Genomic DNA, 57,671 nt, shown 5'->3' on the forward strand with positions numbered 1-57,671 from the left:
GGCAAGCCGCTCTACGGCGTCAACCACCTGGCCGCGCACGTGTGCGTCGACCAGCTCGAACACGGCCCGCTGCCGAAGCCGTGCGTGGCGATGCTGGTCTCGGGCGGCCACTCGTCCCTGCTGCTGGTCCCGGACGTGGCGGGCGACGTCCGGCCCCTGGGCAGCACGGTGGACGACGCGGCGGGCGAGGCGTTCGACAAGGTCGCCCGCGTCCTCGACCTCGGGTTCCCGGGCGGGCCCGTCATCGACCGCATGGCCCGCGAGGGCGACCCGGCCGCGATCGCGTTCCCGCGCGGCAAGTACAACGACGGCACCTACGACTTCTCGTTCTCCGGCCTGAAGACGGCCGTGGCGCGCTGGGTCGAGGCGAAGGAGCGCGCGGGCGAGCCCGTCCCGGTCGCCGACGTCGCGGCGTCCTTCCAGGAGGCCGTCGTGGACGTCCTGACGCAGAAGGCGCTGAAGGTCTGCAAGGACAACGGCGTCGACCATCTGCTGATCGGCGGCGGCGTCGCGGCCAACTCGCGGCTGCGCGCCCTCGCCGCGGAACGGTGCGCGGCGGCCGGGGTCCACCTGCGGGTCCCGCGGCCGAAGCTGTGCACCGACAACGGCGCCATGGTCGCCGCCCTGGGCTCGGAGCTGGTCGCCTCCGGGATCGGCCCGTCCGACCTGGAACTGCCCGCCGACTCCAGCCTCCCGGTCGAGGCCGTCCTCGTGCCCTGAACGCGCGCGCCGCCGCGCCTCAGCACTGGGCGAGGAGCCTGTCGAGGTAGTCCTCGTAGAGGGGGACCTGGGGCTCGTCGACCAGGCGGGCGTCGTCTTCGGGGAGCAGGTCGAGGAGCGCGCGGACGTCCCAGTACGGGTCGTGCGCGTGGCCGCCGGAGACCTGGTCGAACGAGCACAGGAAGCGGTCGGCGACGGACGCGCCGTAGCGCAGCGCCAGGCCGCGGCGCATGCACGCGATGTCGACGGAGATGGGGCCGGACGAGGCGTCCGACCAGTCGACGATGCCGGTGAGCCCGCCGTAGGACCACAGCGTGTTGTCGGCGTCGTAGTCGCGGTGGATGAACCGGGCGGGCGCCTCCGGGGCGGGCCGGGCGGCGACCTCGAAGGCGCGTTCCCACAGGTCGGGGCGGAGCGCGTGCTTGGGCGGGAGCCGCACGTCGAGGCGGTTGTGCGGGACGTACGGCGGCATCGTGGACGCGCCGTTCAGCTCGTGCACCGACAGCAGCGCGGCGGCCAGCTGGATCAGGTACTCGGGCAGGTCGTCGGGGGACGGGCGCGGCGGATGGCCCCTCAGCCGGGTGAGGAGCAGGGCGGGGACGTCGCAGTAGGCGCCCGACGGGTCGGCGGCGACCAGGGACGGTGCGGGGACCTTGCAGCCGGCGAGCAGCGCGAGCGCCGCGATCTCCCGCTCGGGGGAGAACTCGGCGTCGCCGTAGCAGTGGCGGGGGGCGGCCTCTCGGGTGGTCCAGCGGCGCAGGACGAGGTGGTGGGCCTCGCCGGAGCGGCTCTCGACGAGGAGGGCGTGGTTGGCGTGGGCGGAGCCGCCGGCGAGGGGCCGCACCATGCGGACCTCGGCGCCCTTGCCGAGGCACTCCTCCACCCATCGCAGGGTGGTGTGCCCGGGCGGGACGCCGGTCGGCAGGCAGGGAGCCGGAAGGTGGGTCACCTGATCCATGAAAACGGATTCCGAAGGGTATTGGGAGTGATTTTGCGAAGACGGAAAGTAACAAAACGCACGTCATCGGGGTGACATGAAGGAAGCATCTTCGGTCGTCCCGGCGGTTCGCGGGACGAATGCCGCGGATACCGGGAGGGATCTGGATGCCGGGTGGGGCCCGCGCCGGCCCCACCCGGACGCTCGTCAGTCCTTGGCCTCGCGGCGGGGACGCAGCAGCGCCTCGGCGAGCGCGAGCATCGTCTCCTCCAGGGTGGACAGCCGCTTCAGGACGTCCTCGTGCACCGCGTTGACCTGCTTGGACACATCGTCGTGGACACCGTCCATCTTCCGGCCGACCTCGTCCTCGACGTGGGAGAAGCGCTTGACGAAGTCGGCCGCCGCCGCGTCGGCGCGGCGCGCGGCCTCGTCCTGCATGGTCTCCACCTTCCGCGCGAATTCGGCCTGGACGCCGCCGACCTGGCGCGCGACGTCCTCCTGCATGGTCCCGACCTGCTTGGCGACGTCGTCGTGGATGCTGCCGACCTGGCGCGTGACGTCCTCGTGGATGTCGCCGATCCGCTTGCCGAAGTCGTGGTGGACGCCGCTGACCTGACGCGACACCTCGCTGTGCACGGACTCGACCTGCTTGGCGACGTCGGCGTGCACCGACTCGACCCGGCGGGAGACGATGTCGACCTGGGTGGTGAACTCCTCCAGCGCTCCGTCGACCCGCTTGGTGACCTCCTCGTGGATGGTCTCGATGCGCTTGCGGACGTCGTCGTGCACGTCCTCGAACCTGCGGGAGAACTCGTCCATGCGCTTGGCGACGTCGCTGTAGGCGGTCTCGGCGATCTGCGACATGGTGGCCTTGACCTCGTCGCGGTCCGGCCGGGCGCGCAGCTCCTCGATCAGCGGGTCGACGGCCTCGGCCAGGTGCTTCTCCAGCGCGTCGAACCGGTCGCCGTACTCGGCCGCCGGGCGCTGCGCGAGCTCGGCCAGCAGCCGGTGCACCTCGGCGATCTCCAGGGTGGCGGGCAGCCGGTTGATCCGCTCGCCGAGCCCGTCGAGGCGGCCGTCGACGCTCTCGAACCGGCCGTCCAGCCCGCCGAGCTTGCCCGACACCCCTTCGAGGCGGCCGTCGACGCCGTCCAGCCGCCCGTCGAGGCCGTCGAGGCGGCCGCCGACGCCCTCGACCCGGCCGTTGACCGCCTCGAGGCCCTGCTCCATCCGCTCGGCCATCTCGCCGAGCGCCTGGTCGACCCGCGACGTGACCCCGTTGACCGAGTGTTCGAGCCGCTCGGACCGGTGCCCGAGCTCGGCGAGCGACTTGTCGAGCCGGTTGAAGCGGACGGACGCGGCCTCCATGCTGCCCTGGAGCTTGTCCAGCCGCTTGGTCATCTCGTCCATGCGCTGCGACGCCTGCTGCGTGGCGTCGGTGATCTGCTGCGCGGAGTCGAGGACGGCCTGGATGCGGGTCAGGCCCTCGTCGACGTTCTCGGCCACCACGCCGACGTCGGCCCACAGCGCCGGCAGTTCGGCGACGGGCTTGACCCGCTCGCCGAACGCCTCGATGTGCTCGGCCAGGCCCTCGGCCCATTCAGGGGGCTTGCCGGACAGGTCGTCGACCTGCCCTCGGACGCTCTCGATCTGCCCGGTCAGCCCGGTGAGCTCCCGCTCCCGGACCTCGCGGAGAAGCCACTCCATGCCTTCCAGGCGCTGGCGGATCTCGTCGAGGACCTGCCCCTGTGAGCGCTGTTCGTAGACGTGGTCCTGCGCCGCACGGGCGAGCAACTCCCGCATCCGATCCGAGACCGGTTGACCCCCCGTCTGCAGGAAGTTGTGATTCGTTTCCACCCGATGCTCCTTCGTGTGCCGGCGCGACGAAATGACGCACGGCAAATGAATCTCTGGAGTGGCCACTGTAGTGCGTGTAGAGCGTGGCTAAAACGGGTAGCAGAGAAGATTGCGAGTTCTGCGGAATGCGCCTGTTATCCGACTAGGTGGAATAGCGAGATACCGCCGAATGCATGGCAGGTTACGCGCTTTGCGGTCATTGCCCTTCTTGGGGGGATAGAGGGGGTGGACGCCGGCGGGCGGTGCGGGACGGGTCCGGCGTTCCGGGTGCCGTTCTGTCCGTACATCTCGTCCAACATCGGCAGTTCCCGAACCGCGCGGGCGGCTACGGCGGCCCGACGCGTGTGCGGCGGACGTCATGCGGCGGGGCGCCTTCCCGGCCTTTTCGGGAGGGCTTTTGGGGAGCCGGTGGCCCGCCCGGTGAACCTGTCTTGGTGTTCTCGCGCCGGTTGATCTCGCCGCGCCGATTTTCGCGCCGCGCCGCGCCCTTGCCGGGCGGCCGCAATCCCTGGTGCGCGCAATGCCGGAATGCGGCGATGATTTGCACCGCCGTGGCGCGTCGCCCCCTCCCGCTTGGCGTTGCGCCGCCGACTGGAAGATCTTTGGGCAGGGTTGCCGGACGGCGCCCGTTCCGGGCGGGTCAGGCCCCGCCGGCCGGCCGGTCAGCTCCCGGGGACGGCGTGCGTCAGAAGGGCGACGGGATCCCGTCCCACGCGCGTCACCACGAGGGTCAGCTCCCGGGCGCCGCGTCCCGTGCGGCGCCCCCCGAAGCCGAGGTCGCGGCGGAGCCGGTCGACGTCGACGGCGGAGCCGCGCTTCTTGACGGTCAGCACGCCGATCTCGCGGCGGCGCAGCTCGGCGCGCAGCCGCTTCACGGAGAACGGCATGACGTCCTCCACTTCGTAGGCGGAGGCGAAGGGCGTCGGGCGCAGCTCGTCGGACGTGACGTACGCGATGTGGGGGTCGGCCAGGCCGCCGTCGACCAGATCCGCGACTTCGCCGACCAGATGGGCACGGATCACGGCGCCGTCAGGCTCGTACAGGTAACGGCCCCACGCCCGTACGTCCGGGACGTCCGGCCCCTGAGGAGTCAGGGTCCACACCTGGGGCCCTCTATCCGAGAGGTGGGTCTCGGACGAGAGGAGAGTGGCTCGCCGCCGCACGTCGCCGGCCAGCCCGCCCAGCCAGAGGGCCGCCTCCTTGACGTCACCCCCGACCGAGACCCACTCGGCCTCTGCGTCGTCCGGGACGGCCTCATGCGGGATGCCCGGCGCGACCTTCACGCAGGCCGCGGGCGTCTGGCCGGCCATGGCCAGGACGACGTCGAGCGGCGGCTCGTAAGAGCGGGGATCGAAGACGCGGCCCCGCGCCGTGCGACGTCCAGGGTCGGCGAAGACCCCGTCGAATCCGGACGGATCCTCCTTCGTGGCGTCCCCGACCCGTACGGAGGCCAGGCCGTCCAGCCCGAAGGCCGCCACGTTGGCGCGGGCCACCTCAGCGGTCAACGGGTCCAGTTCCACGCCTACTCCGGCCAGTCCCGCGCGCGCTCGGGCGATGAGGTCGGCGCCTATCCCGCACCCCAGCTCCAGCACGCGCCCGGCGGGCAGCCGGTCGGCGAACCGTCCGGCACGGTAGGCCGCCACGCTCGCCCGGGTCGACTGCTCCAGCCCCGCCTGCGTGAAGTACATGCGGTCGGCCTCGGCGCCGAACTTGGCCCGGGCCTTTTTCCGCAACCGGACCTGCGTCAGCGCGGCGGCCACGAGCGGCGGATCGTGCCGCTCGCGCAGCCGCGACGCCGTGGCGAGCAGCCCGTCCTCCCTCACGTCCGCCTCGGCCGCCTCCTGGAGGAGCGCCTGGCCGGAGGGAGTGTGCAGGGCCCGGAACGCCGCGATGTCCATAGGGTGGAAGTTAGCGGCAGGGCCGGTGGCCGGCCGCCGGTGAACGTCCGGAGGCGGCCGCGGGGCGGGCTCGTGTCCGTGTTGACGGGCCAACGGGCACGGAATAGTCTCGCGGTTGGCACTCTCAAGGGTAGAGTGCCAACTACAGCGACGAAGGTCGGTCTGGCACCCGCGACGGCAGGCCGGTCCAGGGTCGCCTCTTCTGTCACATGTGCTGGTCGGTCATCCATGGCCGGCCGAGGACCAATCGAAGGGGAGGTCAGATCGTGACGACCGCCACCAAGGTTGTTCTCAAGCCGCTTGAGGACCGCATCGTCGTCCAGCCGCTTGAGGCCGAGACCACCACCGCGTCGGGCCTGGTGATCCCGGACACCGCCAAGGAGAAGCCCCAGGAGGGCACCGTCCTTGCCGTTGGTCCGGGTCGCGTCGACGACAAGGGCGAGCGCGTCCCCGTCGACGTCAAGGTCGGCGAGGTCGTGCTCTACAGCAAGTACGGCGGCACCGAGGTCAAGTACAACGGCGAGGAGTACCTCGTCCTCTCGGCCCGCGACGTGCTCGCGGTCATCGAGAAGTAATCACCGAGACGTGATGCACCCGCCCCGGTCGGCGCCGCCTTCGGGCGGCCCGCCGGGGCGGATCGCGTGAAAGAGGAGTATCCGCATGGCGAAGATCCTGGAGTTCGAGGAGGACGCTCGCCGGGCTCTTGAGCGCGGCGTCAACGCTCTCGCGGACGCCGTCAAGGTGACGATCGGCCCGCGCGGCCGCAACGTCGTCATCGACAAGAAGTTCGGCGCGCCGACGATCACCAACGACGGCGTCACCATCGCCCGCGAGGTGGAGCTGGAGGACCCCTACGAGAACCTCGGGGCCCAGCTCGCCAAGGAAGTGGCGACCAAGACCAACGACATCGCGGGCGACGGCACCACCACGGCGACCGTCCTCGCGCAGGCGCTGGTCCGCGAAGGGACCCGCAACGTGGCGGCCGGCGCCTCGCCGCTCGCCCTCAAGCGCGGCATCGACGCGGCCGCCCAGTACGTCTCCGACCAGCTGCTGAAGACGGCGCGCGAGGTCGAGGAGAAGGGCGAGATCGCGCACGTCGCGACCATCTCCGCGCAGGACCCGCAGATCGGCGAGCTGATCGCCGAGGCGTTCGAGAAGGTCGGCAAGGACGGCGTCATCACCGTCGAGGAGGCCCACACGATGGGCCTCGAGCTGGAGTTCACCGAGGGCCTCCAGTTCGACAAGGGCTACCTGTCGCCGCACATGGTGACCGACCACGAGCGCATGGAGGCCGTCCTGGAGGACGCCTACGTGCTGATCGTGGACGGCAAGATCTCCAACGTGCAGGAGTTCCTGCCGCTGGCCGAGAAGGTCGCCCAGACCAAGAAGCCGCTGCTCGTGGTGGCCGAGGACGTCGAGGGCGAGGCCCTGGCGCTGCTGGTGGCCAACAAGATCCGCGGCACCTTCCTGTCCGTCGCGGTGAAGGCCCCCGGCTTCGGCGACCGCCGCAAGGCGATGCTCGGCGACATGGCCACCCTGACCGGCGGCCAGGTCGTCAGCGAGGCCATCGGCCTCAAGCTCGACTCGATCGGGCTGGAGGACCTCGGCCGCGCCCGCCGGATCACCGTCACCAAGGACGCCACCACCGTCGTCGACGGCGAGGGTGCGGCGGACGAGGTCTCCGCCCGGATCAACCAGATCAAGGTGGAGATCGAGAACAGCGACTCCGACTGGGACCGCGAGAAGCTGCAGGAGCGCCTGGCCAAGCTGGCCGGCGGCGTCTGCGTGCTGCGCGTCGGCGCCGCCACCGAGGTGGAGCTGAAGGAGAAGAAGCACCGCCTGGAGGACGCCATCTCGGCGACCCGCGCGGCCATCGAGGAGGGCATCGTCTCCGGCGGCGGCAGCGCCCTGGTGCACGTCGCCAAGGAGGGCTTCGGCGCCCTCGGCCTGTCCGGCGACGAGGCCACCGGCGCCGAGGCGGTCCGCCGCGCGCTGCCCGAGCCGCTGCGCTGGATCTCCGAGAACGCCGGCCAGGAGGGCTACGTCGTCGTCTCCAAGGTGGAGGAGCTGCAGGCCGGGCACGGCTACAACGCCGCCACCGGCGAGTACGGCGACCTGATCGCCCAGGGCGTCATCGACCCGGTGAAGGTCACCCGCTCGGCGGTCACCAACGCCGCCTCCATCGCGGGCATGCTGCTCACCACCGAGGCGCTCGTGGTCGACAAGCCGGAGGAGGCCGAGGAGGCCGCCGGCGGCGGTCACGGCCACGGTCACGGTCACGGCCACTGAGATCGGCCGACCCGGCGGGCCCGTCCCGCCGGGAGAGCGTAGGCGAGACCCCCGTCCGTCCGGGCGGGGGTCTCGCCGCGTCCGGGGTCTCGCCATGGAGAAGTCCGCCACGCCCGGCAGCGCGATGACCACGACGCGTAGTAACTCCAGGTTCGCTCCCGCACTGTGACCATTCCGTTGTAGAGGACAGTGGAGACACGCCCGGGGGTGCTGGGCATCATGCTTGACGTGACCGAGGGATGCTTCGCCGGGACCGTGACCGCGCGCGCCGCCGCCCCCTCGAACGGGCCCGCCCCTCCCTCGCCCCGCGACCCCGCCCGTTCGGCGCGGGCGCTGCGTGCCGCGGACTCCGGCGACGGCGACCTCAGGGAGCTGACCCATCTCGCCGTGCAGGGCGATCCGGGCGCCATCGAGGTCCTCATCGCCGAGGTGCGCCCCATGATCGTGCGGTACTGCCGGGCCCGGCTCGGCCGGGTCTCCGGGCAGTACCACATCGCCGACGACGTGGCGCAGGAGGTCTGCATCGCCGTCCTGTCGGCCCTGCCCCGCTACCGGGACATGGGCCGGCCGTTCGCGTCCTTCGTCTTCGGCATCGCCGCGCACAAGATCGCGGACGCGCTGCGCAGCGCGGTCCGCGCCGCCGTGCCCACCGAGGACCTGCCGGACGGTCCGGACGACCGCCCGGGCCCCGAGGAGACGGTGGTCCGCTACATCGAGGCGCAGCGCGCCCGCGACCTGCTCACCCGGCTTCCCGAGCATCAGCGCGAGCTGGTGCTGCTACGGGTCGTCGCGGGCCTGTCGGCGGAGGAGACCGGTAATGTGCTGGGCATGTCCGCGGGGGCGGTACGGGTCGCGCAGCACCGGGCCCTGGCCCGGCTCCGTGCGATGGCCAGAGAGGAGTCGATCGCTTGACGGAGCGCGGCCCCCTCACCGGCCTGCGGGGCGCCCCGGATCCGGACGAGCCCGCCCGCTCCGGCGACGCTCCGGCGTCCCGCCCGCCCGCCGTCCCGCCCGTGGACCTGTCCGCGGTGCGCCGTACCGACGCGCTCTTCGAGGCGCTGGCGGCGCGGGACGCTGCCGGTTCCGCGGCCCCCGCTGAGGGTCCCGCCGCCGGCCCCGCGGAGGCGCCCGCCGGGGCCCGCCCCGCCGCCCCGCCGGACGACGACCGCGACCCCGCGGTGCGGCTCCTGCGCGCCCTGATCGTCGACGTCGACGAGCAGGCCTGCGACGCCCCCGGACCGCCCGCCCCCTCGGGCCCCGGCCCGCGCCGCCGCGGGCCGCGCACCATCGTGGCCCTGGGTGTGGCCGGCGCCGTCCTCGCCAGCAGCGGCGTCGCGGCCGCGGGAGGCGGCGTCACCGAACGCACCACCGCCTCCCCGGCGCCGAGCGCGTCCGGCGTGGTGGAGGAGGCGGACCGCGCGGCCGACACGGCCGCCGGCATCCGCCGGAGGCCGCGGCCGCCCGCGCGCCCGGCCCCGGAGGCGGGACGTCCCGCGGCGCGCACGCCGTCCGGCGACCCTGACCGCGGGGAGAACCGGCAGCTCAGGCGACGTCCGGAGGGGCCCTTCCCCCGGCACCTGCCGCGCCGTCCTCCCCTCAGGCAGGAGGCCCCGACGATGTTCTCGGAGCCGGTGGAGAGTCCCGAGGCGCGGCCGACGGCCGACCCGAGGCCCCGCCTCGACGACCTGCGCCGGATGGCCCGCAAGCGCGCCCTCGAGTACCAGAACCGTCCCACCGGCGACTGACGGCGGCGGCGCGCGCCCGCCGCGTCAGGCCGGGTGCGCGCCCGCGCGGTCAGTTCTCGTCGCGGCCCTCTTCGCTGTCGATCACGCCGTCGACGTAGCCGCGGGCGTACTCCCAGCTGACGTAGTCGACCGGATCGGGGGACAGCGCGGGCTCGTGCACGCGGGGGAGGCCCTCGTCCAGCAGGTGGCGCAGGTTGCCGTGCAGCAGCTCCCAGTCGATGTAGTGCATCTTGCCGCAGTCGCCGCAGTCGACCGTAAGGCCCCGCACCCCGAGCGGCTCCAGCAGGGCCCGGAAGACCTCCAGGTCGGCGAGGTCGGCCAGCACGTCCTCCCGCTCCGTCACACTGAGCGGAGCGGTCTCGTCGCCCGGGTCGCCGAGCGCCGCCGCCGGATCCTCCGGATCTCCGGCGAACGGGTCGAGCGGAGCATCGTCGTGCACGTACCCACGCTACTGCGCGAGGCCCCGGGAGGTGCACCCCCCGGGCCTCCTCCGTGCGCGAACGGGCGCGAAGCGTGCGGGCACGGAGGGGAACACGGAGGGGAACACGGAGGGGAATGCGAAGGACCGCCCGGCGTGTTGGCAGATGTCATCAACACCACGTGACCGGCGCGAGCAAAGCCCGCCCGGCCGCGGGCTCAGCCCCTACCATGGGGACAGGGTCGCTCGTGACCTGGCCCGATGCCGCCACCACCACGGGAAGGTTGTCATGAACCCCGCCGCCGAGCCCGACAAGTTCCTCCCGCAGGGCCTGACCTTCGACGACGTGCTCCTGCTGCCGGGCTACTCCGACCTGCAGCCCGGCGAGGCCGACACCACGACCCGGCTGACCCGCGAGATCTCGCTGCGGATCCCGCTCGTCTCGGCGGCGATGGACACCGTGACCGAGGCCCGCACCGCGGTCGCGATGGCGCGCCAGGGCGGCATCGGCGTGCTGCACCGCAACATGTCGATCGAGGAGCAGGCCGCGGAGGCCGACCGGGTGAAGCGCTCCGAGGCCGGGATGATCACCAATCCGGTGACCTGCCTGCCGGACGCCACCCTCGCCGACGTCGAGGCGCTGTGCGCCCGCTACCGGATCTCCGGGGTGCCGGTCACCGACGTGCGCGGCGTGCTGGTCGGCATCGTGACCAACCGCGACATGCGCTTCGAGACCGACCTGTCGCGCTCCGTCCGCGAGGTCATGACGGCGATGCCGCTCATCACCGCCCCGGTGGACGTCTCCCGCGAGGAGGCGTTCCGCCTGCTCGCGGGCAACAAGGTGGAGAAGCTCCCGCTCGTCGACGGCGAGGGCCGCCTCAAGGGCCTGATCACCACCAAGGACTTCACCAAGAGCGAGCAGTACCCCGACTCCACCAAGGACGCCGACGGCCGCCTGCTCGTCGCCGCGGCCGTGGGCGTCGGCGAGGACGCCCTGCGCCGCGCCCGCGCCCTCATCGAGGCCGGCACCGACGTGATCATCGTGGACACGGCGCACGGCCACTCCAAGGGCGTCGCCGACACGATCGCCGCGATCAAGGGCAACTCGTCCGTCCAGGTCGTCGGCGGGAACGTCGCCACCGAGGCGGGCGCCCAGGTGCTGGTGGACGCGGGCGCCGACGCGATCAAGGTCGGCGTGGGCCCCGGCTCCATCTGCACCACCCGCATCGTCGCCGGGGTCGGCGTGCCGCAGATCACCGCGATCTTCGAGGCGGCCCGCGCGGCGAAGGCGGCGGGCGTCCCGGTGATCGGGGACGGCGGCCTGCAGTACTCCGGCGACATCGCCAAGGCCCTGGTCGCGGGCGCCGACACCGTGATGCTCGGCAGCCTGCTCGCGGGCGTCGAGGAGTCCCCGGGCGAGCTGATCTTCGTCCACGGCAAGCAGTACAAGTCCTACCGGGGCATGGGCTCGCTCGGCGCGATGCGCAACCGCGAGCGCGGCGCCTCCTACTCCAAGGACCGCTACGCCCAGGCCGACGTCAACGCCGAGGAGAAGCTGATCCCCGAGGGCGTCGAGGGCCAGGTCCCCTACCGGGGGCCCCTCGCCAACGTCGCGCACCAGCTCGTCGGCGGGCTCCACCAGTCGATGTGGTACGCGGGCACCCGCACCGTCCCCGAGCTCCAGGAGCGCGGCAAGCTCATGCGCATCAGCGTCGCGGGCTTGCGCGAGAGCCACCCGCACGACATCCAGATGACGGTGGAGGCCCCCAACTACCAGGGCCGCTGACTGACGTAAGCTCTTCCGGGGCTCGATCCCGCGCCCGCGGGAAGACCGGATCACGTGGAGGAAGCGCGCAGTGGCTGCTGAGGTGGAGATCGGCCGTGGCAAGAGCGGCCGCCGGGCGTACGCCTTCGACGACATCGGCATCGTGCCGTCCCGCCGGACGCGTGATCCCGAGGAGGTCAGCGTCGCCTGGCAGATCGACGCCTACCGGTTCGAGATGCCCCTGGTCGTGGCGCCGATGGACAGCGTCGTCAGCCCCGCGATCGCGATCGCGGTCGGGCGGCTCGGCGGGCTGGCCGTGCTCGACCTCGAAGGGCTCTGGACGCGCTACGACGATCCCGGGCCGCTGCTCGCCGAGATCGCCTCGCTGGACGACGCCCGCGCCACCCAGCGGCTCCAGGAGATCTACTCCGAGCCGATCAAGGAGGAGCTGATCGGCCGCCGGATCCAGGAGGTCCGCGAGGCGGGCGTCACCGTCGCGGCGCGGCTGTCGCCGCAGCGCACCGCCCAGTTCCACAAGGCCGTGATCGACGCCGGCGTCGACCTGTTCGTGATCCGCGGCACCACCGTGTCCGCCGAGCACGTGTCGGGGCGCGCCGAGCCGCTGAACCTCAAGCAGTTCATCTACGACCTCGACGTCCCCGTGATCGTCGGCGGCTGCTCCACCTACACCGCGGCGCTGCACCTGATGCGCACCGGCGCGGCCGGCGTGCTGGTCGGGTTCGGCGGCGGCTCCGGGCACACCACGCGCACGGTCCTCGGCGTCGCCGTCCCGATGGCGACCGCGGTCGCCGACGTGGCCGCGGCCCGCCGCGACTACATGGACGAGTCCGGCGGCCGCTACGTGCACGTGATCGCCGACGGCGGCATGGTCAACAGCGGCGACATCGCCAAGGCGTTCGCCTGCGGCTCCGACGCGGTGATGGTCGCCTCCCCGTTCGCCCGCTCCACCGAGGCGCCCGGGCGCGGTTACCACTGGGGCAGCGAGGCCCACCACGGCGACGTCCCCCGTGGCACCCGCATCGAGATCGGGACGATCGGGACGATGGAGCAGATCCTGCACGGCCCGTCCCATGTCGCGGACGGCTCCATGAACCTCATCGGCGCGCTGCGCCGCTCGATGGCCACCGCGGGGTACACGGAGCTGAAGGAGTTCCAGCGGGTCCAGGTCGTCGTGGCCCCCGGCCAGTCCACTGACTGAGAGCCACCCCACGTCCGTTCATTCGCATCTCGGTGTGAACCGGTCCTTACTCTTGGGTAAGAACCGTTCGGAAACCGAACCGCTGTGGGGGGATGCGCGATGACGGGATCACCGGTGACCGGCCTTGGGAGCTCGCGGCTCGGCCCGGCCGAGCGCGCCGCAGCGCTCGACCGCATGGCCCGCGAGGAGTTCGACGTGGTCGTGGTCGGCGGCGGCATCGTCGGCGCGGGCGCGGCGCTCGACGCGGCCACCCGGGGCCTGTCGGTGGCGGTGGTCGAGGCCCGCGACTTCGCGTCCGGCACGTCGTCGCGGTCGTCCAAGCTGATCCACGGCGGCCTGCGGTACCTGGAGCAGTACAACTTCGACCTGGTCCGGGAGGCGCTGACCGAGCGCGCGCTGCTGCTCCAGCAGATCGCGCCGCACCTGGTGCAGCCCGTCCCCTTCATGCTGCCGACCACGCACCGCGTGTGGGAGCGCGCGTACTTCGGGGCGGGCGTGGCCCTCTACGACCTCCTCGCCTTCCAGATGGGCAGCACCCGCGGCGTCCCGCACCACCGGCACCTGACGCGCCGCGGGGCGCTGCGCCTCGCGCCGTCCCTGCGCAAGGACGCCTTCACCGGCGCGATCCAGTACTGGGACGCGATGGTCGACGACGCCCGCTACGTGATGACCGCGCTGCGGACGGCCGCGGAGTACGGCGCCCAGATCGCCTCGCGCACCCAGTGCCTGGGTTTCCTGCGCGAGGGGGAGCGCGTCACCGGCCTGCGCATCCGCGACCTTGAGGGCAACACGACCAGCGAGGTCCGCGCCAAGCAGGTCGTCAACGCCACCGGCGTGTGGTCGGACGACATCCAGGAGCTCGTCGGCGGCCGCGGCCAGATCCACGTGAAGGCGTCCAAGGGCATCCACCTGGTCGTGCCGAAGGACCGCATCCACTCCGCCACGGGGATCATCCTGCGCACCGAGAAGTCGGTGCTGTTCGTGATCCCCTGGGGCCGCCACTGGATCATCGGCACCACCGACACCGCCTGGGACCTCGACAGGGCCCATCCCGCCGCGTCCAAGGCCGACATCGACTACGTCCTGGACCACGTCAACTCCGTCCTCGCCACCCCGCTCACCCATGACGACGTGGAGGGCGTCTACGCGGGCCTGCGCCCCCTCCTCACCGGCGAGACCGAGGAGACGTCGAAGCTCTCCCGCGAGCACGTGGTCGCGCACCCCGTCCCGGGCCTCGTCCTGGTGGCGGGCGGGAAGTACACCACCTACCGCGTCATGGCGAAGGACGCCATCGACGCCGTCGCGCACGGCCTCGACGGCAAGGTCGCCGAGTCCTGCACCGACCGCATCCCGCTCGTCGGGGGCGACGGGTTCCAGGCCATGTGGAACGCCCGGCACCGCCTCGCCTCGCGCTCGGGGCTGCACGTCGCCCGGATCGAGCACCTCCTGCGCCGCTACGGGACGCTCCTGGACGACCTGCTCGAACTGATCGCCGACAAGCCCGACCTCGCCAAGCCGCTGAGCGGCGCCGACGACTACCTGCGCGCCGAGGTCGTCTACGCCGCCACCCACGAGGGCGCCCGCCACCTCAACGACGTCCTCGCCCGCCGCACCCGCATCTCCATCGAGACCTGGGACCGGGGCGTCGGTGTCGCCCAGGAGGCCGCCGACCTCCTCGCGCCCGTCCTCGGCTGGTCCAAGAAGCAGCGCGACCGCGAGATCGAGTACTACCGCAAGCGCGTCGAGGCCGAGCGCGCCTCGCAGACCCAGGAGGACGACCAGGAGGCCGACGCCCACCGCAGGGGCGCCCCCGACATCGTCCCCATCGCCACCCCCTGACCCGGACGCCGGTGGTTCAGGGCCGGGGGCGGCCCTGAACCAGGGTCTTGCCGGTGCTGTACAGGTCGGCGGGGACCCGGACGGGGTCGAGGAGGTGCTGGAAGGCCAGGCCGAAGTCGAGAGCCATGGTCAGGGTGGCGCGGTCGCACGCGGCGAGCCCGTCGGGCGCGGGGCCGTCGGCCGGCTCCAGCTCCCGGGCCAGCTGGGCGCGGCGCTCGGCGTACCAGTCGGCGATGCGCCATCCCGCGGCGTAGTCGCGCATGCCGTAGAGCCAGAACTCGACCAGGAGCAGGGCCAGGCGGCGGGGGGCCTCGTCGGTGTCGCGGCGGGACGGGCGGCCCGCGGGGTCGGCGTCCTCGGCGGCGGCGCGGAGCTCGTCGCAGACGTCGGTCCGGGTGCGGGCGCTGGTGATGCGCTCCATCAGGGCGAGCAGCAGGTCGGTCTTGCCGGCGAAGTTGGAGTAGACGGCGCCCTTGGTGAGGCCGGCGGCCGCCGCTATGTCGTCGAGCGAGGCGCCGTGGATGCCGCGTTCGGCCCACAGGCGCTCGGCGGCGGCGAGCAGGGCGGCGCGGGTCTGCTCGCGCCGGTCCCGGCGCGCCGCGGGCCGGCCGGCGCCGTTCTCGGGCCCGTGGCCGCGGGCGTCCGTCATCGCTGTCCCCTCCCCTGGGCAGCGCCGCCCCCCGACGGCGCTGAGATTCTCCTCCTGCTTTCGGGATACACCGGGCGGGGGCGGTCAGTCTTCGACTTGCACAACTCCACCTGGCTTGGAACGGTCCGTTCGGCGGGGTTTGTCAGTCGCGGGCGAAGAGGGCGCGAGCGCGGCGGAGATACCAGCCCCCAGTGGGGCATATCACTGCAAGTAGCGCGTTACTTGCGGGTAGCCAAAATGGGCGGGTGGTCATACCCTGCCTGCATGGCATCCCCGACGGTTCCGGCCGAAGGCGCGGCAGACCCGGCCGACGGCGCGACGAGCACTGCCGAAGGCGCGACGAGCACTGCCGAAGGCGCGACGAGCACTGCCGAAGGCGCGACGAGCACTGCCGAGGGCGCGGCAGGGCACACGCTTCCCCAGACCCTGATCGACCGGCTGGTCTCGCACGTCGCCTCGGACGGCGCCGGGACCGCGACGATCGCGAGCCCCTTCACCGGCGAGCCCCTCGCGACCGTTCCGCTGTCGAGCCCCGAGGACGTCCGGGCCGCCTACGAGCGGGCGCGCGAGGCGCAGCGGGCCTGGGCGGCGCTGCCGGCGGGGGAGCGGGCCAAGCCCTTCCTGCGGCTCGCGGACGCCCTGGTCGACCGGCGCGCGGAGATCCTCGACATCATCCAGCTGGAGACCGGCAAGGCGCGCCGCCACGCGATGGAGGAGTTCCTCGACGTCGCGCTGTGCTCGCTCTACTACGCCCGGCGGGCCCCGCGGCTGCTGAAGCCCCGCCGCCGCAAGGGGATGATGCCGGGACTGACCCGTGTCCAGGAACTGCGGCACCCGAAGGGCGTCGTGGCGCTCATCGCGCCATGGAACTACCCGTTCGCGCTCGGCGCCAGCGACATCGCGCCCGCGCTGATGGCGGGCAACGCGGTGATCCACAAGCCCGACACCCAGACGTGCCTGTCCAGCCTGTGGGTGCTGGACCTGCTGGTCTCGCTCGGGCTGCCCCGGGACCTCTGGCAGATCGTCGTCGGGGAGCCGGCCGAGATCGGGGACCCGCTGGTGGAGAACGCCGACTACGTCTCGTTCACCGGCTCGACGCGCGGGGGCAGGGCGATCGCGGAGAAGGTCGCGCCGCGGCTGGTCGCCTACTCGCTGGAGCTCGGCGGCAAGAACCCGATGATCGTCATGCCGGACGCGGACGTCGAGCGCGCCGCGCGCGGCGCCGTCCGCGCGTGCTTCACCAACGCCGGGCAGCTGTGCATCTCGATCGAGCGGATGTACGTGCACGAGGACGTCTACGACCGGTTCGTGCCGCGGTTCGTCGAGCTCGTCAAGGGCATGCGGCTCGGCGCCGGCCTGGACTTCGACGCCGAGATGGGCTCGCTGACCCACAGGCGCCAGCTGGACGCGGTGACGGCGCACGTCGACCAGGCCGTCGAGAAGGGCGCGACCGTCCTGGCCGGCGGGAAGGCCCGTCCCGACGTCGGTCCGCTGTTCTACGAGCCGACGGTCCTCGCGGACGTCGACGGCGACATGGACCTGTGCGCGAACGAGACGTTCGGCCCCGTCGTCGCGGTCTACAAGTACCGGGACGAGGACGAGGTCGTCGCCCGCGCCAACGACACGCCCTACGGGCTGAACGCGTCGGTGTGGACGAAGAACCCCGCGCGGGGCCGCCGCCTCGCCGCCCGCATCCAGGCGGGGACGGTCAACATCAACGACGGCTACAGCGCCGCCTACGCCTCCTACGACTCCCCGATGGGCGGGATGAAGCAGTCCGGGGTGGGACGCCGCCACGGGTCCGAGGGGCTGCTGAAGTTCACCGAGGTCCAGACCGTCGCGAGCCAGCACATCATGGACCTGGAGCCGCCCGGCGCCATCGGCTACGACACGTTCGCCGACTACATGGCCACGGGCATCAAGCTCATGAAGAAGCTGCGGATCAAGTAGGGATCGCCTGTGAAGCATGACTTCGACGTGCTCGTCGTCGGGTCGGGGTTCGGCGGCAGCGTCTCGGCGCTGCGGCTGACCGAGAAGGGCTACCGGGTCGGCGTCATCGAGGCCGGGCGCCGCTTCGACACCGATCCGGGCGGCGCACCGGGGTCCCGGTATCCGGAGCTGCCGAAGACGAACTGGCGCATCGCCCGCTACCTGTGGGCGCCCGCGCTCGGCCTGACCGGCATGCAGCGGATGCACCTCGTCCGCGGCGCGAAGTCGAGCCGCGTGATGGTGCTGGCGGGCGCGGGCGTCGGCGGCGGGTCCCTCAACTACGCCAACACGCTGTACGTGCCGCCGGAGCCGTTCTTCAAGGACCGGCAGTGGGCGCACATCACCGACTGGCGGGACGAGCTGGCGCCCTACTACGAGCAGGCGAAGCGCATGCTCGGCGTCGTCCAGAACCCGACGACGACCGCGGCCGACAAGGTCCTGAAGCGGGTCGCCGACCGGATGGGCAAGGGCGAGACGTTCGTCAGGACGCCGGTCGGCGTCTACTTCGGGAAGGGAGCGGGGGTCGAGAGCGCCGACCCCTACTTCGGCGGGGCGGGCCCGCGCCGGCGGGGCTGCCTGGAGTGCGGCGAGTGCATGGTGGGCTGCCGCCACGGTGCGAAGAACATGCTGACGGAGAACTACCTGTACCTGGCCGAGAAGGCGGGCGCCCGGGTGATGCCGCTCAGCCGCGTCACCTCGGTGCGGCCGCGCCCGGGGGGCGGGTACGAGGTCGAGATCGTCCGTACCGGCTCGTTCGGCCGCAACCGCAAGACGCTCACCGCCGAGCAGGTCGTCTTCGCCGCCGGCACCTACGGGACGCAGAAGCTCCTGCACAAGCTCAAGTCGACCGGGCTGCTGCCGCGCCTGTCCGACCGGCTCGGCGCGCTGACCCGCACCAACTCCGAGGCGATCCTCGGCGGCGGGCGGCGGGCCGGCAGGCCGGGCCCGGACTTCTCCGAGGGCGTGGCGATCACGTCGTCGTTCCATCCGACGCCGGACACCCACGTCGAGCCCGTCCGGTACGGCCGGGGCTCGAACCTGCTCGCCTCCCTGCAGACCCTCCTGGTGGACGGCGACCGGCCGGGCGAGCCGCACACGCCCCGGATCCGCAAGTTCGCCCGCGAGGTGCTGCGCCGGCCGGGCGACCTCCTCCAGCTCCTCGACGTCCGGCACTGGTCGGAGCGGACGGTCATCGCGCTGGTCATGCAGACCCGCGACAACTCGATCACGCTGAGCCCGAAGAAGGGCCCGTTCGGCTGGGACGTCCGCGCGGGCGCCGGGCACGGTGAGCCGAACCCGACCTGGATCCCCGAGGGGCACGAGGCGACCCGCCGGATCGCCGAGGAGATCGGCGGCATCCCGGGCGGCGCCTGGGGCGACCTGTTCGACATCCCGATGACCGCGCACTTCCTCGGCGGCTGCGCCATCGGCGACTCCGCCGAGACCGGGGTGATCGACCCCTACCACCGCGTCTACGGCCACCCCGGCCTGCACGTCGTGGACGGCTCCGCCGTCTCGGCCAACCTGGGCGTCAACCCGTCCCTGACCATCACGGCGCAGGCCGAGCGCGCCATGGCGTTCTGGCCGAACCGCTCGGAGGAGGACCGGCGGCCCGCCCTCGGCGACGCCTACCGCCGCCTGGCCCCCGTCGCCCCGGAGAACCCGGTCGTCCCGGCCGGTGCCCCCGCGGCCCTGAATCTCCCGATCGTCGACATCACCTGACGGCGCGCGCGAGCCCGGCGCCGGAGCGGTGATCCGCTCCGGCACCGGGCGTCGGGCTCAGGCGAAGGGTACCGGTGTCAGGCGCGGTAGGCGGCCCACTGGTTCTGCATGCGCGTGGACTGGCCCGGCGTGAACTCGTACATGCACGAGTCGTAGCTGTAGTCCATGAAGTTGTGGATGGGGTCGGCGCCGGCCGTGGAGCAGGTGTCGCGGCCGGTCGGGCAGCCCGAGGCCGGGCTCTGCTCGGCGGGCGTGTCGGAGACGCTGTCGCCGGTGCCGCCGCACCCGCCCTGGAACGTGTGGTAGAGCCCCATCCAGTGGCCCACCTCGTGGGTTCCGGTGTCGCCCTCGTTGTAGTTGCCGAGCGAGCCGCCCGGCAGGCTCTGGTAGTGGATGACGACGCCGTCCATCTTCGGCTGGGAGCGGTAGCCGCTCGGGAACGTCGCCCAGCCGAGGAGGCTGCTGCCGAGGTCGGCGGTGTAGAAGTTGAGGTCCTGCGCGTTGCCCGTGTGCAGGGCCGACTTCATCTGGGACTCGTAGCCCTCGGGGTCGGAGAACCAGGAGGCGTTCTTGGTCCGCCTGATCTCGGCCAGGGTGAACGTGACGCCGCTGCCGGCGTAGGCGTTGTTGAGGACGGTGAGCTGCTTGTTCAGGACCGAGTCGGACACGTTGCCCGCGCTGCCGTAGACGACCTGGAAGTGCACGCGGACGGTGATGGCCGCCGCCGTGCTCGCCTTCCTCAGCTTGCCGAGGCGGTTCTGGAAGTCCTTCTCCATCGCGGCGACCTTGGCCGCTCCGGGCTGGTTCCGCTCGGTGGCGTGGGCCCCGGCCCGGACGCGGGCCTGGGCGGGCTGGCCGGCGCACACCGTGGGCGAGGCGGTCGGGGCGGCCAGCGTGGCGGGGGCGGCGGGGGCGTAGGCGGTGAAGGCGGCGGCCATGCCGAGGACGGCGGCGATTCCGGCGCGTTTCATGGAACTCCTTGGGGGTGCGGCGCGGGCGGGGGAGCGCGCGCGTGGGGAGCGGAGTCATCGCTGGAACCAGGGTGGATGCGAATAAACAGAACGTCTTTAGCAAAGGTGGACGAACAGGGGTGAGTAAGACTGAATACGGCACCGTAGCGTGGCGGCGTAGCGTGTCCCCCGTGGATGTGGAGGGCGAGGCGGCGCGGATCCTGGCCGAGCTGAGGGCGCAGGCGGACCCGGTGCGCGCCGAAGGAGAGAAACGCTATCTGAAGAGCGATTTCGTCCATATCGGCGTGCCTGTCCCCGCGGTGCGCAAGGTCGCGGTGGCGGCGGTCAGGACCAGGCCGGAACGGGAGGAACTCGTCGCACTGGCCGGGACGCTCTGGGACGTCACCGAGGAAGGCCGCCCGGTGCACGAGGCCCGCATGGCCGCCATCGAGGTCCTCATGAAGCGGGCGGCGCTGCTGGAACCGCGCGACGTGGGCCTCGCCGAGCGGCTCGTCCGCGACTCGGCGAGCTGGGTGTACGTCGACCAGCTCGCGGAGAAGGTCGTCGGCGCGCTGGTCGTCCGCCACCCGGACCTGGCGACGGTACTGGACGCGTGGGTCGCCGACCCCTACATGTGGGTGAGGCGCACGGCCATGCTGGCGCTCCTGGCAGGCGTGCGGGCCGGTGACCCCGATCTCGACCGCATCGACCGCTACGGGGACGCGCTCCTAGGCGAGCGCGAGTTCTTCATCCGCAAGGCCCTCGGATGGGTGCTTCGCGAGCTGTCCAAGAAAGACCCCGAGTGGGTGGTCGCCTGGGTCGAGCCTCGCGTGGACGCCATCTCGGGCGTGACGCTACGAGAGGCCCTCCGCCGCCTCCCACCCGAAGACGCCGCCCGCCTCAAGGCCGCTACCCGGCGAAAGCCCGTGGGCGGGAGGGGCCGCTAGGCGCGGTAGGCCGTCCACACGTTGTGGATGCGGGTGCCCTGGCCGGGGGTGAAGGACGTCATGCAGGTGTCGTAGCTGTAGTCCATGTAGTTGTGCACCGGGTCTTCCCCGGAGGCGGGGCAGGTGTCCTTGTAGGGCGGGCAGCCGTTCGTAGGGTCGCGCTCGGCGGGCGTGTCGGCGACACGGTCGCCCTGGCCGCTGCAACCGTCCTGGAACGTGTGGTACAGCCCCAGCCAGTGCCCGACCTCGTGGGTCGCGCTGAACCCCTTGTTGAAGTTCTCGATGGATCCGCCCGGGATGCTGGCGTAGTGGATGGTCACCCCGTCCATCTGGGGGTCGGACTTGTACTTCCAGGGGAACGTCGACCAGCCGAGCAGGTCGCCGCCGATGTAGGTGCTGTAGAGGTTCAGCGTGGACTTGCCGCCCTTGTGCAGCCGCGGCTTGTAGGTGCCCTCGTAGCGTTCCGGGTCGCCGAACCATGCCGCGTTGTCGGTGCGGCTCACGGCCTTGAGCGTGAAGGAGACGTGCGGGTCCGCGCCGCCGTTGCCCCCGCCGTAGGACGTGTTCAGCGTGCTGATCTGGCGCTGGATCATCGCGTTGGACAGGTTGCCCTTCGCGCCGGCGTGGATCACGTGGAAGTAGACCGGGATGGTGATCGGTGCGGCCCGGCGCAGGTTCGCGCTCTTCGAGGCCCCGTGCCCGCCCTGGAGGAGACCGTCCAGGATCCGGTTCAGGCGCGCCTCCACGAGGGCGGCCTCGGCGGGGCTCAGGTCCATGCGGTCCCGGGCATGGCCGTCTGTCCGGTGGCGCGCCTCGGGGGCCGCAGGGGGGTGCGCGCAGTCGTCGGCCCGGCGTTCGGGCCCCTTGCTCGTGGACGGTCCTGTGCTCGCGGACTGCCCGTGTGGCGCGGCGGGGACGAGGGCGGCGAGCAGAGCGGCGGCGGCGAGCAGCTTCACGGCACTCCTAGGGACGGCGTTCCGGCGAGCACGGCGTCCCGAGAAACGACGCTTCACCGAATACAGGGCGTGATCAACTGATATCAGACCGCAGTCATCCTGCACGTGTGATCAAGGTAAATGGAAGCTGACCGTTACCGGTCAGTCCCGGACTGTAACGATCATGTCCGGGGTGCGGCGCATCGGCGCAGGCAGCGGCCCGTAGACTGGGAGACCCTTCCGGCCGTGCGAAAGGCGTAGTTGGTGGCCGCAGACCAATCCTTTGACACCGTCCTCGTCGTGGACTTCGGCGCGCAGTACGCGCAGCTGATCGCGCGACGGGTCCGCGAGTGCCATGTGTTCAGCGAGATCGTCCCCTCCACCATGCCGGCGGCGGAGATGCTCGCCCGGCGGCCGAAGGCGATCATCCTGTCGGGCGGCCCGGCGTCGGTGTACGCCGAGGGCGCCCCGGTCGCACCGGAGGGCCTGTTCGACATCGGCGTCCCCACGCTCGGCATCTGCTACGGCCACCAGGTCATGGCGCAGGCCCTCGGCGGGACGGTCGAGAACTCCGACGTCGCCGAGTACGGCGGCGCCACCGTCGCCGTCGCCTCTCCCGGCATGCTGTTCGCGGGCCTGCCGCACGAGCAGGCGGTGTGGATGTCCCACCGCGACTTCGTGAGCAGCGCCCCGTCGGGCTTCGCCGTGACCGCCAGTACTGACGTCACCCCGGTCGCGGGCATGGAGGATCTGGAGCGCGGTTTCTTCGGCGTCCAGTTCCACCCCGAGGTCCTGCACACCGAGCACGGCATGGAGATCCTGCGGCGCTTCCTCTACGAGGGCGCCGGGTGCCGGCCGAGCTGGACGATGGTGAACATCGCGGACGAGTCGATCGAGGCCGTCCGGGAGCAGGTCGGGGAGAAGCGGGTGATCTGCGCGCTGTCGGGCGGCGTGGACTCCGCCGTCGCCGCCGCGCTCGTCCAGCGCGCCATCGGCGACCAGCTGACCTGCGTGTTCGTCGACCACGGCCTGCTGCGCAAGGGCGAGCCCGAGCAGGTCGAGAAGGACTTCGTCGCCGCCACCGGGGTGAACCTGCACGTCGTGGACGCCCAGGAGCGCTTCCTGTCCGCCCTCGACGGCGTCACCGACCCGGAGCGGAAGCGGAAGATCATCGGCCGCGAGTTCATCCGGGTGTTCGAGGAGGCGGCCCGCGAGATCGTGCACGGCGGGGCGGCGGCCGGAGACCCGGCCGAACCCGTCGAGTTCCTCGTCCAGGGAACCCTCTACCCGGACGTGGTCGAATCGGGCGGCGGCACCGGCGCGGCCAACATCAAGTCGCACCACAACGTCGGAGGCCTCCCCGAAGACCTCCAGTTCGAGCTGGTCGAGCCGCTGCGGACGCTGTTCAAGGACGAGGTCCGCGCACTCGGCGAGCAGCTCGGCCTGCCGGCCGAGATCGTCTGGCGGCAGCCGTTCCCCGGCCCCGGCCTCGGCATCCGCATCATCGGCGCCGTCACGCGCGACCGCCTGGACATCCTCCGCGACGCCGACGCCATCGCCCGCGAGGAGCTGACCCGCGCCGGCCTCGACCGCGACATCTGGCAGTTCCCGGTGGTGCTGCTCGCGGACGTGCGGTCGGTGGGCGTGCAGGGCGACAGCCGCACCTACGGCCACCCGATCGTCCTGCGCCCGGTGACCAGCGAGGACGCGATGACGGCCGACTGGGCGAAGCTGCCCTACGACGTCCTGCAGCGCATCTCCACCCGCATCACCAACGAGGTCCGCGAGATCAACCGCGTCACCGTCGACATCACCTCCAAGCCCCCCGGCACCATCGAGTGGGAGTAGGGGGCCGGTAGGCACGGCGAAGGCCCGGACGGATCTCCGTCCGGGCCTTCGCCGTGCCCGCCGTCAGACCGTGGCGGGGGCCAGCGCGGCCTCCGCGTCCAGGGTCGCGGCGGTCGCGTTCACCACGGCGGCGATCCGCAGCACCTCCTGGACGAGCTCGCGCGACAGGCCGGCCTCGCGGACGACCTTCTCGTGCGACTCCAGGCAGCGCCCGCAGCCGTTGATCGCCGACACGGCGAGGCACCACAGCTCGAAGTCGGCCTTCTCCACGCCGGGCCTGCCGATGATCGACATCCGCAGCCGGGCCGGGAGGGTCGCGTACGTCTCGTCCCCGATGAGGTGGGTGGCGCGGTAGTACACGTTGTTCATCGCCATGATCGACGCGGCGCCCTTGGCCGCCTCGAACGCCTCGGCGGACAGGTTGTCGCCCGCCTCCTCGGCCAGCTCCCGGATGACGACGGCGCTCCGCGTGGCGAGGGCGCAGGCCAGGACCGTCCCCCACAGCTGCTGGTCGGTGAGCTGGGAGGTCGAGGTCAGCGAGCCGAGATTGAGCTTGGTGTCCTTGGCGTAGCCCGGGAGGGCGCCCTTCAGCGCGTCAACGCTCATGATCATGCGTCCTTTCGTGCGGACGGCCGGCCGCGGGTCGCGCGGCCGGCCGCCTTCGGTCCGTGCCCGTCCTCCGCCGGGTCCGTGCCCGGCGGGAGGCTCAGGCCCCGGCGAGCAGCTTGGCCGCGTCGAGGGTGTCCTCGCCCTTGTTCCAGTTGCAGGGGCACAGCTCGTCGCTCTGCAGCGCGTCCAGGACCCGCAGGACCTCCTTGACGTTCCGGCCGACGGAGCCGGCGGTCACCATGGCGAACTGGATCTCGTTGTTCGGGTCGACGATGAACGTCGCGCGCTGCGCGACGCCGTCCTCGGTGAGGATGCCGAGCGACTCCGAGAGCTCGCGCCTGAGGTCGGACAGCATCGGGAACGGGATCTCCCGCAGGTCCGGGTGGTCCTTGCGCCACGCGTAGTGGACGAACTCGTTGTCGACGGACGCGCCGAGCACCTGCGCGTCGCGGTCGGCGAAGTCCTCGTTGAGGCGGCCGAACTCCGCGATCTCGGTCGGACAGACGAACGTGAAGTCCTTGGGCCAGAAGAACACCACGCGCCACTTGCCCTCGTAGGACTTGTGGTTGATCGTCTCGAACGCGTTGTCGGCGTCCAGCGAGACGCAGGCGGTGAGCTCGTACTCGGGGAACTTGTCACCGACAGTAAGCACGCATGCTCCTTCATCATGAGAACGGGGTCGCCTCCGCACGGGGAGGCGCGAGAGGGCCGCGGGCTCTTCGCCTCGGCGGCCGATGTCACTCACAGTGCCCCGACTCGATCAAAAAGAGAAATCGATGGATCCCTCAGGCCTGATAGGCACGCCTTATCAATGTGCTGGACGGCGCGCTGACCGGCGGAGAGGGGGCGGCCGGCCCGCCGTCCGGCCGGCCGGTAGACATAGATCACACCGATACGCCCATATCGGGTCTAACTCTGTGTAGCGCGCAAGTGTAGGGCGCTGCACTCTCTCCGGACAACAGGTGACATCGGTGACAGGTGTCGCTCCCTCACCGCCGGCCGTCCCAGGTCCCGCTACTGTCCGTCACGGCCGGGTCGGTGCGGTTCCGGGGTCGAGGGCCGCCTGACCGAACCGGAGCGGGGCCTGATGCGGGAATGGCTCGACCGCATCGCCGACCGATCCCGCTGGCGCTCGCCGTCGATGGCCGGCCTCGCCTGAGAGCGGCTGTTGACCAGGGCGGGGGACGGCTCAGCGGGGGCGGGCGGCGGCGTGCGTGGCGAGGGCTTCGGCGGCGTCGGCGAACATGTCGGCCAGACCGGACAGGGTGGTCTGGAGCTCCCCGTCCAGCCAGGCGATGAGGTTCTCGTTCCATCCGGCGACCAGCATCGTGGCGATGAAGTGCACGCGCGCGTCGGCGCCCGGCGGGATGTCGGAGAACGTGCGGGCGTACTCGATGACCCGGCGCGTGTAGTCGCGGCGGGCGGCGTGCTGGCGCGCCCGCAGGACGGGGCTGGCGGTCGCCTCGACCAGCATCACGCGGATCTTGCGGGGATCGGCGCGGCCCGTGTCCAGGGCGGCCATGGCGGCGGAGCGGACGGTCGCGCGCAGGCCGGCGTCCGGCCCGGCGGCGGCGACGCCCCGGGCGGCGGCCTCGGCGATCTCCGCGACGATCCGGTCGTGGACCTCGGCGAGCAGGGCGTCCAGGTCGGTGAAGCTCTCGTAGAAGTAGCGCGGGTTGAGGCCGGCGTGCGCGCAGACCGCGCGCAGGGACGTCCCCCGGACGCCTTCCTCCGCGAGCAGGTCGAGGGCCGCTTCCAGGAGCGCGGCGCGGCGGTCGGCGCGGCGGCGGTCGGCGGTGACGCCGCCGTACGGGCGAGGGCTCACCGCACAATCTTGACACAGCCGTTGCCAGAATCTACCTTTCTGGCAACAGGCGTAGCCAGATGGGGAGGCCCCCGTGCCCCGTTCCAGCGACACCGAGCCCCGGTCCGGCGCGACCGCGGCCTCCACGGACATGGCGCGCGTGTTCGCGCCGCTCATGCGCGAGCACGACTACGCCGTCGACCAGATCGACGGGGATCTCCCGCCCGGCCTCACCGGCACGCTGTACCGGATCGGCCCGGGCAAGTGGGAGGTCGGGCGCACGCTGATGCACCACCTCTTCGACGGCGACGGGATGGTCTCGCAGTTCGCCTTCGACGGGCGGTCCGTACGGTTCCGCAACCGGTACGTGCGGACGCCGCAGTTCAGGCACGGCCTGGTCTCCGGCGGTCCCGTCCGCCCGGGCGTCGGAACGCCGCTCCCCGGCGGCTTCTGGGCCAACTTCGTGAAGGGGAAGGGCCCGGCCAACCCCGCCAACACCGGCATCGCGCTGCACGCCGACCGGCTGCTGGCCCTGTGGGAGGGCGGCCCGCCGCACCGCCTCGACCCCGACACCCTGGAGACGCTCGGCACGTACGACTTCGGCGGACGGCTGCGCGGCGCGCTCAAGGCGTTCTCCGCCCACCCGAAGTGGGATCCGGTGACGGGCGAGATGTTCAACTTCGGCCAGGACTTCAGCCCGCTGCCCGCGCTGAACTGCTGGAAGGTCGACCGGCGCGGCCGGCTGCGGCGGCTCGCCCGGGTCCGGATGGCGAACATGCCGTGGAACCACGACGTGGCGCTGACGACCGAGCACATGGTGTTCGTGCTGGACCCGTACATGTTCGACCTGCGCACGATGTTCGGCGGCGGCGCGTCGGTGTTCGACGCGATCCGGCATCGTCCCGAGAAGGGGACGCGGTTCGTGCTGGTGCCGCGCGACGGCGGTCCGGCCCGGGTCGTGGAGCACGAGGCGCTCGTGCACGTCCACGTGGCGAACGCCTTCGAGGACGGTTCCGACACCGTCGTCGACCTGGTGCTCTTCGACGACTTCGAAGCGATCAGGCGCGACCTGTCCGACTTCCGCACGCGCTTCACCGACCTGCCGTCCAGCAGGCTCACGCGCTACCGGATCACCCCGGCGGGCCGTGTGATCGAGACGCCGCTGTCGGACCGGCCCGGCGAGTTCCCCCAGTACGACTGGCGCCGTTCCACGCGCAGGCACCGCTACACCTACATGACTGGACGGACGGGCCCGAGCGGCGAGTACGACACCGTCCTGAAAGTCGACAACGACACCGGCCACACGCAGGCGCACGAGGCGGGCCCGCACACCTACGTGGGCGAGCCCATCTTCGTGCCCCGCGCGCCGGATTCCGCCGAGGACGACGGGTGGCTCCTAGCCGTGGTGTATCTCGCCGCGGAGCACCGCTCGCGGCTCACCATCCTGGACGCCCGTGACCTCGCCCCGGTCGCGGACCTTCACCTCCCGCACCACATCCCGTTCGGCTTCCACGGCACGTTCACCACCCGCGTCGCCGATCCCGGCGCCCCGATCCCGCACCCCGACCGCCTGCCCATCCGCTGACCGCCCGCCGCGCCGGCGGCTGTGGTGAATCCCACCCCGCCGCGACCTGGGACTGGTCACGTTGCGTGACCGCCCTTGGGTAATGTCTGCGTCAGGATGGGGATCAGCAGACCGACGGTGGCCCAGTTGCGGGCGTTCCTGGCATTGGCGGAGTACCTGCATTTCCGTGACGCCGCCGCCGCTCTGCGCATGAGCCAGCCCGCCCTGTCCGGGGCCGTGGCGGCGCTCGAGGAGGGCCTCGGAACGCGGCTCGTCGAGCGGACGACGCGCAGGGTCCTGCTGACGCCCGCGGGGGAGCGGGTCGCGCGGCGGGCCGAGACCGTCCTCGCGGAACTCGACCGGCTGGTCGAGGAGGTCCAGGCCGTCCGGGGGATGCTCGTGGGGCCGCTCCGGGTGGGGGTCATCCCGACCGTCGCGCCGTACCTGCTGCCCATCGTCCTGCCGAGGCTCGCCAAGGAGTTCCCCGACCTGGAACTGTCCGTCCACGAGGAGCAGACCGGCCACATCGTCGCGGAACTGATCGCCGGGCGCCTGGACGTGGTGCTGCTGGCGCTCCCCGCGCCGGCGACGGGCGTGACGGAACTGCCGCTGTACGACGAGGACTTCGTGCTCGTCGCGCCCGCCGGGTTCGACCTGGGCGCCACCGGGGTCGCGCGGGAGGCGCTGAACGACCTCGACGTCATCCTGCTGAACGAGGGTCACTGCCTGCGCGACCAGGCACTGGACGTCTGCCGGGAGGTGGGGGCGCGCGCGGCCGCGGCCACGTACGCCACGAGCCTGGCGACGCTGGTCCAGCTGGTGTCGGGCGGGCTGGGGGTGACGCTCGTCCCCGAGACGGCGCTGCCCGTGGAGACCCGCCGGGCGCCGAACCTCGGCTGCCACCGGTTCGCGGCACCGGCGCCCTTCCGCCGCATCGGCCTCGGCTTCCGGTCGACGTCCCCGCGCGCGGACGAGTTCGAGGCGCTCGCGGCGAGCGTCCGCGCCGCACTCTCCGAATCGGGCATCGCGGAGTCGGGCGTGATCCCCGGGGTCCGCACCGCCTGATCTGCGGGATTCCTGGCCCCGTGGGTTAACGCCCAGGTCAAGTGGCGGCCAGGCGAGGTCAAGTCTGCGTCAGGGGACGGCCTCGCAATCGCGATGCGCGTTCGTGCGGTGGCTTAGGGTGACCATGCTCGTGGGGCGAGGAGGAGGCCCCATGTCCCCGAAGCTCAGCGTGGTCGTGCCGTTCCACAACACCGAGGAGTATCTCCAGGAGTGCCTGGAATCGCTGGCGGGCCAGACGCTGGGCGACCTGGAAGTGATCATGGTGGACGACGGGTCCACCGACAACGGCGCCGTGATCGCCAAGGACATGTGCGGCCGCGATCCGCGGTTCCGCCTCCTCACGCGGGAGAACGAGGGGCCCGGGCCCGCACGCAACGCGGGCGTGCGGCAGGCGCGGGGCGAGTACCTGGCGTTCGCCGACGCCGACGACGTCGTGGAGCGCGAGGCGTACGCGCGGCTGGTCGCGTCCCTTGAGCGGACCGGGTCGGACCTGGCCTGCGGGAACGTCCAGCGGATGGACGACGACCGCACCTGGCAGTCGCACCTGCACGACGGCGTCTTCACCGATCCCCGTTCGAAGACGCATGTGTCGTCCATGCCGATGCTCATGCGCGACCGGACGCCGTGGAACAAGGTGTACCGGCGCGCGTTCTGGACTCGGACCGGTCTGGAGTTCCCTACCGGCTACTACGAGGACCCGCCCGTCACGGCGCGCGCGCACGCACTGGCCCGTTCCGTGGACGTCCTGAGCGACACGGTCTACTTCTGGCGCAGGCGCCCTGGATCCATCACAGAGGACCGCTACGACTGGGACAACTTCAGGCAGCGCATGCGTTCCGCGCGGTCCGTACGGGACGGTCTGGCCGACTACGCGCCGCAGCTCCTGAACGCCTACGACGAGCACGTCCTGATCCCCATCGAGCTTCGCGTCCTGTTCGAGGCCCTTCCCAGGACGCAGGACGAGAACCGTGGAGAACTCGTCGCCATGGGCGCGGCCCTGGCCCGGCAGGTGAGCGCTCGCGTCGTGAAGCGGCAGCCCGCGATGACGCGCCTGCAACTGCACCTGCTGTGCCGGCGGATGCTGCCGGAACTGCTGGAGGTGCTGCGCTTCGCCCAGCTGCGCATGGCGGCGGACGCGCCGCGCGTGCGCCGCGGCCTGCGGCACCGCTGGTACGCCGAGTACCCGTTCTTCGAGGACGAGGACCGGGGCGTCCCGGCGCACGTGTACGACGTGACCGACGAGCTCAAACCGGTCGCCGCGATCGACCGGGCCACCTGGTCGGACGGCAGGCTCCGCCTGGAGGGCCACGCCTACGTCCGGCATCTGGACGCCTCCAGCGAGGACGGGTCCCGGATCCGGATCTGGCTGGTGGCGGCCAACAGGCGGGGCCTCATGCGCGTCCCGGTCAGGCGGGTCCGCAGGCCGGACGTGACCGCCGGGTCGAGGCAGTCGAACGTCTCCTACGACTGGTCCGGGTTCGTCGCGGAGATCGACCCGTCCGCGCTGCGGATGTTCGGGCGCTGGCGGGACGTCGACTGGGTGCCGTGCGTCGAGATCGTCAACCGGGGGCTGCGGCGCCGGTCGACGTTCGTCGGCCCGCGCCTCACCGGGCGGCAGTGGCCGCGGGACCGGGAGTGCGCGCCGGGCGTGCTCGTCCAGGGCGTCACGGGCCGGAACCGGTTCGTGATCCAGGTGCGCCGCACGCCGGCGGCGGTCGTCGGCTGCCACCTGGAGGGCGGCGAGCTGTGGCTGGACGGCTGGAGCCGCGTCCCGTTCGGGGACGAGCCGCGCGTCACGGCCGTCCCGAGGGTGGGGCGGGCGACGGTGCTCGGGCCGGTCGAGCCGGTCGGCGCCGAAGGGTTCCGGGCGCGGCTGCCGGTCGCCGGGCTGGCCCGGCGGCAGGGCGACTGGGAGATCACCCTCTCGGAGGGGGTCCGCCCGTACCTGGACGAGGAACCGGCGGGTGCGGCCTTCCCCATCCCCGGCGGGGAACTGGAGATCGCCAGGACGCGGCGCGGCACCCTGCGGATCGTCTCCCGCGGCCTCGTCCTCGCCGTCGACGAGGTGTCGTGGTCGTCCGAGGGCGCCCTCCGCCTGGCGGGCACGTGCTCGGACCGGATCGGGCGGCCGGACTCGCTGGTCCTCAGGCGGCGGCGGTCGAGCGAGGAACACGCCGTCAGGCTGCACTGGGAGGACGACCGGTTCACGGCGGTGTTCTCGCCCGCGCGCATGCCGGTGCTCGGTCTGTCGCGCCCGCTGGTCTCGGGCCGCTGGGACGTCCTCGCCACGGTCGGAGGGCAGGAGCAGCCGGTGGTCGTCCGCCGCCATACGCTCCGCGACCTGCCCGAGCCGTTCGAGGCGGGTCTGCACCGGATCACCGTCCGTGCCCAGAAGACCGACCAGTTGCAGCTGCGCGTCGAGACGGCCTTGGACGACGACGAGCGCGGCGCCTACGCGCAGAGCCGCATACGGTCCGGGCACTACCGGCGCCACCTGAACCTGCCCGTCCGTGAACTCGCCGTGTTCGACGCCTACAAGGGGCGCCAGTACTCGTGCAACCCGCGCGGCATCTACGACGAGCTGCGGCGCCGCGAAACCGACCTGGAATGCGTGTGGGTCACCGAGAACGGGCAGTTCGGCAAGCCTTCTGGTGCCCGCACCGTCCTCGCCGGGACGCGGGAGCACTACGAGGCGCTCGCCCGCGCGCGCTACATCTTCGGCAACTGGTCGCAGCAGGAATGGTTCACCAAGCGCGAGGACCAGACCTACGTCCAGTGCTGGCACGGGACGCCGCTCAAGAAGCTCGGATACGACGTCAAGCAGATGCCCTTCAAGCGCACCGAGGGCGTGGACTGGATGGAGTACGACGTCCCCCAGTGGGACCTCCTGCTCGCCCAGAACGCGTTCTCCGTGCCGCTGTTCCGGCGCGCGTTCGGCTACTCCGGGGACGTCCTCGAAAGCGGCTACCCCCGCAACGACGTGCTGAGCAGCCCGCACCGCGACGAGATCGCCGCGGCGGTGCGGCGGCGCCTCGGCATCCCTGAGGGCAAGCGGGTCGTGCTGTACGCGCCGACGTGGCGGGACGACTTCCACCACGCGATCGGCAAGCGCGCGTTCCGCCTCGAATTCGAGATCGACAGGTTCCGGGCCGCGCTGGGCCGCGACCACGTCCTGCTCCTGCGGACGCACTACCTCGTCACCGACCGTCCGAGGCTGCGGCCGGGCGACTGCGTCATGGACGTCTCGGTCTACCCCGACATCTCGGAGCTCTTCCTCATCAGCGACGTGCTCGTCACCGACTACTCGTCGTCCATGTTCGACTTCGCCGTCACCGGCCGGCCGATGGTGTTCTTCACCTACGACCTGGAGCGGTACCGCGACCACGTGCGCGGCTTCTACTTCGACTTCGACGCCGAGGCGCCGGGGCCGCTGCTCGCCACCACGCAGGACGTCGTCGAGGCGCTGCGCGAGCCCGCCGCGCTGGAGACCGGGTTCCGGGAAGCGCGCGCCGCCTTCGCCGCCCGGTACTGCCCGCACGACGACGGCCACGCCGGCGCGCGCGTGCTCGACCGGGTCCTGCGCTGAGCCGCCCGACCTGCCGAAGACCACCCGACCCGCCGAAACCCACGAATCCCCGAAAGCCCAGTACGGAGCCGCTCGTGTCCCCGCAGATCAGCATCGTCGTCCCCATCCGCAACACCGGCGGCCGCCTGGCGGAGTGCCTGGAGTCGATCGCCGGGCAGACGCTGCGCGACGTCCAGGTGCTCATGGTGGAGGACGGCCTGGCCGCAGGCGGCGCCGCCAGGGACGCTGCCGTCGCCAAGGAGTTCGCAGGCCGCGACGACCGTTTCGCCCTCCTGCAGCCCGCCCCCGGCACGACGGCGGCCGACGCGGGCGTCGAGCAGGCCAAGGGCCGCTACCTCGCCTTCGCCGACGGCGAGGACGCGGTACCGCCCTACGCCTACGAACTGCTGGTCGGGACGCTGGACGACACCGGTTCGAACCTCGCGGGCGGGAACGTCATGTGCCTGGACGAGGAACAGGCGTGGCAGTCGCCGCTCCACAGCGACCCCTACGCGGAGACCATGCTGTCGACGCACGTGACCCGCCACCCCGCTCTCTTGCAGGACAGGACGGTGTGGAACAAGGTCTACCGGCGCTCGTTCTGGGACGCGTACGGCCTGGAGTTCGGGACCGGTGGCGACCTCCTCATCGCTGTGCGGAGCCACGTGCTGGCCTCCGCCGTGGACGTGTTGGACGCGACCGTCTACTTCTGGCGGGACCGTCCCGGATCGGCCTTGCGCACACGCCCCGACCCGGCCGACATCACCGAGCGCATGACGACCCTCGCGAGGACGCGGGAGTTCGTCCGCAAGCAGGCGCCGGACCTTCTGGCCTTCCACGACATGTACGCGCTCGACCTGGACGTGCGCGAACTGATGCTCGCCCTCCCCACGGCCACCTGGGAGGAGCGCGAACACCTCGTCGAGCTCGGCGCGGAGGTCGTCGCCGGCGCCGGGCGCCGGGCCGCCGCCGGCCTTGAGGCGATCAGGCGGCTGGAGACGTACCTGCTCGGCGAGTGCATGCTGCCCGAACTGCTGGAGGTGCTGCGCTTCGAGGAGGGCGGCCTGCGGGACGTGCCGCTGGTGTCGCGCGGCCGTCTCCGGCAGCGCTGGTACGCCCGCTACCCCTTCTTCGACGACTCCGGCAGGGGCGTCCCGGAGGACGTGTACGACGTCACCGACGAGCTGGCGCTGTGGGCGGACGTCGACCGCGTGGAGTGGGACGTCGACACCCTCATCGTCGAGGGGCACGCCTACTTCGACCGGTTCGCGGTGGCGGCGGTGGCCGATTCCCGGATCCGCGTCTGGATGCGCGACGTGCGGACCGGCAAGGAGATCCGGCTCCCGGTGGAGCGCCGCTACGTCCCGGAGGTCACGGTGCGCTCCGGGCACGCGAACGTCTCCCTCGACTGGTCGGGCTTCACGGTACGGGTGGAGCCGGAGTACCTGCTGGACAACGACGAGTGGCGGACGGCCACCTACGAGCTCTTCGCCGAGGTGTCGACGGCCGGGCGCAGGGCGGTGCAGCGGCTGACCGCGATGGCTCCGGCCGTTCGGTGGACGTCGCCGCGGCAGGTGGACGAGCACGTGGCCGTCCAGCCGGCGGCAGGCGATGACGACGTGTTCGTCGTCCACGTGAAGCGGGCCAAGGCCGTCCTGACCAGGATCCGCCTCGACGGCGACGTGCTGGTGCTGTCCGGCTGGACGCGGCGCGCGCTCGGCGCCGGAGCCGCGATGGTCGCGGTTCGCAGGTACGGGGGAGACGAGGTCCGCGGCGAGGTGACGCTGCGGCAGGCGGCCGTCCTGCGGATGGCGGAGGGAACCGGGTTCGACTTCACGGCGAGGCTGCCGCTGAAGTTCCTGGCGTCCGTGCCGGACGGCGGGCCGAACGGAGCGCAGTACGGTGCGCACCTGCGCGACGCCATCGACTGGGACATCCGGTTGACGGGTGAGGGCGGCCCACTGCGGCTCACCGTCGCGAGCAACGTCAAGCCCGCCCGCTTCGCCCTGCCGGAGAGCGCGGGGCGCGGCCGGGAGTTCGCCGTCAGCCGCACCGCGTTCGGGAACCTGCGGGGGGTCGAGCGCAGCTGCCGTCCGGTCGTCACGGGCGCCGAGTGGGACGCCAACGGACTGCTCGCACTGACGGGCGATCTCGCCGACCCGGACCACCGTCCCGACCATTTCGTCCTGCGGCGGCGCCGGTCCGGCGATGAGCACCGGGTCCCCGTCAGCTGGGAGGGGAACCGGTTCACGGCCGCCTTCGCCCCCGCGACGATGCCGGTGTTCGGGACGGACCTGCCGCTGAGCAGCGGGACCTGGGACCTGCTGGCGCGCACGCGTGCCGGAGAGGTGGCCGTCGTCGTCGAACGCGAGGCCATCCCCAGCCTGCCCGACCGGCACCGCGCGGGCACCCACGAGTTCGAGGTCGGCGTCCACCAGATCGACGCGCTGATGCTGCACAGCCGCGTGTCCCTGGAGGACGACGAGCGCAGCGGGCATGCGCAGACCCTTCTCCAGCAGAGGGACTATTCCGTCTACCTGCGCAGCCCCCTGGCCGACATGGTGGTGTTCAGCAGCTACAACGGCTCCCAGTACAGCTGCAGCCCGAGGGCCGTCTACGAGGAACTCATCCGCCGCGACACCGACCTGGAATGCGTGTGGGTCTCCCAGGACGACCAATTCGCGGTGGACGGCAAGGCCACGACCGTCTTGGCCGGCAGCCGTGAGCACTACCGCGCGCTCGCGCACGCTCGGTACCTCGTCGCCAACCATGCGCTGCCGCAATGGTTCTTCAAGCGGACAGGCCAGATCTACCTCCAGACCTGGCACGGCACCCCGTTGAAGCGCCTCGCCTACGACCTGCAAGACATGCCGTACCAGCGCACCGAGCGGCTGGACTGGATGGAGGAGGAGGTCCCCCGATGGGATCTCCTGCTGTCCTCCAGCCCGTACGCCACCCAGGTCATGCGGCGGGCCTTCCGGTACGAGGGTGAGGTCCTGGAGACCGGGTTCCCGCGCAACGACATCCTCAGCACGCCCGAGTGGGAACGCATCGGGACCCATATCCGGAAGCGCCTGGGGATCCCGCAGGGCAAGAAAGTCGTCCTCTACGCGCCGACCTGGCGGGACGACCGGCATCACGCAGAAGGCAGGCAGGGCTTCTCGCTGGAGCTGGACCTGGAGACCATGCGCCAGGCCCTGGGTGACGACTACGTCCTCCTCCTGCGGACGCACCACCTCATCACCGACCGAGACCGGATCGCCGCGAACCAGCTAGCGGAGTACGACTCTGGCCCGTTCGTCATCGACGTGTCCCGGTACCCGGACATCGCCGAGCTGTACATGGCGGCCGACGTGCTCGTCACGGACTACTCGTCCGCCATGTTCGACTACGCGATCCTGGGCCGTCCCATCGTCCTGTTCACCTATGACCTGGACTGGTACCGCGACCACGTGCGCGGCTTCTACTTCGACCTGGAGGCCGAGGCGCCCGGTCCGGTCGTGCGTACGTCCGCGGAGGTCGCCGAAGCGGTCAGGGCGGCGCCCGCGGGCGAGCATCGCTACGCGGACGCCTACGACCGCTTCTTCGTGAAGTACTGCCCGCATGACGACGGCCAGGCCGCGTCCCGGGTGGTCGACCGCGTCTTCGGCAAGGCCTGAACGCCAGGGCCCGCCGTCAGCCCGGACGGCGGGCCCGCGCGAACAGCCACACGCCGGGCCATGAGGCGACCGGCAGGCGCCGCTCCAGCGCGGCGGACATGCGCAGCGCCTCGTTGACGAGCGGATGCAGCGGAGCCAGATCCTCGCGCCGCACCGTCCGGTTCCTGAGCAGACGCAGGAGCGGACGATGCAGGACGCCCCTGCTCCACACGCGCTCCAGCACCAGGCCCGCATCCTCCAGCAGTTCGACCAGCGTGCGGCGGGAGTAACGGCGGACGCGTCCGAGAGCCACGTCATGGGCCGACCACAGAGCCATGTCGCAAGGAACCGACACCAGCACCGTCCCACCTGGCCGCAACACCCGCGCGACCTCCGCGGCCGCTCGTTCGTCGTCCTCCACATGCTCAAGGACGTCCAACGCCAGAGCCAGGTCGTACTCGCATGCCGGAAGCGGTAGGTAACGCGCGTCGCCCTCGTAGGCCTCGACACCGTAGGCGCGGGCCAGAGCGACGGCGTCCGGGCTCAGGTCGATCGCCGTGGCGCTCCACCCGTGGCCGGCCAGCACGCGGCAGGACGCCCCGGACGCGGCGCCGATGTCGACGGCCGTCCCTGGCACGCTGAACCGCAGCAGCTCGGCGGACAGGATCTCGCGGCGCTCGCGGTACCACCAGTTGTCGTTCTCGATCCGCGCGATCCGCTGGAGCTCGATGGTGTCCACCGGGCAAGCCGACCGCACCGGACGCGGCGCGTTCCATCGACGCCGCCGCCCGCGCACGGATCGTTGACGCCGCCTTGACCCCGTCCCGGATGAGCGCGCCGTCAGCGCTGCCGACGGTCAGCGCCTCTTGCGGCGGCGCACGAGGAAGCGGACGGCCAGGAGGACGGCGACCAGGCCGCCGACCGCGGGGACGGCCCGCTTGGCGATCGACGGGCCCACGAACTCCAGCAGGTCGATCGCGTCGTCCTTCTCTTCCACGCGCCGCGCGTGCTCGCCTTCGTGGCGCCCGCCCGCGACGTGCAGCGACGGGCGCTCCGCGGGCTCCGCCTCGACGGGGCCGGGCTTGTCGGCGGGCTTCTCCGGCGCCGCGGGCGCCACGCCGGTCTCCGCCTCCGACTCCGGTTCCGCGGCCTTCTCCGGGCTCTCCGGGGCCGCGGCGGGCTCTTCCGCGGGCGCCACGGCGGCGGACGCCGGCGTATCGGGAGCCGCCTCGGCGGGCTTGCCGGCCGGAGCGGCCGGGGCCTGCGCGGCGGCCTCGCCGGGCGCCTCCAGCTCGGCGGCCAGCTGCTTGGCGAACCTTGCGATGATCTTGGAGCCGACCTCGGACAGGATGTTGCGGCCGAACTGCGCCGGGCGGCCCGTCACGTTCAGCTTGGTGTGGACGGTCACGCGGGTGACGCCGTCCTCCTCGTGCAGCCTCGCCTGCACGGTCGCCGCCGCGGTCCCCGACCCGCGGGCCTCCTTGGCGGACGCCTCCATCGTGACGACGCGGGACGACTCGTCCGCCGAGACGATCCGCGCGGTGCCGCGGTAGGTGATGGTCATCGCGCCGACCTTCACCTTCATCCGGCCCGCGTACTCCCCGCCGTCGACCGAGTCGAGCGTCGCGCCCGGCATGCAGGCCGCGACGCGCTCCACGTCGAGCAGCACCGACCAGGCCTGATCCACCGGCACGGGGACGGTGAAATCGTGGTCGAGCTCCATGATCAGTGTCCTTATCGTCCGGAGACCTCGCCCCGACCCTACGGCGGCGGCCCGTCGCGTCGCCAGTGGGGCCCCGGGCACCTCGCCACACCTCACCCGTTGCGCTACCCCGCCCCGCGGTGAACATGCGGAGCGGTGCGCACGCGGCCGGGCGCCGGGGCGACGGGACCCGGCCGCGTGTGCACGCCGCGCGGGTCAGCCCGCGGCGGCCGCCAGCGCGCGCGCCGTCAGCACCGTCGCCAGATGCGCCCGGTACTCCGACGACCCGTGCAGGTCCGTGGGCGGCTCCGTGCCCGCCGCGGCCTGCGCGGCGGCGGTCCGGAAGGCGTCCCGCGACGCCGGCCCCCCTCGGACGGCGGTCTCGACCGCGCTCGCCCTGACCGGGGCCGGGCCCATGTTGGTCAGCGCGACGCGCGCCTCTTCGACGCCGTCACCGTCGCGGTGCACGGCGCACGCCACCCCGACGATCGCCCAGGCCTGCGCCGTCCGGTGGAACTTCTCGTAGTGCACGCCCCAGCCCGCACCCAGTTTCGGCACGCGCACGCCCACGAGCAGCTCGTCCGGTTCCATCGCCGACGTCATCCAGTCGACGAAGAACTCCGACGCGGGGATCTCCCGCTCACCGCGCGCGGACCGGACGAGGAGCACCGCGTCCAGCGCGAGCGCGACGGCGGGCAGGTCGCCCGCCGGGTCCGCGTGGGCGAGCGACCCGCCGAACGTGCCGCGGTGCCGGACCGCCGGGTCGGCGACGGTCTCCGTCGCCTGCACGATCAGCGGGACGTGCTCGCGCACCAGCGGATCGCGCATCACCTGGTGGTGCGTGGCCATGGCGCCGATGAGCAGCGAGTCGCCCTCGTCGCGGATCTCCCGGAGCGCGTCGAGCCCGCCCAGGTCGATCAGCGCGTCCGGATAGGCGAGCCGCAGCCGCAGCAGCGGCATCAGGCTCTGCCCTCCCGCCAGCACCTTGGCGTCCTCGCCCGCGTCGGCCAGCGCCCGGAGGGCGTCGTCCACCGAGGCGGGACGGACGTAGTCGAACGTCGCGGGGATCACTGGTCACCTCCGGCCGAACCGAGCCCGCCGCCCGCGCCCGGTTCCGCGGCCGCAGGCTTCTCCTCCGCGCGCATCGCGCGCCACACGCGTTCGGGCGTGCACGGCATCGGCACGTCGTGCACGCCGTAGGGGCGCAGCGCGTCCACGATCGCGTTGACGACCGCCGGGGTCGAGGCGATCGTGCCGGCCTCGCCGACGCCCTTCACGCCCATCGGGTTGGACGTCGCGGGCGTCTCGGTGCGGTCGGTCGTGAACGTCGGCAGGTCCGCGGCCGACGGGACCAGGTAGTCGGCCATCGTCGTGGTCGTCAGGTTGCCGTCCGCGTCGTACACGGCCTCCTCGTAGAGGGCCTGCGCGATGCCCTGCGCGAGCCCGCCGTGGACCTGGCCCTCCACGATGAGCGGGTTGACGACCTTGCCCACGTCGTCCACCGCCACGTACTTGCGGAGCTTCACCATCCCGGTCTCGGTGTCGACCTCGGCCGCGCACAGGTGTGTGCCGTGCGGGAAGGAGAAGTTCTCCGGGTCGAACGTGGCGTCAGAGTCCAGGGACGGTTCGATGCCGTCCGGCAGGTCGTGCGCGGCGAACGCGGCCAGCGCGACCTCCTGGATCGTCTTGCCCTCCTCCTGGACGCCGCGGACGCTGAACCGTCCGCCGGAGAACTCCAGGTCCTGCTCGGACGCCTCCAGCAGATGAGCGGCCACCTTCCGGGCCTTGTCCACCACCTTCTCGCAGGCGGAGAACAGCGCGACGCCTCCCACGGCCAGGGAACGGGACCCGTAGGTGTCCATTCCCTTGGGCGAGATGGCGGTGTCGCCGTGCAGGACCTTCACGTCCTCGAACGGCACGCCGAGCCGGTCGGCGGCGATCTGCGCCCACGCCGTCGCGTGGCCCTGCCCGTGCGGGGACGAACCCGTGACCACCTCGACCTTGCCGGACGGCAGCACCCGCACCGACGCGTGCTCCCAGCCGCCGGCCCCGTACGACAACGACCCGAGGACTCGGGACGGGGCGAGACCGCACATCTCCGTGAACGTGGACACCCCGATGCCCAGCTGCACGGGATCGCGCCGTTCCCGCCGGTCCGCCTGCTCCGCGCGGAGCTTGTCGTACTGGAACAGCTCCAGCGCCTTGTCGGTCGCCGCCTCGTAGTTGCCGGTGTCGTAGGTGAGGCCCGCGATCGTCTCGTACGGGAACTCATCGTGCGCGATCCAGTTGCGGCGCCGTACCTCGATGGGGTCGATGCCCAGCTCGTCGGCCAGCTCGTCCATCATCCGCTCGATGGCGTAGGTGGCCTCTGGGCGGCCCGCGCCCCGGTAGGCGTCCGTAGGCGTCTTGGTGGTGAAGACCCCCGTGCAGGTGAACGACAGCGCGTCCATCTTGTAGATGCCGTTGAACATGAACGCGCCCAGCAGCGGGATGCCGGGAGTGACCAGCATCAGGTACGCGCCCATGTCGGCCAGCAGTTCGACCTTCAGGCCGCGGATCCGGCCGTCGCGCTCGGCGGCGAGCGTGAGCCGCTGGATCTGGTCGCGGCCGTGGTGGACGGTCATGTTGCCCTCGCTGCGGGTCTCCGTCCACTTGACCGGACGGCCGAGCCTGCGGGCGAGCAGCAGCGCGAGCACCTCCTCCCCGTACACCTGGAGCTTGGAGCCGAAGCCGCCGCCGACGTCCGGGGCGACGACCCGGATCCGGTGCTCGGGGATCTCGGTGACCGTGGCCAGCATCAACCGCAGGATGTGCGGGATCTGCGTGGCCGAGTACAGCGTGAACTCGTCCCCCTCGGGGACGCACAGCACCGACCGCGGCTCCATGGCCGTCGGGATGAGCCTCTGCTGGACGTAGCGGCGCTCCAGCACGACCGGCGCGTCCCGCATCGCGGCGTCGAGATCCCCGTTCTCGAACACCCACGTGTAGGACTTGTTCGTGCCGAGGTCCTCGTGCACCAGATCGGCGCCGTCGGCTATGGCCGCCTCCATGTCCACCACGGCGGACAGCGGCTCGTAGTCGACGTCTATCTCCTCCAAGGCGTCGATGGCCGCGGCCTTGTCGCGGGCCACGACGCATGCGACGGGCTCACCGACGTAGCGGACCTCGTCCACCGCCATGGGCGGATGGGCCGGATGCTTCATGTCCTCTGTCACGACCCACGCGCAGGGCAGCGAACCCTGTTCCGCGGCGAAGTCCTGGCCGCTGAACACGGCGACGACTCCGGGACGCTCCTTCGCGGGCGCCGTGTCGACGCCGGTGATCCGGGCGTGCGCGAACGGGCTGCGCAGGAACGCCACGTGCAGCGTCCCCGCCGGCGTCATGTTGTCGGTCCACCGCGTCCGGCCCGTGATGAGCCGCGCGTCCTCCGACCGCTTGCGCGGGGTGCCGACCTCCTGCACGGTCACGGCGTCACCTCCTGGCGACCGGGCTCGCGCATGTCGCTCGCCGCCCGCCGCACGGCCTTGACGATGTTCTGGTAACCGGTGCACCTGCACAGGTTCCCTTCCAGCCCCTCCCGGACCTCGTCCTCGGACGGGTCGGGGTTCTCCCTCAGCAGGTCGAGCGACGCCATGATCATGCCGGGTGTGCAGTAACCGCACTGCAGCGCGTGCTCCTCGTGGAAGGCCCGCTGCATCGGGTGCGTGTCGCCGTCGACGCCGAGCCCCTCGACGGTCGTCACGTCCAGGCCGTCCGCCTGGACGGCGAGCACGGAGCAGCTCTTCACGCTCATCCCGTCCATCAGGACGGTGCAGGCTCCGCAGTTGCTGGTGTCGCACCCGACCGGGGTCCCGACCTTTCCCAGCCGTTCGCGCAGATAGTGGACGAGAAGGAGGCGCGGCTCGACGTCGTCTTCGTACGTCGCTCCGTCGACCTCCACATGGATACGTGGCATGCGGTTTCTCCCAGGGACGTCTCGGGGTGGACTGTGCGAGGCGTCCCTGGGAGGAGCGCGCTGATCCGGCCACGTCATCGGGGCCACCTCCGTGGAAGGCGACCCTCCGAACCTATGCCGGGGTTGAATGCCGTACTAGTCCTCAGAGTCGCTTATTTACCGACGTCTGGGGGACTGATGGCCGCTAGTGCACGCGGAGCAGAACCGGCCAGGTCTTCGGCCCGACGATCCCGTCGTCGTCGACGCCGCCCCACCGCTGCATGGCCTTCACGGCCGTCTCGGTCGTGTCGTCGAACTTCCCGGTCATGCTCACCTCGGGGTGGCTGCGCGCCAGGAGGAGCCCCTGCAGGGTCTCCACGTGCTCCCCGGAGTCGCCCTTGTTCAGCTCGGGCAGCTTCTTCACCATGTCCTCCGTCCAGTTGCCCCCGCCGTAGGCGGGCCGTCCGTAACCAGCGATGACACTGGAGTCCCTCACGCGGCGCCTCACCGAGTCGCTCGTGTTGCCCTCGATCGTCTGCAGCCGCCCGCCGCCGAGGACCTTCTCGACCACGCCGACGTGGTCGATCGCGCCGACGCTGTTGGTGGCGCCCCAATCGAAGAACACGATGTCGCCGGGCTTCGCCTGGTTGACGCTTGCGGTCGTCCCGCTGTGCCAGCGCCCGGCCTTCTGGAAGTCCTGCGCGTGGCTCACCGTGTAGGCGCGGTCCCCGCCCGGCAGGACGGCGCTCGCGTTGCCGCTGTGCCGCGCCCAGTAGGTGATGGCCATGTCGCACCAGGGCGCGCTGAGGAACTCGCTCCCGTGCCGGGAGGCGTACTCCCGGGTGAGGCTGTTCGGCCGGCCCGACATCCCGAGCGACTTGCGGGCCTCGGCGATCATCCCCGCGGCGCTCATGCCGGGCCTTCCTGCTCGGTTCCGTCCAGCTCGGGGTCGTCCTGGAGCGCCTGGCCCTGTCCGCGAAAGATCCCGTCGGTGTCGGGCTCGCCGTACAGCTCCCGGAGGACCTGCTCCTCGTCGGGTTCGGTGGCCCGGTGGACGTTGGGGTTCACGTCCACTTCGTCCATGTGGGCCGCTTCCGCGATGTCTGTTTCGGTCTGGGGGGTCACGTTGCTTCTCCGCAGCGTCGGACTGTCCGATCGGTCGGGAGCCTCCTGCCGTTCCGTGCGCGGCTCCGGGCCGACCGTAATGGGAACAACCCCACTTTCTCCGGATTTTGCGCTAAAACACTTGTTTGCTGGTTTTCTGCCTTCACCAGCGGAGACGGCCGATCGGCCGAGGCGTGCCTCCGGTGCCCGATCCCCCGGCGGGGGAGGGCGCGGCGCCTCCCGATGCCTGTCGGGAACGTTCCAAGTCGGGAGAGCGAAGGCGCGGAGCGGGCCGGGGGAAAAGGGGCTTCCGGGGCGGCCCATGGCGCTCTGAGCAGGGGATTTCCGCCGTTTCCGGGGTAGGGGCCGCCTATGTTCTTCTTCGCCTCTTCCCGGCTGGGTTGCCTAGGGTCATTGCTCGTGACCCTGGTGCTCACCTGGGTCGTCTACGTGTTCCTCAGCCGCTGAGCCCGCCGCGCGGGGCGAGGGCTCGCCGGGGGTGGCCGCACCCCCCGCCGGGTGGATTCCGGTCGACTCTGGGTGATCGGCTTGACAAGGTTCGGTCACCGAGTGTCTCCTTGTGTGCGTGACGAACCGCGCGCAGACCGACTGCCCCGTGGCCCTGGGCCGCGTGGCCAGCGCGCTGTGTCCTTCGTGTTGTCGCTGATCCCCGTATCGGGCGATCGCCGCTCTCGCTGACGAGCCTTTTCCAGCCGGCACACGTACGAAGGACTTCCCGTGGACCTCTCCGTGGTTCCCGATCTCACCATGCGCGGCCAGGACGACCCGCACGGCCGCGCGGCCGCCGCCCGTCCCGCGACCGTCGGGCAGCTCGCCGCCCGGGTCGGCGACCTCGCCGGACGCCCCGCCGAGTGGTGGCGGCTCGTCCGGTTCGACGCCGCCGGGCCGGTGCACGTCCCGCTGGGCGGCCCGACCTGGCTGACCACCTGGCCGCCCGGCCACGGCGGGACCATCCGCGCCCACGTCAGCACCCTGATCGCGGGCGAGCTGGCGGAGGTGGTGATCACCTCGCGCGGCGTCACCGAGCGTCCGCTGCGGGCCAACCGGGTCCGGGTGCACGGCGGCGCGCCCACCCTCCCGCAGGGCGGCCCCTGCGACGGGACGCACGCGCTGACGAACCCGGGTCCGGCCTTCGCGGTCAGCCTGCACGCAGCCGAAGGACGTCCTTGGGACCTCCCGTCCACGTGACCACCAGCTTCCCCGAGCGCAGGGCGGCCCGTCCGTCGGTCCGGTCGCGGGAGCCGTTCGCGCAGCTCAGCTTGATCCGGCCCTGCGCGTCCACGGTGCCGGTGCAGAACCCCGGAGCGTTCAGGGTGGCGGCGCCCCGGTAGAGGAAGAGCGCCACCCGCCGCGAGCCGGAACCCGCCGTCCATGTGCCGTCCAGCTGGGACTTCTTCTCCGCGCCGGGCCGCACCCCGTTCAGCACCGGCGGCGCCGGCCGCGCCGTCGGCGCGGACGGCGAGGGCCCGGACCCGGGCTCGCTCGAACCGCTGCAGCCGGCCAGCGAGGCGGCGAGCAGCACGGCAAGCGGCAGGCACAACGCGGTGAGGGGCGGGCGCAGGGCGGGCACGGCCGGCCGCATGGTTCTTCCAGGGAAAGAGAGCGCGCGGCGGGCCCCGGGGGATTAGGCCCGCCGCGCGCGCACCGGGGGGTCGGCGCGGGACGGAAGGGGCGGCCCGGACGGCCCACGCAAGATCCACACCCAATAGAAACCCGTGCGTTTTTCACGTCAAGGGAGTCGGTGCCGACCGGCCGCATCCGGTCAGCCGGGGTCGCCGGCCAGGTAGGGGGAGGCGGCCTCGCGGCCGACGAGGGGGAGCAGCGCGAAATAGGTGAGGGACGGCAGCAGCGACGGCAGCTCCTCCGCCTCGCCCGTCTCCATCTGGACGTGGATCGCGCTGTAGATCCCGCCCACGATCGCGTCCACCACCGAGACCGGGACGGGTGGCAGGGACGGGTCGGCGAAGAAGACGCGGAACCGCAGGAGGTTGTCGATGCGCGCCTGCCTGACCTGCTGCCCGGCCGCGTTCACCTCCACCAGCGACGCCCGCGCGAACCGCGGTTCCCTGGCGAGGGCGGCCAGCAGCGTGCGCAGCCCCGCGTGGATCCCGTCCGGCCAGGACGGCGCGGCCTCGTAGGCCTCCGTCATGCGGCGGAGCAGGATGTCCATGCCGCGCTGGTAGGCGGCGAGGAAGCACTCGTCCAGGTCGGAGAAGTGCGCGTAGAACGTCTTCTTCGTGACGCCCGCGCCCTCGGTGACCCCGCTGATCGTCGTGTGCGCGAAGCCCCGCTCCGAGACGACGTGGACGAACGCGTCGATCAGCCGCTCGCGCTGGATCCCGGCGACGGTCTCCGGGGAGAGCCCGTGCCGGCCCGGCTTGATGGCGCGGTTAGGGTCGAGCGCGGACCGCGAGCCGGGCAGCGCGTCCGCGCACCCCGTCTCCGGTGTCCCGGTCGTCCCCGCCATCGGCCCTCGATCCGTCACCTGCCGTCGAGGTCACATTACTTGGCGTTCCCCGCGCGGAGGGAAGCCCCGGGCCGTGCGGCGCGGGTCACAGCGGGCCCGCGGGGGCCGGCGCGTCAGCGCAGGTCGCGACGTCGCGAGCGGGTCAGGACCCGGACGGTCCCGACGAGCCCGAGACCGATCAGCACGACCGGGACCATCGCCGTGACGGGCAGGACGTCCCCGTCCGTCAGGCCGTCGGCGAGGAACAGGCCGGCCAGGAGGAGGAAGAACAGCCCCGTCACGGGCCCCGCCGGATCGAACCGGAACCGCTTCTCGCCCGCCGCCTTCTTACCGGCCATCTTCCCGCCCGCCCTCACTCGCTCGAACCGTCTCGTCGCGTTCCGTCCCACGGGCCGTCTTGCCGGCCTGCCCGCGCTCAGACACGGTGCACGTCCACGTCTCCGAGCTTCCCGCGGATCCGCAGGACGATCACCGGCGGGTTCGCGGCGGCCGCGCCCTCCGGCTCCAGGGTCCGCACGACCCTGGCGGCGGGCCCGCTCGTCGTCCGGTGGTCGACGCGCACGTCGCCGAGCCCGATCCGCGCGTCCACCAGCACGCGGGCGGTGGGCGGCACCGTGACCTCCAGCCCTCCGACGCCGACCTCGGCGTTGATCGTGACCCGCTGGCCGGCCGCGATCGGCAGGGCGGTGAGGTCGAGGTCGCCCTGGCCGACGCCCACCTTGAACACCCGGCCGATCTGCGAGGTGTCGGTGGGCCGCCAGTCGATCTCCCCGTACTCGGCGTTGCGCGGGACGTCGCCCGCGACCGCGGTGGTCAGCATGGCGAGGGTCAGCATGGTCCCGGCCGCCGCGAGGCCGCGCGTCCGGAACCAGCCGCCGACGACGAGGCCGAGCCCGAGGACGGCTAGCGCGGGCGCCATGACGATCAGCCAGGAGTCCGGGGCGGGGTAGGACCGGGCCACCGGGATCAGCGCCGCGCCGGCGCCCATGGCCGCGAGCAGCGTGATCGCCGCCACCGGCGACGTCCCGCCGCCGCACCCCTCCCGGGCGGGCGCCGCGGACGCGGTGCCCGAGGGTGCCGCGGTGCCGGGCGCGTCCGTCCAGGCGGCCGAGTACGCGGCGAGATCGATCATGCCCTCGGGCAGCCCGCCCGCCCCCGGCCGGGACGGGCCGCCGTCGCCGGGGGACCCGCCGGCGCGCGCGTCCTTGCCGAGGGAGACGCCCGCGGTGGACGCGGTCTCCGCCGGCGTCCACGTCGCGGAGGGCTCCGGGGCGTGCCCGGTGATCCGTTCGGGGACGGTCCGCGCCACCGACACGAGGTCCACGCCCCGCGAGTGCGCGACCGCCAGCACCAGCCCGAACACCACCAGCGGCGCGACGGCGTCGGTGGGGACCCCGCCGAACAGGCTGAACGCGACGCCCACGCACAGCAGCGCGCCGAGGATCGTCAGGACGGCCTGCCCGTCGAACCACCGCTTGAGCCACTGCTCGGCGAGCGAGGACTCTCCCGGGCTCGCCGGCATCAGCAGCGCCGCCACGATGTAGAGGAAGATCCCCTGCCCGTGCGCGAGGGCGAGGACCGCGAACCCGACGCGGAACACGACCGGGTCGATGCCGGTGTAGCGCGCGAGGCCCGTGCACACGCCGGCGAGCACCTTCCGCTCGGAGTCCCGCGCGAGCCGCCGGTAGCCGCCCGCCGCCCGCTCGCCGGGGCCGTGCCCTCCGAGGTCGTCCCCTCCGAGTTCGTGCTCGCCGGCGGCGGGCCCGTCGCCGGTGCTCCCGCGCAGGTCCTCGTTCCGGTCCTCTTTCTCGCCCATGCCAGCCATGGTCGCCTGTCGCGCGGGGCGCGCGGTATAGGGGACGTCCCTGATTCCGACCCTGAGACCGGTCCGGGGTGGGTCCCTGATGCGAATCATGTCCGGGCGTGTGACGATCGATGACGTGGGAGAACCTAGGGAAGGGCGGCGGTGAGCCAGGAGACGGCGGGACGGGCCGCGCCGCCACCGGGACCGGTGGGCGCGACGTCCCTCGGGCCCGCCCGGCTGGAACGGGCCTCCGAGGGGCGGCTGGTCGCCGGGGTGTGCCGGGGCCTCGCCGTGCACCTCGGCGTGGACGTGTTCCTCGTGCGAGGCGCATGCGTCCTGCTCACGATGGCGAGCGGGCTCGGCGTCGCCGCCTATGCCGCGTTCTGGATCCTCGTCCCCGCCCGGGAGAGGACCCCGGCCGAGAAGGCCGGGCGGCGGCGCGGCCGGGACTGGGGCCAGCTGCTCGCCTACGCGACCGTCGCGTTCGGGCTCGCGACACTGCCGTGGGGCGCGGCGGGGGTCGTCCGGTGGGCGCTGTGGCCGTTCGTCGTCGGCGGCGTCGGCGCCGCGATCCTGTGGCAGCAGGCCGACCGCGACCAGCGGCAGCGCTGGACGCTGCCGCTGCGCGAGCGGTGGCTGCGCAGCCTGCTCGGCCTGCTCCTCGTCGTCGGCGGCATCGGCGGTTTCGTGGCGCAGAAGGTGGAGGCCGACCAGGCGCGCTCCGTCGTGATCGCCATGCTGATCATCCTCACCGGCGTCGCGGTGATCGTGACGCCGTGGGTCGTGCGGCTCTGGCAGGACCTCGACGCCGAGCGGCACGAGCGCATCCGCTCCCAGGAGCGCGCCGAGCTGGCCGCGCACATCCACGACTCGGTGCTGCACACGCTGACCCTCATCCAGCGGAACGCGCACGACACCCGCGAGGTGCAGCGGCTCGCCCGCTCCCAGGAGCGGACGCTGCGGTCCTGGCTCTACCAGCCGCGCGCCGATCCCGACCAGACGTTCGCCGCCGCGATCAGGGAGGCGGCCGGCGAGGTCGAGGACGACCACAACGTCCCGATCGAGGTCGTCTGCGTGGGCGACACGGCACTGGACGAGCGGCTCGGCTCCGCGCTGCAGGCCGCGCGGGAGGCGATGGTGAACGCCGCCAAGTACGCCGAGGCGCCGTCGGTGTCGGTGTACGCGGAGGTGGAGGGCGACGAGATCGCGATCTTCGTCCGCGACCGGGGCAAGGGATTCGTTCTCGACCAGGTCCCGGAGGACCGGATGGGCGTGCGAGGGTCCATCATCGGACGTATGGAGCGCAACGGCGGCAAGGCCACCGTCCGCACCGCGCCGGGCGAGGGCACCGAAGTCCGCCTGGAGATCAAGAAGTCGTAGCGCGGCTTCCCGGGGACGACCCGGGGGGCGGGACATGGGCGGGACGTTGACATGAGCGAGGCGTTGAAGAGGGTCGTGCTGGTCGACGACCACCAGATGTTCCGGACCGGCGTGAAGGCGGAGCTGGGCGGCGGCGTCGAGATCGTCGGGGAGGCCGGCGACGTCGACGAGGCGGTCGCGGTGATCCGCGGGACGGCGCCGGACGTGGTACTGCTGGACGTCCACCTGCCCGGCGGCGGCGGGATCGAGGTGCTGCGGCGGCTGCACGGCGCCGTCTCGTCCAAGTTCCTCGCGCTGTCGGTGTCGGACGCGGCGGAGGACGTGATCGGCGTTGTCCGGGGCGGGGCGCGCGGCTACGTCACCAAGACGATCTCCGGGCCCGAGCTGACGGACGCGATCGGCCGGGTCGCCGACGGGGACGCGGTGTTCTCGCCGCGTCTGGCCGGGTTCGTCCTGGACGCGTTCGCCGCCACGGACGCCCCGGCGGTCGACCCGGAGCTGGACCAGATCACCCAGCGGGAGCGCGACGTGCTGCGGCTGATCGCGCGCGGCTACGCCTACAAGGAGATCGCCAAGGAGCTGTTCATCTCGGTGAAGACGGTGGAGACGCACGTCAGCAGCGTCCTGCGGAAACTCCAGCTGTCGAACCGGCACGAGCTGTCGCGCTGGGCCGCCGCCCGCCGCCTCGTCTAGCGAGCGCTCGGCTTCCCCTCGCGAAGCCCGGAGTAAACGTTTTCACTACAGTCGTGAGCGAATCGTAATCCGCGGTGGCCGCGCATCATGATCACCACCACCCTCCGGTGTGGAACAGTCGCTCGTCATGACATATCCCCCACCCGGGCCCGGGCAGCCGGGCCCCCAGGCCCCCTATCCGCCCCCGCCCCCGCCGATGCCGGGCGACCACGGTCCCGGCTCCCCGTACGGATCCGGCGCCGAGAAGACCAACGGGCTGGCGATCGCCGCGTTCGTGACCGGCCTCCTCGGATGCCTCGGTGTCGTCGGCCTCGTCCTCGGAGCCGTCGCCCTCAGCCAGATCTCCAAGAAGGGCGGCAAGGGCCGCGGCCTCGCGATCGCCGGGATCGTCCTGTCCTGCCTGTGGATCGTGGGCGGCATCGCCGCCTTCGCGCTGAGCGGTGACGGCTCGTCCGGCGGCGCCGGAGCGACCCCAAAGGTCACCCAGACCAAGCCCAAGGAGGTGGACGCCAAGAAGATGAAGGTCGGTGACTGCATCAACGACAACTCGGGCGCCACCAGCACCGCGACCGAGGAGCCGGTCGAGGTGGAGAGCGTCAAGATCGTCCCCTGTGCGGGGCCGCACGACGGCGAGGTGACGGCCGTCTTCCGGCTGAAGGGGTTCGTCATGCCGCCCGAGGCGCGGCTCCAGCAACTCGCCTCGAACGGGTGCAAGCTCCGCACGCAGGCCCGGATCAACCGCGACCCGGCCGCGCGGGGCATCGCGAACTCCTACTACTACCCGACGGCCGACTCGTGGAAGTCCGGCGACCGCGTCGTGACCTGCGTCGCCGTGGCCGCCGCCGACGGCAAGAAGCTCACCCGGCCCCTGCACCGCTGACGTTCCCGGCGTACGCTGGGCGGCCGGCCCGCCGCCCGGTCCGGAGCCACGGCTCCCCGGTCCTCCCGATTTCTTGCGCCCCGCCTCTTCGCACCGGTTTCTCCGAGCAAGAGGCCCTCTCCAGGCGCCCCTCCCGAACCCGCTCGCGGCCGTCACGCGCGCAATCCGTCGACGACCATGTCGGCGACGTGTTCGACGGTGGACACCCCCGCCTCCATCGTCGGGTTGCCTGCGCTGCACACCGCGATGAGGAAGTCGTGGTCGTGCCCGCTGACGCGGCCGATGCTGTTGATCGACCAGCCGTGCCCCTGGAAGCGGAGCGGCACCCACCCGTTCTTCAGCGCCACCCTCTCTCCCGGACGCGCCGCCGCGCTGACGCCCCACGCCTGCTCGTCCAGCACGGAACCCATCAGGCCGAGGACGTACCGGCGGCCGCGCGCCTTCAACGGGCCGCCGTCCGACACCAGGTTCGTCAGCAGGCGCACCTGGTCGCTCGGGCTCGTGAGGGACGACCCCCACGAGGTGGGGAACGGCTTGGTGTGCCTCAACCCGAAGGCCCTGTTCGCCTCGGCGACCCCGGGGCCGTACCCGGCCCTGGAGTACAGGGCGCTCGCCGCCGCGTTGTCGCTTTCCCGGATCATCGTCCCGGCCAGCGCCCGCTCCGCGCCGGTCAGCCCCCGGCCGTCGCGCTGCCGTTGCAGAAGGAGGCTCGCCAGGATGTCGACCTTCACGATGCTGGCGGTGACGAACCGGCCGTCCGCGTTCTCGCCGAACGACCTCCCCGTCCGCAGGTCCGTCACCATCACCCCCGCCCTCCCCGGACGTTTCCGGAGATAGGTGCGCACGGAGCGGCGCAGCGCCCCGGAGTCGAGCGGGCGGAGCGCCAGCCGGACCGTGGACACCTCCCGCCCCGCCGCCGCGGACTCTCCGGCTTTCGCGACGATCCCGCCCGCGCGCGGCTCCCCGTCCGCCTTGAACCAGTAGGCGGCCGAACCCGCCCCGGTGCCCGCCACGAGAGCGAGCACGATGAGATGACGCCGCATCGATTCCCCCGAATGTCATGCGACCGAAACCAACATCCAAACCGAAACGAAAGCGCCTAAAGCGGCATAAATGCCCCCGAGTCATGCAGGCCGCCGCGCACCACCCGGCCGGCGTTCACCACCGGGCGGGCGTCCGATGAGCCGAAGGCCCCGCGTGCCCCCCAAGCGACGACCGGCCCGCTGGAGGCCTGACCTACAGGCCGTGCATGGCGTCGCGGGTATGCACCGCCTTGCGGGCGTGCGCGTCCCCCTGGGCGGCGTGGATGCCCAGGTACAGGCGGGACCTAGGGCCCGTCTCGAAGCGGCCTCGGCCACGCGCGCGAACGCGTGACCTGCCCGGTGGAGCAAAGCCGAAGGCGAGCGGAACCGGGCAGATCGCGAAGCGATGCCGCGTTCGCCCAGGCCCGGTCACGCAGCGAGCCGCCAGGCGAGCTACGTGGGCCGGGACGTGGAAACACAGCCGCCAGGCGAGCTATGTGGGCCGGGACTGAAAACTAGAGGGCGCCCGGCAGGCGGGCCGGGCAGCCCGGCTCGCAGCGCTCGGAGTGCCGCGCCACCCGGTGCGCGTAGGCGTCGAGACGGCGGCGCAGGACGGCGCTCGTGAGCGGACCGGTGCCAGGGAAGCCGTCCACCTCGCCGCGCCAGCGGATCAGCGTGCCCGCGAAGTGCGGCTCCAGCGTGATGTCCGCACGAAGGCGCCGCTCGGGATGGCCGGCCAGCGCGATGTACCCGTAGTGCCGCGGCGGATCCCAGGCCACGACCTCCTCGCGCCACGACCGGACGTACCGGACGGCGCCGAGCCCGTTCGGGTGCTCCTGTCCGGCGGACTCCCGCCGCACCCTGGTCCAGAAACCGCCCCACTCGTCCCATGCCTCAGGCACGCACAGGTGCTTGAAGATCACCTCAGGCGCGGCGGCGGATGTGGCGGTGGCCTCGATCTCACGCGGCATGACGACCCCCCGAGTTCTGTCACAAGGGGTACATGCCCGCTCGGAGGCTGATTACGGCTTGTAAGAGGTTGTATTTGCTAAGTGACCGAGACTTGAGCGGCCTGACCGCTTCGGTGAGCCTTTGGGAGGGCGCCGCATTGCCCGGCGCGGCGGGCCTTTTCGCGGGTCGGGGCTCAGGCGGTGTCGATGACCTGGAACGACTCGGCCAGGTGTCCCTCGGGCAGCCCCGCGGCGGCGGCGTTGCTCCCGAGCCAGCCGCGCAGCATCTCCGGCAGGCCGTCCCCCATGTGCCCGGTCTGGCTGGCGTGCGCCCGCAGCGCGTTCACCTTCCGGTCGAACTGGTCGGTGATGTCCACGTAGTGGTCGGCGACGGGGCCGCCGGACAGCCACACCTCACGCGCCGTCCACGCCTCCAGCCCCTCGTCGGAGAGCAGCTCCGGGAACGCGTAGGGGTTGCGGGCGTCGGGGTAGACGGCGTCGAGCGCGGCCGCCCCGACCGCGCGGTGGTCGGGGTGGCTCGGGTAGATCCGCTCGTAGTTGCGCTCCGGGCTCGGCATCAGCACCCGGTCCGGGCGCACCTGCCGGATCACGCGGGAGATGTCGCGGCGCAGGTCGAAGCTCACCTCGACCCGCCCGTCCGGGTAGCCGAGGAACCGGACGTCGCTCACCCCGACGCACTTGGCCGCCGCGCGCTGCTCCTCGCGGCGCAGCGCGGCCATCTCCTCGCGGGTGACGCCGTCGTCGAAGCCGCCCGCGTCGCCGTCGGTGACCATGAGGTAGACGACCTCGATGCCGCGGTCCGTCCAGCCCGCGACCGTCCCCGCCGCGCCGAAGTCGACGTCGTCGGGGTGCGCCATCACGGCGAGGATCCGCTGCAGCTCGCTGTCGTCCAGAACGTTGGTCACATCTTCAACAATAAGGTCGGCCAACGGTTCCGGCATACCCGGATATCGCTGCTTTCAGCGAACGTTCCGGGTGCGCCGGGTGGCCCGCGCGTCGACACCGGAAGGCCGGCGGGACGTACGCCCTGCTCAGAACGCCATGAGAGCCGACAGCAGGCGCTCCTGGAACTCCGCCACGTCGCTGCCCACGGCCACCTTCACCGGACGGCGGGCGTCGTCGGCGGGCAGCGAGCGGGCGTCCCACACGGTCGTGCCCCGCGTCAGCTCGCCCCGCAGCTCCACCCGTACCGGACGATGGGCGTACTCGCCGAGCTCCGGGTCGACGATCAGCATCGCGGCGAGGGCGTCGTGGATGACGGCGCCGCGGCGCTTCAGGGTGGGCGTGTAGGCGTCCGCGTAGAACTCCAGGATGTCCGCGGCGAACCGGGAGACCGGGGTGCCGTGCGCGGCCAGCCGGTCCAGCCAGTCGTCGTGGACGGCGGTCGGGTGGGTGGCGTCCAGCGGCACCAGGACGATCGGCCAGTCCGCCGCGAACACCAGGTCGGCGGCCTCGGGGTCGTGCCAGATGTTCGCCTCGGCGTGCGTGGTGATGTTGCCGGGGTGGTCGAACGCGCCGCCCATCACCACGACCTCGCGGATCAGCGACGGCAGCTCGCCGTCCAGCAGCAGCGCCGCGCCGAGGTTGGTCAGCGGCCCGGTCGCGAGCAGGGTCAGCTCGCCGGGCATCGCGCGGGCCAGCCGGACGATCTGCGCGGCGGCGGGCTCGGCGGTCGGGCGTCCCGCGGGCTCGGGGAGGCGGGTGTCGCCGAGGCCGTCGGTGCCGTGCCAGTCCACCGCGTAGTGCACGTCCTGCGCCATCGGGCGGGCGGCGCCCACCGCGACCGGCACCACCGGGCCGCCCGCGGCCTCCAGGACGCGCAGCGTGTTCAGCGCCCCGGTCATCGGGTCGATGTTGCCGTGGACGGTGCCGACCGCCGCCAGCTCGGCCTCGCCCGCCTGGACCAGCGAGGCCAGGTAGAGCAGCGTCATCGCGTCGTCGATGCCGGTGTCGCAGTCGTAGAGGATCTTCGGTGGCTTCGTCACGGAGGCAACCTAAGCGCACGCGGACCGTCCGGGCATCCCCCCGGGATCTCATGATCGGCGATTGGGCCTGGGACGGGGCTCCTCACCGGGGTAGAGCTGAGACATGCGCAAACTCATCAACGCCCCGGCGGACGTGGTGTCCGACGCCCTGCGCGGAATGGCCGCCGCGCACCCGTCGCTGAAGGTCGACCCCGCGAACGGGACCGTCATACGGGGGGACGCCCCCCGTACCGGCAAGGTCGCCCTGGTCTCGGGCGGCGGATCCGGCCACGAGCCGCTGCACGCCGGATTCGTCGGTCACGGGATGCTGGACGCGGCCTGCTGCGGCGAGGTCTTCACCTCGCCCGTCCCCGACCAGATCATCGCCGCGACGATGGCGGTGGACGGCGGAGCCGGTGTCCTGCACCTGGTGAAGAACTACACCGGCGACGTCATGAACTTCCAGATGGCCGCCGAACTCGCCGAGGACGAGGACATCGAGGTCGTGTCCGTCGTCGTCGACGACGACGTCGCGGTGGAGGACAGCACGTTCACCGCCGGGCGGCGCGGCACCGGCGCCACGCTGTTCGCCGAGAAGATCGCCGGGGCGCTCGCCGAGGAGGGCGCGCCCCTCGCGGACGTGGCGGCCGCGGCCCGGGAAGTGAACGAGCGCAGCCGCTCGTTCGGCGTGGCGCTGTCGTCCTGCACGGTCCCGGCGGCGGGGACGCCGACGTTCGAGCTGGGCGAGGACGAGATGGAGCTCGGCATCGGCATCCACGGCGAGCCCGGCCGCGAACGCGTCCGGGTCGGCACCGCCGAGCAGATCGTGGACGCCGCGCTCAGCGCGATCGACGCGGACATGCCGCTGTCGGGTTCGGAGGTGCTCGTGCTGGTCAACGGTATGGGCGGCACCCCGCTGATCGAGCAGTACGTCGCCTACGCGGCGGCGGCGCGGTGGCTGGAGGGGCACGGCGCGACCGTCGTCCGCAGCCTGGTCGGGCCGTACGTGACCAGCCTGGAGATGGCGGGCTGCATGATCAGCGTGTGCCGGGTGACGCCCGAGCTGACCCGCCTGTGGGACGCGCCCGTCGAGACGCCGGGACTCCGGTGGGGCCGATGAGCGCGGGTTCGACGGACACCGGTTCGATGGACGCGGGGGACTTCGCGGCCTGGATCAGGAGCACGGCCGGGCGGGTGTCCGCCGACGCCGAGCGGCTGACCCGGCTGGACGCGGCGATCGGCGACGGCGACCACGGCCTCAACCTCGACCGGGGTTTCCGCGCGGCCGTGGAGGCGCTCCCCGAGGACGCCCCGCCGGGCAAGGTGCTGATCGTCGCCGGCCGGGCCATCGTGTCGAAGACAGGCGGCGCGTCCGGCCCCCTCTACGGGACGGTGCTGCGCCGCGCGGGCAAGTCCTTCGGCGACGCCGCCGGCGTGGACGCCGCCGCGCTCGGCGCCGCGCTCCGGGCCGCCCTTGAGGGCGTCCAGGATCTCGGGAAGGCCGCCGAGGGCGACAAGACGATGGTCGACGCGCTGGCCCCGGCCGTCGCGGCGTACGAGGCGGCCCTGGCGGACGGCTCCGACCTCGCCGGATGCGCGCGCGCCGCCGCCGAGGCGGCTTCGAAGGGCGCGGACGGCACCGTTCCGATGCGGGCGCGCAAGGGCAGGGCGAGCTACCTGGGCGAGCGCAGCGAGGGGCACATGGACCCCGGCGCCTCGTCCACCGCCCTGGTGCTCGAAGCCCTCGCCGACACCGCGGGGGAGGGGTGACATGGTCGGGATCGTCATCATCTCCCACAGCCGGACGCTCGCCGAAGGCGTCGCCGAGGTCGCCCGCGCGATGGGCGTCGGCAAGGCCGTCGTCGAACCCGCCGGCGGCGACTCCGAGGGGCGCCTCGGGACGAGCATCGACCTCGTCGAGCAGGCGGTCGCCGCGGCGGACGACGGCGACGGGGTCGTGCTGCTCGCCGACCTCGGCAGCTCCGTGCTGACCGCCAAGATGCTCATCGAGGACGCCGAAGGAGACGACGTGGTGCTCGCGGACGCCCCGCTGGTCGAGGGCGCGGTCGCCGCCGCGTCCATGGCGGCGACCGGCGCGGACCTCGCCGCCGTCCACGCCGCGGCCGAATCCGCCCGCGACCACCGCAAGACGAGCTGATCCCCGGAGTGCGGTCAGGGGGTGGCGTCGGGGCCTTCCAGGAGGGTGCCCAGGACGGACGCGACCCCCGCGGTCGGGTCGCCGCGTATCTCGTAGACGCGCGGCTCGCCGGCCGCCCCGTACTCCTCCGCCCCGTCCCCGGACACCGTGATCCGGTACGCGGGCAGGTCGGCGCCGATCTCGCCGGGCTCGCCGCGGGCGTGCGCGGCGGCGAGCGCGTCCACCGCCTCGCGGACGCGTCCCGCCTGCCCGGCGGGGAGGGCAGCGGTGTCGTACCGCGCGACGACCGTGCTGTGGCCGCTGAAACCGCCGGTGCTCTCGATCGTCACGCGCATGCCCGCGCACCTCCCCGTCGACTCGCCTGCTCCCTGCTCGTTACCCGCTCACCGCGGGCCGCCACCTCCCGAACGGTGTCACTTGCCGAACGGTGTCACTTGCCGAACGGGTGCTACTTGCCGAACGCGCTGCGCAGCTCGTCCAGCTGGGCGCGGAGGATGTCGTCGTCCTCCAGCGACCCGCCCTGGGCCAGCTTCTCCGCGGGGACGGCCTGGTACTCGGGCATCTGCATCGTCCCGCAGCAGCGCGACCTGTCCTGGGCGGCCAGCAGGCTCGCCGAGTTCTCGTCGTGCGCCTCGACCTCGGTGACGTCCTGCCCGTCCCCGGTGTACGCGGCCTCGGTCATCGCCATCTGCCCGCTCATGAGGTCGCGCAGCGGCGTCGCCGCCGTCGTGATCTCCCGGACGGCGAACCGGTTGCGGATGAACGTCCGGTAGACGGCCGGGTCGCCGCGGTTCGCCGAGGCCTGCAGCATCTTGTTCGCCACGTCCACGTAGCGGGCGTTCGTCGCGGGGGACGCCACGATGGCGTCGAACACGAGCTTGCACAGCGCGGACGCCGTCTCGATCAGCACGATCGCCGCGTCCTTCGTGCGCTGCTGCCGGCTCAGCTCGAAGGTGTAGACGTCGGCGAGGATGTCGTAGATCGCGCCGGTGAACACCTGCGAGATCGCGTGCACCTCGTTGCCGACCTCGCTGAGCTTGAGGTCGTTGTCGGCGTTGCGGAGCCCGGACGGCATGCCGAGCGCCTTGCCGAACTGCTCGGCCAGGTCAGCCAGGAACGACCTGTCGTGCAGGTTCGCCTTGGTGAGCGAGACGAGGGCGTCCGCCTGGTCCGGTTGCGCCAGGGCCAGGAAGATCGCCGTGATGTCGCCGAACGACTCGTGCAGCCCGCCGGTCTGCGGCGGGGCGTCCGCCGCCAGCCAGCCGGGCTTGAGGCCGTCCAGGACGGCGTGGCCCGTCTCGTGCGCGACGATGTCAAGGGACTGGCACGTGAACAGCACGTTCGACGGCGGCTGCCCCTTCGGCGTGAAGAACAGGAATTTCAGCGCCTTGGCCGTCCGCGTGTAGAACGCGTTCGCGCCCTCGCCGGCGTGCGGGAACACGGTGATGCGTTCGGTGTTGCCCCCGACGTTCCAGGCGAACGGGATCGGAACGCCGCCGTTGTGCCGCTCGTACATGGCCATCGTCTCCCGGACGACGGCGAACGCGTGCGCGCAGTCGAACTGCGGGGTTCCGGGGGTGAACACGAAGTCGCCGTTGA

The 57,671-nt window shown here is 72.2% G+C and carries 50 protein-coding genes (2 of these 50 running past the window's edge); 23 read left to right on the plus strand and 27 right to left on the minus strand.

The annotated features are described in order from the left end of the window. A protein-coding gene (gene tsaD, locus BJY14_RS25885; protein ID WP_312879400.1) for a tRNA (adenosine(37)-N6)-threonylcarbamoyltransferase complex transferase subunit TsaD crosses the window boundary here: on the plus strand, positions 1-720 show its 3' portion. The gene continues 318 nt to the left of window position 1, outside the view; the window shows 720 of its 1,038 coding nt (coding positions 319-1,038); the start codon falls outside the window, past its left edge; its stop codon occupies positions 718-720. A 19-nt stretch (positions 721-739) separates the two neighbouring features. Here the strand turns inward: tsaD and BJY14_RS25890 are convergent, their stop codons facing one another. The 3 genes from BJY14_RS25890 to BJY14_RS25900 form a co-directional block, all read right to left on the minus strand. Continuing rightward, positions 740-1,678 (minus strand): phosphotransferase family protein, encoded by a 939-nt coding sequence (locus BJY14_RS25890; RefSeq protein WP_179845990.1) that lies wholly within the window; start codon positions 1,676-1,678, stop codon positions 740-742. 186 nt (positions 1,679-1,864) lie between these two features. Then, on the minus strand, positions 1,865-3,460 hold the full coding sequence (locus BJY14_RS25895; RefSeq protein WP_179849624.1) for a coiled-coil domain-containing protein: 1,596 nt from the start codon (positions 3,458-3,460) through the stop codon (positions 1,865-1,867). Between the two features lie 716 nt (positions 3,461-4,176). Beyond that, positions 4,177-5,412, minus strand: a complete 1,236-nt coding sequence (locus tag BJY14_RS25900) for a class I SAM-dependent methyltransferase (RefSeq protein ID WP_179845991.1) — start codon at positions 5,410-5,412, stop codon at positions 4,177-4,179. Between the two features lie 266 nt (positions 5,413-5,678). On the opposite strand from BJY14_RS25900, the gene groES reads away from it, so the two are divergent. The 4 genes from groES to BJY14_RS25920 all read left to right on the plus strand — a co-directional run bounded on the left by groES (position 5,679) and on the right by BJY14_RS25920 (position 9,446). Then, a complete protein-coding gene (gene groES, locus BJY14_RS25905; RefSeq protein ID WP_089324409.1) occupies positions 5,679-5,987 on the plus strand; it encodes a co-chaperone GroES in 309 nt (102 codons plus the stop codon). An 85-nt stretch (positions 5,988-6,072) separates the two neighbouring features. After that, entirely contained in the window at positions 6,073-7,701 is a 1,629-nt protein-coding gene (groL, locus tag BJY14_RS25910) for a chaperonin GroEL (protein ID WP_179845992.1), read from the plus strand. A 219-nt stretch (positions 7,702-7,920) separates the two neighbouring features. Then, on the plus strand, positions 7,921-8,613 hold the full coding sequence (locus BJY14_RS25915; RefSeq protein WP_372505448.1) for a sigma-70 family RNA polymerase sigma factor: 693 nt from the start codon (positions 7,921-7,923) through the stop codon (positions 8,611-8,613). Continuing rightward, on the plus strand, positions 8,610-9,446 hold the full coding sequence (locus BJY14_RS25920) for a hypothetical protein (RefSeq protein WP_179845993.1): 837 nt from the start codon (positions 8,610-8,612) through the stop codon (positions 9,444-9,446). Before BJY14_RS25915 ends, BJY14_RS25920 begins: the two co-directional genes overlap by 4 nt. 49 nt (positions 9,447-9,495) lie before the next feature. Here BJY14_RS25920 and BJY14_RS25925 read toward each other — a convergent pair whose 3' ends face one another. After that, positions 9,496-9,885, minus strand: a complete 390-nt coding sequence (locus tag BJY14_RS25925) for a DUF5319 domain-containing protein (protein WP_179845994.1) — start codon at positions 9,883-9,885, stop codon at positions 9,496-9,498. Positions 9,886-10,153: 268 nt separating this feature from the next. Between BJY14_RS25925 and guaB the strand changes: the two genes are divergently transcribed. The 3 genes from guaB (at position 10,154) to BJY14_RS25940 (ending at position 14,687) form a co-directional block, all read left to right on the plus strand. Next, on the plus strand, positions 10,154-11,650 hold the full coding sequence (guaB, locus tag BJY14_RS25930; RefSeq protein WP_179845995.1) for an IMP dehydrogenase: 1,497 nt from the start codon (positions 10,154-10,156) through the stop codon (positions 11,648-11,650). Between the two features lie 82 nt (positions 11,651-11,732). Continuing rightward, positions 11,733-12,848, plus strand: coding sequence for a GuaB3 family IMP dehydrogenase-related protein (locus BJY14_RS25935; RefSeq protein WP_179849626.1), 1,116 nt, complete (start codon positions 11,733-11,735; stop codon positions 12,846-12,848). 99 nt (positions 12,849-12,947) lie between these two features. Continuing rightward, positions 12,948-14,687, plus strand: coding sequence for a glycerol-3-phosphate dehydrogenase/oxidase (locus BJY14_RS25940; RefSeq protein WP_179845996.1), 1,740 nt, complete (start codon positions 12,948-12,950; stop codon positions 14,685-14,687). Positions 14,688-14,703: 16 nt separating this feature from the next. Here BJY14_RS25940 and BJY14_RS25945 read toward each other — a convergent pair whose 3' ends face one another. Continuing rightward, positions 14,704-15,336: a TetR/AcrR family transcriptional regulator gene (locus tag BJY14_RS25945; protein ID WP_179845997.1), complete on the minus strand. Its 633-nt coding sequence runs from the start codon at positions 15,334-15,336 to the stop codon at positions 14,704-14,706. Positions 15,337-15,600: 264 nt separating this feature from the next. Between BJY14_RS25945 and BJY14_RS25950 the strand changes: the two genes are divergently transcribed. Together BJY14_RS25950 and BJY14_RS25955 are read left to right on the plus strand one after the other, a co-directional pair. Then, positions 15,601-17,286, plus strand: coding sequence for a succinic semialdehyde dehydrogenase (locus BJY14_RS25950; protein WP_179845998.1), 1,686 nt, complete (start codon positions 15,601-15,603; stop codon positions 17,284-17,286). Between the two features lie 9 nt (positions 17,287-17,295). Next, positions 17,296-19,047 (plus strand): GMC oxidoreductase, encoded by a 1,752-nt coding sequence (locus BJY14_RS25955; protein WP_179845999.1) that lies wholly within the window; start codon positions 17,296-17,298, stop codon positions 19,045-19,047. 77 nt (positions 19,048-19,124) lie between these two features. On the opposite strand, the gene BJY14_RS25960 is transcribed toward BJY14_RS25955, so the two are convergent. Then, positions 19,125-20,018, minus strand: a complete 894-nt coding sequence (locus BJY14_RS25960; protein WP_179846000.1) for a zinc metalloprotease — start codon at positions 20,016-20,018, stop codon at positions 19,125-19,127. Positions 20,019-20,188: 170 nt separating this feature from the next. Here BJY14_RS25960 and BJY14_RS25965 point away from each other — a divergent pair, with 170 nt between their 5' ends. After that, positions 20,189-20,944: a DNA alkylation repair protein gene (locus tag BJY14_RS25965; protein WP_179846001.1), complete on the plus strand. Its 756-nt coding sequence runs from the start codon at positions 20,189-20,191 to the stop codon at positions 20,942-20,944. Here the strand turns inward: BJY14_RS25965 and BJY14_RS25970 are convergent. Continuing rightward, on the minus strand, positions 20,941-21,900 hold the full coding sequence (locus tag BJY14_RS25970; RefSeq protein ID WP_179846002.1) for a zinc metalloprotease: 960 nt from the start codon (positions 21,898-21,900) through the stop codon (positions 20,941-20,943). The genes BJY14_RS25965 and BJY14_RS25970 overlap by 4 nt on opposite strands. Positions 21,901-22,140: 240 nt before the next feature. On the opposite strand from BJY14_RS25970, the gene guaA reads away from it, so the two are divergent. Next, positions 22,141-23,727 (plus strand): glutamine-hydrolyzing GMP synthase, encoded by a 1,587-nt coding sequence (gene guaA, locus BJY14_RS25975; RefSeq protein WP_179846003.1) that lies wholly within the window; start codon positions 22,141-22,143, stop codon positions 23,725-23,727. Between the two features lie 63 nt (positions 23,728-23,790). On the opposite strand, the gene ahpD is transcribed toward guaA, so the two are convergent. From ahpD to BJY14_RS25990, 3 genes are all read right to left on the minus strand, one after another. Then, entirely contained in the window at positions 23,791-24,333 is a 543-nt protein-coding gene (ahpD, locus tag BJY14_RS25980; RefSeq protein WP_179846004.1) for an alkylhydroperoxidase, AhpD family, read from the minus strand. Positions 24,334-24,433: 100 nt separating this feature from the next. Then, entirely contained in the window at positions 24,434-24,988 is a 555-nt protein-coding gene (locus BJY14_RS25985; RefSeq protein ID WP_179846005.1) for a peroxiredoxin, read from the minus strand. 537 nt (positions 24,989-25,525) lie between these two features. Continuing rightward, positions 25,526-26,161: a TetR/AcrR family transcriptional regulator gene (locus BJY14_RS25990; RefSeq protein WP_179846006.1), complete on the minus strand. Its 636-nt coding sequence runs from the start codon at positions 26,159-26,161 to the stop codon at positions 25,526-25,528. Positions 26,162-26,234: 73 nt separating this feature from the next. Between BJY14_RS25990 and BJY14_RS25995 the strand changes: the two genes are divergently transcribed. The 4 genes from BJY14_RS25995 (at position 26,235) to BJY14_RS26010 (ending at position 35,993) form a co-directional block, all read left to right on the plus strand. Beyond that, positions 26,235-27,725: a carotenoid oxygenase family protein gene (locus tag BJY14_RS25995; protein WP_218905594.1), complete on the plus strand. Its 1,491-nt coding sequence runs from the start codon at positions 26,235-26,237 to the stop codon at positions 27,723-27,725. A 96-nt stretch (positions 27,726-27,821) separates the two neighbouring features. After that, the gene (locus BJY14_RS26000) at positions 27,822-28,769 is read left to right on the plus strand and encodes a LysR substrate-binding domain-containing protein (protein ID WP_179846007.1); all 948 of its coding nucleotides are present in this window, start codon (positions 27,822-27,824) and stop codon (positions 28,767-28,769) included. Between the two features lie 151 nt (positions 28,770-28,920). After that, positions 28,921-32,355 carry a bifunctional glycosyltransferase/CDP-glycerol:glycerophosphate glycerophosphotransferase gene (locus BJY14_RS26005; RefSeq protein ID WP_179846008.1) on the plus strand — a complete coding sequence of 1,145 codons (3,435 nt, stop codon included), beginning with the start codon at positions 28,921-28,923 and terminating at the stop codon, positions 32,353-32,355. Positions 32,356-32,429: 74 nt separating this feature from the next. Further along, complete coding sequence (locus BJY14_RS26010) at positions 32,430-35,993, plus strand: bifunctional glycosyltransferase/CDP-glycerol:glycerophosphate glycerophosphotransferase (RefSeq protein ID WP_179846009.1); 3,564 nt, start codon at positions 32,430-32,432, stop codon at positions 35,991-35,993. A 16-nt stretch (positions 35,994-36,009) separates the two neighbouring features. On the opposite strand, the gene BJY14_RS26015 is transcribed toward BJY14_RS26010, so the two are convergent. From BJY14_RS26015 to BJY14_RS26045, 7 genes are all read right to left on the minus strand, one after another. Beyond that, on the minus strand, positions 36,010-36,711 hold the full coding sequence (locus tag BJY14_RS26015; protein WP_179846010.1) for a class I SAM-dependent methyltransferase: 702 nt from the start codon (positions 36,709-36,711) through the stop codon (positions 36,010-36,012). A gap of 117 nt (positions 36,712-36,828) precedes the next feature. Beyond that, entirely contained in the window at positions 36,829-37,695 is an 867-nt protein-coding gene (locus tag BJY14_RS26020) for an SRPBCC family protein (protein ID WP_179846011.1), read from the minus strand. Positions 37,696-37,890: 195 nt separating this feature from the next. After that, entirely contained in the window at positions 37,891-38,745 is an 855-nt protein-coding gene (locus BJY14_RS26025) for an FAD binding domain-containing protein (RefSeq protein WP_179846012.1), read from the minus strand. Further along, on the minus strand, positions 38,742-41,141 hold the full coding sequence (locus tag BJY14_RS26030; RefSeq protein WP_179846013.1) for a xanthine dehydrogenase family protein molybdopterin-binding subunit: 2,400 nt from the start codon (positions 41,139-41,141) through the stop codon (positions 38,742-38,744). Before BJY14_RS26030 ends, BJY14_RS26025 begins: the two co-directional genes overlap by 4 nt. Continuing rightward, complete coding sequence (locus BJY14_RS26035; RefSeq protein WP_179846014.1) at positions 41,138-41,629, minus strand: (2Fe-2S)-binding protein; 492 nt, start codon at positions 41,627-41,629, stop codon at positions 41,138-41,140. Before BJY14_RS26035 ends, BJY14_RS26030 begins: the two co-directional genes overlap by 4 nt. Before the next feature lie 184 nt (positions 41,630-41,813). Further along, complete coding sequence (locus tag BJY14_RS26040; protein WP_179846015.1) at positions 41,814-42,521, minus strand: peptidoglycan-binding protein; 708 nt, start codon at positions 42,519-42,521, stop codon at positions 41,814-41,816. Continuing rightward, complete coding sequence (locus BJY14_RS26045) at positions 42,518-42,733, minus strand: hypothetical protein (protein WP_179841660.1); 216 nt, start codon at positions 42,731-42,733, stop codon at positions 42,518-42,520. Before BJY14_RS26045 ends, BJY14_RS26040 begins: the two co-directional genes overlap by 4 nt. A gap of 717 nt (positions 42,734-43,450) precedes the next feature. Here BJY14_RS26045 and BJY14_RS26050 point away from each other — a divergent pair. Next, the gene (locus BJY14_RS26050) at positions 43,451-43,921 is read left to right on the plus strand and encodes a cupin domain-containing protein (protein ID WP_179846016.1); all 471 of its coding nucleotides are present in this window, start codon (positions 43,451-43,453) and stop codon (positions 43,919-43,921) included. On the opposite strand, the gene BJY14_RS26055 is transcribed toward BJY14_RS26050, so the two are convergent. The 4 genes from BJY14_RS26055 to BJY14_RS26070 form a co-directional block, all read right to left on the minus strand. Further along, the gene (locus BJY14_RS26055; RefSeq protein WP_179846017.1) at positions 43,872-44,315 is read right to left on the minus strand and encodes a hypothetical protein; all 444 of its coding nucleotides are present in this window, start codon (positions 44,313-44,315) and stop codon (positions 43,872-43,874) included. The genes BJY14_RS26050 and BJY14_RS26055 overlap by 50 nt on opposite strands. 180 nt (positions 44,316-44,495) lie before the next feature. Next, entirely contained in the window at positions 44,496-45,200 is a 705-nt protein-coding gene (locus tag BJY14_RS26060) for a TetR/AcrR family transcriptional regulator (protein WP_179846018.1), read from the minus strand. A gap of 113 nt (positions 45,201-45,313) precedes the next feature. Then, positions 45,314-45,538 (minus strand): hypothetical protein, encoded by a 225-nt coding sequence (locus BJY14_RS26065; protein ID WP_179846019.1) that lies wholly within the window; start codon positions 45,536-45,538, stop codon positions 45,314-45,316. A gap of 77 nt (positions 45,539-45,615) precedes the next feature. Continuing rightward, positions 45,616-47,016 carry a PspC domain-containing protein gene (locus tag BJY14_RS26070; RefSeq protein ID WP_179846020.1) on the minus strand — a complete coding sequence of 467 codons (1,401 nt, stop codon included), beginning with the start codon at positions 47,014-47,016 and terminating at the stop codon, positions 45,616-45,618. A gap of 195 nt (positions 47,017-47,211) precedes the next feature. On the opposite strand from BJY14_RS26070, the gene BJY14_RS26075 reads away from it, so the two are divergent. From BJY14_RS26075 to BJY14_RS26085, 3 genes are all read left to right on the plus strand, one after another. Further along, the gene (locus BJY14_RS26075) at positions 47,212-48,384 is read left to right on the plus strand and encodes an ATP-binding protein (protein WP_372505454.1); all 1,173 of its coding nucleotides are present in this window, start codon (positions 47,212-47,214) and stop codon (positions 48,382-48,384) included. Positions 48,385-48,435: 51 nt separating this feature from the next. Then, positions 48,436-49,077, plus strand: coding sequence for a LuxR C-terminal-related transcriptional regulator (locus BJY14_RS26080; protein ID WP_179846021.1), 642 nt, complete (start codon positions 48,436-48,438; stop codon positions 49,075-49,077). 127 nt (positions 49,078-49,204) lie between these two features. Further along, on the plus strand, positions 49,205-49,957 hold the full coding sequence (locus tag BJY14_RS26085; protein WP_179846022.1) for a DUF4190 domain-containing protein: 753 nt from the start codon (positions 49,205-49,207) through the stop codon (positions 49,955-49,957). 152 nt (positions 49,958-50,109) lie between these two features. Here BJY14_RS26085 and BJY14_RS26090 read toward each other — a convergent pair whose 3' ends face one another. The 4 genes from BJY14_RS26090 to BJY14_RS26105 all read right to left on the minus strand — a co-directional run bounded on the left by BJY14_RS26090 (position 50,110) and on the right by BJY14_RS26105 (position 53,935). Continuing rightward, positions 50,110-51,000: a serine hydrolase gene (locus tag BJY14_RS26090; protein ID WP_179846023.1), complete on the minus strand. Its 891-nt coding sequence runs from the start codon at positions 50,998-51,000 to the stop codon at positions 50,110-50,112. A gap of 494 nt (positions 51,001-51,494) precedes the next feature. Beyond that, entirely contained in the window at positions 51,495-51,950 is a 456-nt protein-coding gene (locus tag BJY14_RS26095; protein ID WP_179846024.1) for an SRPBCC family protein, read from the minus strand. 173 nt (positions 51,951-52,123) lie between these two features. Continuing rightward, positions 52,124-52,807, minus strand: coding sequence for a PIG-L deacetylase family protein (locus tag BJY14_RS26100; RefSeq protein WP_246397189.1), 684 nt, complete (start codon positions 52,805-52,807; stop codon positions 52,124-52,126). Positions 52,808-52,981: 174 nt separating this feature from the next. Continuing rightward, positions 52,982-53,935, minus strand: coding sequence for a nucleoside hydrolase (locus BJY14_RS26105; protein WP_312879402.1), 954 nt, complete (start codon positions 53,933-53,935; stop codon positions 52,982-52,984). Positions 53,936-54,038: 103 nt separating this feature from the next. Between BJY14_RS26105 and dhaK the strand changes: the two genes are divergently transcribed. The 3 genes from dhaK to dhaM are packed head-to-tail and all read left to right on the plus strand — an operon-like array spanning position 54,039 to position 56,072. Beyond that, entirely contained in the window at positions 54,039-55,034 is a 996-nt protein-coding gene (gene dhaK, locus BJY14_RS26110; protein ID WP_179846026.1) for a dihydroxyacetone kinase subunit DhaK, read from the plus strand. Continuing rightward, complete coding sequence (gene dhaL, locus BJY14_RS26115; protein WP_246396097.1) at positions 55,031-55,684, plus strand: dihydroxyacetone kinase subunit DhaL; 654 nt, start codon at positions 55,031-55,033, stop codon at positions 55,682-55,684. Before dhaK ends, dhaL begins: the two co-directional genes overlap by 4 nt. Before the next feature lies 1 nt (position 55,685). Continuing rightward, on the plus strand, positions 55,686-56,072 hold the full coding sequence (gene dhaM, locus BJY14_RS26120; protein ID WP_179846027.1) for a dihydroxyacetone kinase phosphoryl donor subunit DhaM: 387 nt from the start codon (positions 55,686-55,688) through the stop codon (positions 56,070-56,072). Between the two features lie 14 nt (positions 56,073-56,086). Here dhaM and BJY14_RS26125 read toward each other — a convergent pair whose 3' ends face one another. Beyond that, on the minus strand, positions 56,087-56,407 hold the full coding sequence (locus BJY14_RS26125; RefSeq protein ID WP_179846028.1) for a protealysin inhibitor emfourin: 321 nt from the start codon (positions 56,405-56,407) through the stop codon (positions 56,087-56,089). Between the two features lie 113 nt (positions 56,408-56,520). Further along, positions 56,521-57,671: the 3' portion of a gluzincin family metallopeptidase gene (locus BJY14_RS26130; protein ID WP_179846029.1), read on the minus strand. 295 nt of this gene lie beyond the right edge of the window; the window shows 1,151 of its 1,446 coding nt (coding positions 296-1,446); its start codon lies off the right edge, out of view; the stop codon is at positions 56,521-56,523.

The sequence above is a fragment of the Actinomadura luteofluorescens genome (assembly GCF_013409365.1).
GTDB lineage: Bacteria > Actinomycetota > Actinomycetes > Streptosporangiales > Streptosporangiaceae > Spirillospora > Spirillospora luteofluorescens.

Bases quoted from the DNA above. Each gene is read 5' to 3' on its own strand.
- BJY14_RS25940 (WP_179845996.1), top strand. From the start codon at position 12,948: ATGACGGGATCACCGGTGACCGGCCTTGGGAGCTCGCGGCTCGGCCCG.
- BJY14_RS25950 (WP_179845998.1), top strand. From the start codon at position 15,601: ATGGCATCCCCGACGGTTCCGGCCGAAGGCGCGGCAGACCCGGCCGAC.
- BJY14_RS26020 (WP_179846011.1), bottom strand. From the start codon at position 37,695: ATGGAGCTCGACCACGATTTCACCGTCCCCGTGCCGGTGGATCAGGCC.
- groL (WP_179845992.1), top strand. From the start codon at position 6,073: ATGGCGAAGATCCTGGAGTTCGAGGAGGACGCTCGCCGGGCTCTTGAG.
- BJY14_RS26035 (WP_179846014.1), bottom strand. From the start codon at position 41,629: ATGCCACGTATCCATGTGGAGGTCGACGGAGCGACGTACGAAGACGAC.
- BJY14_RS25945 (WP_179845997.1), bottom strand. From the start codon at position 15,336: ATGACGGACGCCCGCGGCCACGGGCCCGAGAACGGCGCCGGCCGGCCC.
- dhaL (WP_246396097.1), top strand. From the start codon at position 55,031: ATGAGCGCGGGTTCGACGGACACCGGTTCGATGGACGCGGGGGACTTC.
- BJY14_RS26000 (WP_179846007.1), top strand. From the start codon at position 27,822: ATGGGGATCAGCAGACCGACGGTGGCCCAGTTGCGGGCGTTCCTGGCA.
- BJY14_RS26065 (WP_179846019.1), bottom strand. From the start codon at position 45,538: ATGGCCGGTAAGAAGGCGGCGGGCGAGAAGCGGTTCCGGTTCGATCCG.
- BJY14_RS26070 (WP_179846020.1), bottom strand. From the start codon at position 47,016: ATGGGCGAGAAAGAGGACCGGAACGAGGACCTGCGCGGGAGCACCGGC.
- BJY14_RS26040 (WP_179846015.1), bottom strand. From the start codon at position 42,521: ATGAGCGCCGCGGGGATGATCGCCGAGGCCCGCAAGTCGCTCGGGATG.
- BJY14_RS26095 (WP_179846024.1), bottom strand. From the start codon at position 51,950: ATGCCGCGTGAGATCGAGGCCACCGCCACATCCGCCGCCGCGCCTGAG.
- dhaM (WP_179846027.1), top strand. From the start codon at position 55,686: ATGGTCGGGATCGTCATCATCTCCCACAGCCGGACGCTCGCCGAAGGC.
- BJY14_RS25960 (WP_179846000.1), bottom strand. From the start codon at position 20,018: ATGAAACGCGCCGGAATCGCCGCCGTCCTCGGCATGGCCGCCGCCTTC.
- BJY14_RS25915 (WP_372505448.1), top strand. From the start codon at position 7,921: ATGCTTGACGTGACCGAGGGATGCTTCGCCGGGACCGTGACCGCGCGC.
- BJY14_RS25900 (WP_179845991.1), bottom strand. From the start codon at position 5,412: ATGGACATCGCGGCGTTCCGGGCCCTGCACACTCCCTCCGGCCAGGCG.
- BJY14_RS26080 (WP_179846021.1), top strand. From the start codon at position 48,436: ATGAGCGAGGCGTTGAAGAGGGTCGTGCTGGTCGACGACCACCAGATG.
- dhaK (WP_179846026.1), top strand. From the start codon at position 54,039: ATGCGCAAACTCATCAACGCCCCGGCGGACGTGGTGTCCGACGCCCTG.
- BJY14_RS26055 (WP_179846017.1), bottom strand. From the start codon at position 44,315: ATGCGGCCGGCCGTGCCCGCCCTGCGCCCGCCCCTCACCGCGTTGTGC.
- BJY14_RS25895 (WP_179849624.1), bottom strand. From the start codon at position 3,460: ATGCGGGAGTTGCTCGCCCGTGCGGCGCAGGACCACGTCTACGAACAG.
- guaB (WP_179845995.1), top strand. From the start codon at position 10,154: ATGAACCCCGCCGCCGAGCCCGACAAGTTCCTCCCGCAGGGCCTGACC.
- BJY14_RS26125 (WP_179846028.1), bottom strand. From the start codon at position 56,407: ATGCGCGTGACGATCGAGAGCACCGGCGGTTTCAGCGGCCACAGCACG.
- BJY14_RS26085 (WP_179846022.1), top strand. From the start codon at position 49,205: ATGACATATCCCCCACCCGGGCCCGGGCAGCCGGGCCCCCAGGCCCCC.
- BJY14_RS26005 (WP_179846008.1), top strand. From the start codon at position 28,921: ATGTCCCCGAAGCTCAGCGTGGTCGTGCCGTTCCACAACACCGAGGAG.
- BJY14_RS26060 (WP_179846018.1), bottom strand. From the start codon at position 45,200: ATGGCGGGGACGACCGGGACACCGGAGACGGGGTGCGCGGACGCGCTG.
- BJY14_RS25890 (WP_179845990.1), bottom strand. From the start codon at position 1,678: ATGGATCAGGTGACCCACCTTCCGGCTCCCTGCCTGCCGACCGGCGTC.
- BJY14_RS26090 (WP_179846023.1), bottom strand. From the start codon at position 51,000: ATGCGGCGTCATCTCATCGTGCTCGCTCTCGTGGCGGGCACCGGGGCG.
- ahpD (WP_179846004.1), bottom strand. From the start codon at position 24,333: ATGAGCGTTGACGCGCTGAAGGGCGCCCTCCCGGGCTACGCCAAGGAC.
- BJY14_RS26100 (WP_246397189.1), bottom strand. From the start codon at position 52,807: ATGGCGCACCCCGACGACGTCGACTTCGGCGCGGCGGGGACGGTCGCG.